Raw genomic sequence first — 57,671 nt, forward strand, 5'->3', positions numbered from 1 at the left:
GCTGCAATTCAGCCAAAGTCATCGCACTGATGCAAAGCTCGTGCGCTTTGCTAGCTTCAAACCACTGTAGGACTTTGGCATCGGGCTTACTCTTGACTAGCTCAGAGAGCGCACAAGTAACCAACATATATTTCACAAAGCCAGATCCCGAATCACTTCTGTGGATCGTTCCAACACTAAGGCCTCACCGCGTGGCGCATTGAGCAGGCAGTCCTTCAAACGCGGCAATTGACCGCTTAAGCGCCGATAATCGTCAACGGCCAAGATGACAACAGCCTCTTCACCGCGTCGAGTCACCAGTTGTGGGCCTTCTTTCAGGCTGAGCTCCACCACCTCGCTGAATCGGCTCTTCGCCTCTTGTAATTGCCAAGTATGCATCTATCTCTCCTGTCCAGTCATACCAGTTATGAGTATGAGCTTTATAAAATGGTGTGTCAAAACGCTAAACAACCTTCAAAACATGCTTAGACATAAGATCAATCAAAGCCCCATAGCATCCAATTCATCGAGCATTTTCAAAGCCTGTTTCGGATTGCCGCGCACCTGTGCAGCCATAAACCGTTGCCTGGCTTCATCTTCCGCCAGCGCTTGTGCGGAAAACTCAAACATTAATTTGTTAAGGCTAATGCCTCTAACTTTGGCAATATCTTTCAATCTTTCCGCCATGTCTTCAGGTAAACGAATGGATAAGGTAGTCATGATTCTAATAACCTCAATAGCTGTTGCGGTGTAACGACTTCAAAACCGATGTGCCTAAGTTCCGCATTGGCGAAGTCAGATAAATTGTTGGTAATAATGTAAGAAGCACGTGCGGCAATAGCCAATTCAATAAGGTGATTATCCGCTTCATCCTGCAAATTCGGCCGCCAAAGATAACGCGCGTCCACAGAGGTACAGACACTCGCAAAGCCATCAAGAAACGCCATCAAAGAAACCGATGTTTGATTGCATAAGGCTTGGATATGCTCACGATTGAGTAAATCCTGATATTCAAGATAAAGCGCGTTGCCAACAAAGGGCTGTAAATCCCCTTTAAGACAGCGCCGCAAAATTTCCCAACTTGGCCTGTCTTTCCTATCAGCCCTACTACCAATACATTGGTGTCGATTACGACGCTTATGATTCGTTAAATTGCTATCACATATGCGCACAAAAATATCTTAACTCAGGCCTCAGAGAGCCACTATCAAAAAACTTTCTCAATAATCTTGACCCAAGCTGACCAGATTTTCGAAGCTGAGCTGTCTTACTTAGTGAGCCGGAATAAACGGCACAGACCTTTCAGCAATCAGAGGATCAAGAATGAAAAAATTCACATGGAAACCGCGTCGCAGCCTGCTGGCACTGGCAATCCTGTCTGCAACCGGCACAGCACTTGCCGAATCGCAGACCCATCACCTGAGCATTGCCCCGCAAAGCATGAGTGATGCATTAAAAGCACTGGCAGCGGAAACCCACATCCAAATAGTCAGCGATGGTGATGCGCTGAAAGGCAAGCAAACCAGCGGCATTCAAGGTGACTTTACCGCGCGGGAAGCCTTGCAAAAGTTACTGGCCGGCACGGGGTTGACCTATACCTTTACGGCGGATGATGCGGTGGCAGTTAAAGCGGCTGAAAACGGAAGCAATGCGACGACGACTTTGCCGGCGGTGACGGTTGCTGGGAAGGCGGTTTATGATTCGACTGAAAGCTATTTAGTCGGAAATTCCATTACTGCAACAAAGACCGATAAGCCCTTGATGGATACTCCCGTAAGCGTCCAAGTTGTTCCTCAGCAAGTATTAAGTGACCAACAGGCGACAATACTTGAAGACGCCACCAAAAATGTAAGTGGTGTTCAGCGTGTGTGGAACGGTGAAGCCAATGGGCAAGATTTCGTGATTCGCGGCTTTGGTACACGTTATACAAGATTTAGAAACGGGCAAAGAATTTCAAACTTCAATACTGATATGGCCAACGTAGAACAAGTTGAGGTTTTGAAAGGTTCTGCGGCGATGTTGTACGGTAGGGTTGAGCCCGGCGGTATGGTTAATGTTGTAACTAAAAAGCCACGGGATGAAGCTCACTATTCATTGCAACAGCAATTCGGTTCTTATGATTTTTACCGCACTGTTGCGGAGGCAACTGGCCCCCTGACTGGTGACAAGTCACTAACCTATCGTATGGATTTTGGCTATACCGATAGGAATTCTTTTCGTGACTTTGTTAGTCAAAATCAGATTTTTGTCGGACCGGCATTGCATTGGCAAGCCAGTGACAAAACCGAATTCAATTTAAGCCTTGAATACACGGATCGAAAACTACCTTATGACACAGGTATTCCTGCAATTGGCAATAGGGTAGCTAATGTTCCAATTAATACCAATTATGGGCAACCAGGATTTAAATTTAACGAAGACCCAAGTGACAGCACTTTATTAGATTTTAATTGGTCTCATTCATTTAATGATAACTGGAAGATACAAAATGGCTTTGTCGGCAACTGGGCTAATTTGCATTACCGTAAAGTCTTAGTGGCAGTTTTTCAGCCTTTATTAGAGCAAGGCACTGATCCGATGCAGGTAAGGCGAGGGTCTCAATTTACTGATGACTCACAAGAAACCTACCTTACCTATTTTAATTTGAACGGTAAATTTAAAACAGGCGAAGTAAATCATAACGTTTTATTGGGAGGTGATTATTATTCTGATGAAACAAGATCGGGTGGTTTTTTTGGATTCAGCGCTACAAATGCGCCTTTCGATAGCCCGTATAAAATGCCAGGAGATTTTGGCGGAGGAAGCTTTGCATTCTCCCGAGTTAATCTTTATAGCCCAACTTATCCAAATTTAGATTTCAACGCTTATGAAAATCAGCGAATCAATCACCCAAACAATTTCTTCGTTAGTCAAACATCTTGGTATGGCCTTTATTTCCAAGATCAAATTTCCTTATTTGATGACAAATTACAAATATTAGGAGGTGGTCGTTATGATTGGGCACATCTTGCCTCAGGATCATCTAATTCATATACAAATTCAGAGGATATAAATGGCAACTACAATGGCTACGTACCGAGCTTTAATAACATTGCATTGTCAAAGCAAAATGAGGGATTCTTTAGCCCGCGTGTAGGTGTTCTGTATCGCCCATGGACATGGCTATCTGTATTCGGTAATAGGACAGAAGGATTTGGAACAAATAATGGAAGGTCTGGAAATGGACAACCATTAAAGCCAGAAACTACCGAACAGTATGAGGCTGGGTTTAAAACAGAATGGTTTGATGGAAACTTAACAACAAGTACTGCTTATTTCCATATTGATAAAAAGAATGTACTGACACTTGTTAGTGATGGCGGAATTTACGACACAATTGGTGCGGCTCGTAGTCAAGGAATTGAGGTTGACATCGCAGGTCGTTTATCAGACGGACTTAGCCTTATTGCCAGTTATGCTTTCACGGATGCACGCATTACAGCCGACGGTGGGGCGCCCGGAAATAATATTGGAAAGCGTTTGCCTAATGTTGCGGAACATTCTGGAAGCGCTTGGTTAAAATATGCTTTTCAACAATCATCGTTAAAAGGCTTAAGTGTGGGTATTGGTAGCTATCTTGCCGGAACTCGTGAAGGAGATAATGCAAATAGCTATAAATTACCAGGATATGTGAGGGTAGATACCTTTGCAGGTTATACAACGAATATTGGCCCAACAAAACTAACTACGCAGCTTAATGTAAATAATATTTTTGATAAAAGATATTATTTTACCGGAGCACCTTATTATGCAAATCGTGCTTGGAATTTACCGGGTGAGCCAATCACAGTTATGGGGTCTGTAAAATTAGAATACTGACCGTGTACCGTTGAGGACAGTAGTTGTCGTGTTGGGGTTCGTTACCTCACCCCAACTTACGCCCTGGATAAGCGAAGCGCATCCGGAAAGTTTGGTGGATGCGCACGGCTTATCCACGCTACCGATCGCTCATCAGGAAGGGATCATTTTTAAATCACTGTTAGGTTGCCGGTGGCTTGCTTACCAACCGAATAGCGTTGCTCGGTGCTCACGCGGGTCAACGTATAGCTTAAAAGCAGCAAAATTAGGCATGCCCGATGTTGAACGATCATTACCCACCCTTAACTGCCGCGTATTTACGCCACCAAACCGAGACTGCAGCAATTTCTGCTGCGCCAGGTCAATTGCCGGGAGGCGGCAGCCGACTTGCTGCAAGATACCTTTTTGCATATTGCCGAGTATGCTGGGCAGGATGCCATCACCAATTGCCGGGCATTTCTGTACCGGGTGGCGGGCAATCTGGCTTTGGATTATTTGCGCAGCCAAGCCCGGCAACAGTCGCGGGACGGCGGGGCGCTGGACCAGGACTGGCAATGTCCCTGTCCTTTACCTGAGCGGTTGGTGCAAGGCGAGCAGCAATGGTTGGCGGCCGAAAGCTGGCTGCGCGGCTTACCCGCGCTCAATCGGCAAATCTGGTGCTTGCGTCGGCTAGACGGCAAGCGCCATCAGCACATTGCCGCCGAATTACAGATCTCGGAGCGCCAGGTCGAGCGGGTGCTGTACCAAACCGGACGCATGTTGGCCGGCGCGAACTTGGATTGGTTAACTTGAGGGATAGCGGAAAGATTTAAGCAATGTTTGCGTTAGCCATTGAAGGATCGTCAACGCCATCATTGGCATGGATTGCCGAAATCCAGCGCACTAGGTGGTCTCCGGGTCCCGCCAGTCCGCCGGGACGACATCAACGATTAACGCGAACATGGCTAAGATTTAAGCCGTCACGCCAGCTTTTTGATGCCGACAAACTTATTCCCTGCCCCCAGTTCCATTTCAAAATGGCCCTGAATGCCGGTTTTGCTTAGATACCGCTGAATATTGCCCGCGGGAAAGACGATGCGCCGGCCGTCATCGGCAATCGTCACCACGGTTTTGGCGACGCCTTGATATACGGCCAGATATTGGTCGTAACTTAAATCAAGTTTGAAGCGAATGAATTGATTAGCCATAAAAAAGCCGCGCCGGTTTACCCGGCGCGGCAAGGGAGCGTTCTAACGCATGTTTTGCAAAGCGGCGATGCGTTCTTCCAAAGGCGGGTGGCTCATAAACAAGCGTTGTACGCCGCCGCCATTGATACCGAATGCGGCCAGTTCGCCGGGCAGTTCGGCAGGCTCATGCGCACGCTGTAACGCGCGCAATGCACCTATCATTTTTTGCCGGCCGGCCAAATTCGCCCCGCCGGCATCGGCGCGGAATTCTCGGTAACGCGAGAACCACATCACCAGCATCGAAGCCAAAATCGACAAGGCGATTTGCGCGACCATTTGCGTCACGTAATACGCCGGACCGTAACCACGTTCGGTTTTAAATACGACTCGGTCCACCACGTAACCGATGATGGTGGCGAAGAAATAAACGAAGGTGTTAACCACGCCCTGCATCAAGGCCATCGTCACCATATCGCCGTTGGCGACATGGCTAATCTCGTGACCGACCACCGCTTCCACTTCATCGGCACTCATGCTGCGCAGCAAACCGGTACTGACCGCCACCAAAGCATTGTTACGATTGGCGCCGGTGGCAAAGGCGTTGGCTTCCGGAGCATCGAAGATACCCACTTCCGGCATACCGATTCCGGCTTGCCGGGCTTGGCGCTCGACCACGCTGATTAACCATTGTTCGGTTTGGTTTTGCGGCTGCTCGATAACGTGCACACCCATCGAACTTTTAGCCGACCATTTGGACATGAACAATGAAATCACCGAACCGGTCATACCGATGACCGCCGACATAGCCAGCAAGCCTTCGATGTTCAAGTTGACGCCTTGAGCATCCAGTGCGCCTTGCAAGCCAAATATACTAAATATGATGCTGATCGCAATCATGATGGCCACGTTGGTGGCCAAAAACAGCAATATTCTCATCATGGCGTAACTTTCCTGTGTTGTTATAAAGTGGGTTTAATCTGGGGAGCCGAAAGATTAAATTCAAGACTATAGAGTGTTAACATCTGCCAAAGTTTACTTGAGGGACATAAAAATGAAAATTATAAAGTCGCTGTTGATGCTGTTTGCCGCTGTACCGGTTTGCTTGGCAGCCACCCCCGAACAAGAAGCCGTGCTAAAACAATTACGTCTGCCGCCGGGTTTTAATATCAGAATATTCGCCGACGACGTTCCCAATGCCCGGCAAATGGCGCTGGGCGACAATGGCGTGGTCTATGTCGGTTCCCGCCAAGGCAGCGTCTATGCGGTACAGGATAAGGATGGCGACGGTGTTGCCGAACAAAAATATCTGATCATTCAACAGCTCAATCTACCCAATGGCGTGGCTTACAAAGACGGCACGTTATATGTCGCTGAAATTCACCGCATCATTCGTTTCGACGAGGTTGGCCAGCGCTTGGCCAGCCCGCCCAAAGCGGTCACAGTATTCGACCAGTTTCCCTCCGACCGCCACCATGGCTGGAAATATCTGCGCTTCGGCCCCGACGGCAAGTTATACACCGCCGTCGGCGCGCCTTGTAACGTCTGCGACCCGGACAAACCGATTTACGGCTCACTAATTCGCCTGGACCCGGATGGTAGCGATATGGAAATCCTAGCGCGCGGCATCCGTAACACGGTGGGGTTCGATTGGGAAACCCGCAGCGGCCATCTGTTTTTCAATGACAACGGCCGCGACTATCTGGGTGACGACATGCCGCCGGACGAACTGAACGAATGGAACCAAAAAGGCGAGCATTTCGGCTTCCCATATTGCCATGCCGGGACCATTCCAGACCCGGAATATATAGGCGACAAGCAATGCTACAAATTCAAGGCCCCGGCCTGGAAATATAAAGCTCACATTGCCCCGCTCGGCATGCGTTTTTATACCGGCAAACAATTTCCGGACACTTATTTCCGGCAGTTGTTCGTCGCCCAACATGGCTCTTGGAATCGCACCGTGCCGCAAGGTTATCAGGTGAATGTGGTCAAATTCCGTGAAGGCCAAGCCTATAACGAACTACCCTTCATCAGCGGTTGGCTGACAGCGGAAGGCCAAGTACTAGGACGGCCGAACGACATTATTCAAATGCCGGACGGCAGCTTATTAATAAGCGACGACAGCCTGGGCGTCATCTACCGGGTAACCTACGGCCGATGAACGACAAACAATTTCAAATACTGGATACGCAGGTTGTTTATGAAGGCTTTTTCCGGCTGGAGCAATACACCCTGAAACACACGCTGTTCAACGGCGGTTGGAGCCCCCCTTTAAAGCGGGAATTGTTCCGCCGCGGCAATTGCGTGGCCGTACTGCTGTATGATCCGAACCGCGACGAAGTGGTGTTGATAGAACAGTTCCGCGTCGGCGCGGTCCTGCAACCGGAACGGGCGTGGCAGCTGGAAATTGTGGCCGGCGCCATTGAAGCAGGTGAAACCGCGGAAGAAGTCGCTTATCGCGAAGCCCGCGAGGAAGCGGGCTGCGAGATTGAAGAACTCATCGAAATAAAACAATTCTTCACCACGCCCGGCGGCTCATCGGAGTGGATTACCTTATTCTGCGGCCGAGTTGACAGCAGCCAGGTCGGCGGCATTCATGGCTTGGAAGAAGAGGATGAAGACATCCGCGTCACAGCCGTCAAATTCGACGAGGTATTTCAAATGCTGGAAGACGACAAAATCGAATCCGGCATCCCCATCCTTGCCATTCAATGGCTGTATATTCATCGTGAGCAATTACGCAGCCAGTGGTTGGCCGGACTTAATTCGCCTGCGTGGTAACTGCCACAGTGAACCGGACTCTAGCCCGCAAAACACAGCGGTCGGGCAAGCTTTAGCCCGCGTCCACTGGCAAGGCCAACAGGCGATACGCCTAGGTTTTGCCGGCTATCGCGTTTGTAATGTACCCGCCCTATCCAGCCATTTGCCGGCTTTTTCATTCAGCCAGGCTTGGGCAAACTCGTCTTTTTTAATCAGCATATCCAAAAATGCGCTGGACACGCTGGCGATGGCTGCCACTTGTTTATAACCCAAGTTCGGATCGCGGCGCTCTGTTTTGCCAAATAAGCCGCCGCCTGCACCGCCAGCGCTCATGCCGCGCCGCCCGCCGCCAGTGTGTCCGCTCGGGCCACCGCCAGAATCCATGCCGAAGTCTCCGCGCCTCACCCCGCTCAAGCCAAACCGTCCGCCCAGTTCATTGCCGGCCAGCAAGCGATGCCCGGCGCCGCGCAATAACAGCAGATATTTGCCGCCGGCGGGAGCCTGTTCCCAAACCGCCGTGCGCACGGCGGCGGAACTGATCGCGTAAGGATCGTTATCTTCGCTGCCGGTAATCGTCAGCATCGGCAGACGCAAAGCTTGAAACCGGCTACGCACATTGCCTTCCGCCAAATCGACCGAGGGGCTTAACACCATCGCCGCAACCGGCTTGAGTTGGTCCGCGCTCGGCAAACCGCTGCCGAAATTTTCGCCCAAAGCCGCCGTCACGGTTTGCGCCCCCAGGTCGTAGCCAGCCAGTATCACCTTGCTGAAGTCGGCGGACGCGTACAAGGGTTGCCGTAAGCCGGCGCGAGTTTGCAGCTGCGCATAGGCCCAAAATAATTGCGCCAAGCGAATTTTCAAATTCTCCACGCCAAAGTATTGATGGCCGACGTAACGCAATTCGCTTTCCCGAGCCGTTCGCGATTGCCGACGCGGCTTGTCACCAAACCAACCGCCGCCAGCCGGCTCCGGTCGCAACTCCATGTTTTCATCAGCCAGCTCCGCATTTTCGTCGTCCGGCATCTCCTCCGGGTCATCGAAACGCCGTTCCGCCTCCAGGGCCTTCAAGGCTTGGCTAACCGGCACCGGTTGCATGCTAAACACCAGATAGCCGGCCTTGGCCCAGGTTTCCCGCCACAAACGCCCGGCTTTCGCATCTTCGCCCAAGCTGGGCAGATAAATAATCAACGGGTAGCTTCCCGGCGTACTCGGCCCGACCAGTTCCACTTCCAGTTCCGTTTGCTGATAAATCCAGACATCGTGCGTAGCATCAACCGCAAAATTCCGTGCGGTTTTGTAGCCGCCATTGCCCAATACCTCGCTCAACTTTTCCTGCTGATCTTCCTGGCTGGGCAGCGGCGGCCTGGAGGAACAGGCGACAAACAGCAGAAGCGAGCAACAAAAAATCAAACGGCGTGACCTATTCATCCGGCTCTCAAACTCCCTAGACTCGTCATTCCCGCGCAGGCCGGAATCCAGCATAGCCGCGGGGCTCCCGCCTGCGCGGGAGCGGCAATATTTCAAGGCCTGGGAAATAAAAAATTTATAAGCTTGGGACATGACTTTGCAACTCCGGCAAAAAATCGGCGACAGGTGATCGAGAGCGGCATTATCGCCGACAGAGGTATCAATCGGCGCTGGTAAATTGTAAAAATGGGTAAACCCGTCTGAGCCGGCTAAAGGTGCGGATCGCGCTGCAAGACGTCCAAGGCTTGATCGAAAGCAAACACCTCGACATGCCGCATCAAAGACGCGACACCCTCGTGGCCGAAAGCTTGCCGTAGTTGCTCCCGGTGGTTTTGTACATAAATTTGGGATTGAATATTGCCCTCCTCCAGTAATATCCGAAGGCCTTCGACCACCGCACGCAGAGCTTCCTCGGAATAGGTGGACGGCGAAATCTCTTGAAGCGCGCGTTCAGCCGGCAACACATCGAGAATCTGCTTAATAAACAAGGCGAGTTGCTCAGTCAATTGTTTGAGCGGACGCTGCAAGGAATCGGCCGCAGCGGCTGCTTGCTGTTTTAAGGCCATTTCGATGCCTTCGGCGGTCTGCCGGATGTGGGTTATTCCCAAAGTTGCGGCACTGCTTTTAAGGGAATGCGCGGCTCTTTGTGCGGATTCCCAATCGCCCACCGCCAATAACTGCCGGATATTGTCGGCTTCGGCCGCATGCCGCTGCGCGAAATGGCGTAACTGGCGCAAATAAAACGGCAGCTTGTTTTGTAGATTGTGCAAACCGGCCTGTAAATCCAGGCCCGGGATATTCGCCAAGCGCTCGTGCAGGGCCGCGTTGCCGTCGTTTTGCTCATCCGAGGTTTTATGAACTTGGGCCGATTGTGCGGGCGGCAAAGGCGGCATCCAGCGTAACATCACGTCGTACAGCACCTCAGGATTGACCGGTTTAGGAATATGGTCATTCATCCCGGCGCTCAGGCAAGCACGTCTATCTTCGTCGAACGCATTGGCGGTCATGGCCAATATCGGCGTCTTTTCCCGCCCCGGCATGCGCCGAATCACCAAACTGGCGGCGATGCCATCCATCTCCGGCATTTGCACGTCCAGCAGAATCAGGTCGTACAGCTGTTTAGCGGCCATATCGCAAGCGATGCGGCCATTTTCAGCCAAATCGACCACTAAACCGGCCTCTTGCAACAACTCCAGCGCCACTTCCTGATTGATCAGATTGTCTTCGGCCAACAACACCCGCCGGCCTTTCAGGCTGGATAGGTCAGGACGCCGCGTATCAGCAGGCGTTTTTTGCCGCCATCCCGACAGCACGCCGGCTATCGTATCGTGTAAGGCTGACAGCGTCACCGGTTTGGCGAGATGCCCAACAATCCCGGCGCTGCGCAACTCCTCGGCGCTACCGTCGTAACTATAGGCAGTCACCAGGACAATTTTCGGTAAGGACTCGCCAAGCATTTCGCCGATTCGGCGCGCGGTTTGAATGCCGTCTATCCCCGGCATCATCCAGTCCATCAACACCAGATCGAACGGTGAATCGGCCTGCTGAGCATCCACAATATTTTGCACGGCCGCCAAGCCGGAATCGGCCACGCTCACCCGCGCTTCGAATCGCGTCAGCATGTGGGCGATGGCTTCGCGGGCCTCGGCCACATCGTCTACCACCAACACTTTTAAACCTTTACGAATATCCGGCTTAGGCAATTGCTGCGCGGAACCCACGGCATATTCGAACGGCAGCTCCAACCAAAACGTACTACCGCGTCCCAACTCACTCGCCACTCCCACCGTGCCGCCCATCATTTCGATCAGGCGTTTGCTGATAGCTAACCCCAAACCTGTGCCGCCAAAGCGGCGCGACGTGGTGGAATCCGCCTGCTCGAAGGCTTGAAATAACCGGCTGCATTGCTCGGCATTCATACCGATGCCGGTGTCGCTGATTTCGAATCGTGCCACAATCCCCACCGGATTTTTGGCTATCAATTTAGCCCGAAACACGATGTGCCCAGCATCGGTAAACTTGACGGCATTACTGGCAAAATTAAGCAAAATTTGCCCCAGCCGTAGCGCATCGCCCCGCAACACCGCCGGTAGCGCCGGGTCTATGCGGTTAATCACTTCCAAACCTTTTTCGGCGGCGCGGTCGCAAATCAGGTCGTTCAAATTTTTAAAAACCTGGTCAAGATCGAAATCGCCGATGTCCAAAACCAATTTGCCGGCTTCGATCTTGGAGAAATCCAGAATGTCGTTGATGATGCCCAGTAAATGCTGGGCAGCGACGGAAATCTTGGCGAGCTGCTCACGCTGCTTGGCATCCAGCGTGGTATTTTGCAGCAAATGCGTCAAACCGATAATGGCGTTCATCGGCGTGCGGATTTCGTGGCTCATATTCGCCAAAAATGCACTTTTCGATACATTGGCCACTTCCGCCGCTTGCATCGCATCGGCCAACTGTTCGGTGCGTTCAACGACCAATTCTTCCAGATGTTCGCGATAGTTCTCCAACTCTTGAAGCATCTGTTTCTTCTCGGTGATGTCGTCCTTGATCGCCATGTAATGACTAATCCGCCCGTCTTGCTGCCGAATCGGCGCCACGATAGCCGATTCCACAAACTCGCGGCCATCCTTGCGCTTATTGATAAATTCACCCTGCCAGGACCGGCCGTTAGTCAAATTATCCCAAAGCTCGACGAAATACTCGGGCTTGGTCTTGCCCGATTTCAAAAGACTGGCTTTTTGGCCCAACAGCTCCGCGCGCGAATAGCCGGTAGTTTGGATCACCGCTTCGTTGACGTATTCGATGCGCGCGTCCAGATCGGTGATAACGATGCTCTCAGGACTTTGCTCGACCACCAGAGATAATTTGCGTAGCGTCTCTTCCGCACGCTTACGCTCGGTGATGTCCACCAGCGACGCCAATAAATTGTCGCCCATCGTAATGCCGGAGATGATCGCGGTGCGCACTTCGCCGTTTTTACAGGTCACCTGATATTCGTGGGACTCGATTGGGGCCTGCTGCTCTGCCGCGCGCCGCTGCAAATTCTGCCAGTTGTCGAAAACCGATTGCCGATAAACCGGATCGGGATACGCCTTGCGCCACCAATCTTCGACGGTTGGGATATCGGACAAGGTATAACCAAAGGAGCGAGCGATAGACTGGTTCAAAGCCAACATGGTACCGTCGGCGGCGACCAATGCCATCGGCACCGGCGCCACATCGAACAACCTGCGGAAATTAGCCTCGCTTTCCCGTAACGCGGCCTTGATACGCTTGCGCTCCGTGATGTCGCGCACTATCTTCGACGCGCCGATGACCTTGCCGTCGCCATCTTTGATCGCCGAAATCGTCGAAGCGACCTCGATCCGGCTGCCGTCTTTACGCACCCGCTGGGTTTCGTAATTGCTGATCCGCTCTCCGTTAAAAATCCGCTGGAGCAAGTCGGCTTCCGTGATCACCAGTTCGGCGGGAAACAGCAGCGTGATCGGCTGACCAATAATTTCAACGGCGCTGTAACCGAAGATACGTTCGGCCGCGGGGTTCCAACTGGTAACGATTCCGTCCAAATTTTTGCCGATAATCGCATCGTCGGAAGAATTGACCAACGCTGCCAACTGGGTACGTTCCGCCACCAAGCCCTGCTCAAGCAATACGTTCGCCGCTTTCAGGGCCTGCTCGACCCGCTCACGTTCAGCCACTTCCTGCTGCAACTGGGCGTTGGCCTCGCGTAACTGCGCCGGACTGGGCAATTGCAGCGCTTTGGGAATCAGCGGTATCAGCACCGCCACCGTTATCACCGAAACTATCGCCGTCACCACTTTGGCAAAAGCATCCAGTCCGTAAAGTGGTTCCCAAATCACCACCACATCCATCAGATGCGTCGTACCGCAGGCCAGAATGAACACCACAAACAACCACAACACCCGGACATACGGAAAATCCTGCCGATGCCGCGCGAAATAACCCAAGGCAACCGGCAGCAAAAAGTAAGACAGAAATATCAGGCCATCGCTGATCACAAACGTCCACAACAAACCCGGCGACCAGCTCAGACAATAGCCATGCGGCATAAAATTATTGTCGGTCAGAAACTTTAGAATGTCATTCATGGCAGGAAGATCGGTAATAGTGATTTGCACGATTTAGGGAACTTGAACGACATACCGTCGCCCCGTATCCGTTAGCTAACGAATACCCCCATTTGGATTCTCTAAATCCGATACAACTAAACATAGCAGCTAGCCCAAACAGCGTAAGGTTTAGCCACTTTTTATGTGGAATTAAATGCTGGCAGCAGGTAGATGGTTGGGGGGAATACGCTTGGATTATTGACCCGGCCCTATTTATCACGGATATGCCGTTCGGGCTGAGTGCCCCGGTGGGAGGCAGGGGAAAGTCCCAGCCGAATTTGCCAAGACTGCCCAGCAAGATCAGCATCAATAGTTAATCTAGTGCATTTTCTTGGCGCGAGGTAACCTGAAGAGCCGATGATTCCGTCCAAGAGTAATTACGTTGATAAATGGGGATAACGAATTGCGGTGATTTTCTTAAGAATTTTAGTAGGTTGGCTTCCGTGGCTTTCATTACTATCCCTTGTCCTGATATTTTTCCAAGGCTCGCATGAACTCTGTTCTGGCGTTGGGCCTGGGGTGACCTGTTTGCATCAACCCCCGTTCGAAGTGTTCCAACCAGCGTGCCAATGCCGCCGCTTTACCGAAGTCACCTTCATCAACGCCATCCAGGTAGGCGTCAGGGTCATATAGCCACTGGTCTGGCTCCCAAGGTTGGGGACGTTTTCGAAACAGCCAGTCGCGCCGATAGGCATAGGGTAATTCTGCCAAATCGGCGATAAAGCGTTGGCCTTGGCAAAAATCGCTAATATCGCCTGCCGTTTTGTTGCCTCTCAGAAAGACGCCTCGCTGGTTCTCGGTCATGGCAATACATGCGGCTAAATCCGCTCGCGACTTCCAGTATTTGCTGCACCAATTACTGCACAGATGATAGCGATAGACGGATTCATTGCCATGTTCGGCGAAGGGCTCTTTCAGAATTAAGAGCACATCTTCCTGACATCTTATATCCGTCGACCAGACCAATTCGGCCAAGATAAATTGATCGCTATCGGCAACCAGATTGGTTAAAAATTCTCGGTAAGCTTCCGGCTGCTTGTAGAAGTCGTGAGTTTTGTAGATTTGGTTATCCACACATTCCAGCCATTCCAGACGCACCGCGAATAGTTCGGCAACTGCGGTCAAAATTTCCGGGGTTAATTTGTTCAGTAATTTGTCATCTTGCGCGACATCAGCCAGAGTGAGATCGTGGCCGAAAAAGCGTGGTATCTGGTTGCGATGTATGCCGTGTTTCTCAAATAACAAGACAAAGCGGCTAGCAATGGATTCGGGGTTTTGTTTCCCCGAGCGGGCATTTCGGTATCGATCACGGAGCGAGAAAAAAGCTTCAATCTGATCCAGCATTAATAAGCTCTCGAACATTCAATCCACCGATAGATACGCATAAAGTTCGCACGATTCTCGCTTATGAATTGTTACTCAACTGCTTTCCAGCACGCTTTTTAGGTGGCGCATCGGCTTTAGTGGCAACAATGCGAGCCAATAATTCACTGGCCGGTTCGTCGTTGGGGTCTTGCGGTACCAGTTCGCCGCGAAAGGCTTTGGCTAACAGGGCCGGGGTGAGTTTTTCGACTTGGGTGCGGGCGGCGTAGTAGCGGGCTTCCAGGCGGTCGGCGTAGGCGAACAGGGATTCTACGCGGCGGATGATTTCGGTTTGTTCGTCTGAAGGGGGCAGCCCAAACGTTACATCCTTAATATTTTGTAAATTTAATCCTGGTTTCCCCCCACCATATGCGAAAGTCATCAGTTGCTTACGACCGCAATTTATTGCCTTAATTGCGAATTCAACGAAGGGAGCCGTATCAACGTCAATTAGTCGAACTAATGAAACATGTTGGCTTACATATGCTTCATCAAGGTTAGATTTAACTCTGGCACATTTTGTTACATTGGCGCCAGTAATTGTAATTAGCAAGTCATTGAGTTCAACTTTGGTTCTGCGGCCTTCCGCAATATCCGGCAAATCCACATACGCTGTATTTTGAAGAACAAGTTCATCTGTATTTATGTCTTGTGAGCGTATAAAAATCGCCCCTTTGTTGGAGTAAAAATCAGCCCAACCGCGAGAACCGCTAGTAACGTAATCGGATAGATCAGCTAACTTAACAGACCTCCAGTTTTCTGGTATTTCAAGATCATTATCTATGGATCGATATAGATATTTTCCTAACCGCCAATCTTCAGTTAACTTCCCGCTAACAGCCGCGGCAAGCACCGACTGACGAAAACGTTTGATGATAGCGGGAATGCGGTCGAGGCGGTCGCGGCAGGCATCTACCTGAGCCAGCACCGCATCGAGTTTGTCGGCGATGCGTTTTTGTTCGTTGAAGGGGGCGAGTACGAATGGAGCGGCCCGGCCTGTTTCGGTGCCCAGCCGTGGCATGTTTAAACCGTGACTTTCGGCTTCTACATAATCGAGAAAAGCCGGATGTTTTAACCAATAAAACAGAAAACGGGCATCCAAATTGTCGTTGGCTTTCAACGGAATGATTTCTGTCGAACAGTAGCCTGCTTGGTCGGCTATCAGTACCTTATTCAGATAGGGTCGCAGTTTTCCGTACAGAACATCGCCAATTTCGAAGTAGTTTTTGGTGCTTTTCGAATCGCGGTCGGAAAATTTGCATCTAGCCAAGAGTTTGGACGTATGTTTTTCAATGTCCTCCAATTCCAGCACCCATGCCGATGATTCGATTTTGTTTGGCTCGACTTTTACGGTCTTGCCATAATCGACGACTTCGCCCAGTTTGATTATTGTCCAAGTCGAAGGCACCTCAGGCAGCCTGCTCATGATGGCTCCTTGCCGTTGTCGGGGTTATTTGGATGAATCCCCCCTAGCCCCCCTTTTTCAAAGGGGGGGATTGGGTTGGACTGGTCTGGCGTATCTCTCCCGTTTTCAAAGGAGAGGATTGGGTTGAATTGGTCGGGGGTGACTACATCTTTACCAAGGGTGGGGATTGGCAGCGCTGAGTCTGGGGTAGCTCCATCGTTTTCACCGGGAGAATCAGAAGCGCCAAGGCCGCAGTTATCTCCCCCCTTTGAAAAAGGGGGGCCGGGGGGGATTCTACTAATCACCTCCACCACCGCATCCAGCTCCAACAACACTTGCCGGTTATCGAACCGCAGCACCCGCAAGCCCAGGCTTTGCAAATAAGTATCGCGCCGTTGATCGGCTGCTTGGTGTTCGGGTTCAAAGTGCTGACTGCCGTCCAGCTCAACCACCAAGCCGGCCGCCGCACAATAAAAATCGACGATGTAAGGACCCAGCGGCTTTTGCCGGTAAAACTGCCAGCCGTTGATTTGCTTGCGGCGCAGGCGTTGCCAGAGTTTTTGTTCGGCATCGGTCATGTCGCCGCGCAGTTTGCGGGCGTTGGTTTTCAGACCTTGTTCATACGGCAGGATCAAAGCGCTTCCTCCATACCCAACTGCTCCAAAATCCCCCGCAACTCTTCCATCGCTGCATCCAACTCGCTCATCGCCTCCTGAGCTAGTTCCACCGGTTCCGGCAAGTCTTGGGCTTCAGTGGCGTCGTCGTCTTTTAGCCAGCTGATGTCCAGACTGTCGCCACGTTCGGCGATTTGCTCGCGGGTAAATTTACGGAAGCGGCCTGTTTCGCCCTGATCGATCCGCTTGGCTAAACTGGCAAGGCTGCCGGATGGATCCTTGCCAAATGCTGCTTCGAATTCGGCGAAATGCTGTTCGGTGAGTTGGGTGCGTTTGCCGAATTGCGGCATGTTGGCGCGCAGGTCGTAAATCCAGGTTTCCTGAGTATTGCCTTTGTCGTTGTCGCCACGACTGAAGAACAGCACATTGGTTTTGACGCCCTGAGCGTAAAAGATGCCGGTCGGCAGGCGCAGGATGGTATGCAGGTTGCATTTGTCCATCAGGTCGCGGCGAATCTCGGTACCGACGTTGGATTCAAACAGCACGTTATCGGGCAATACCACCGCCGCGCGGCCAACCGGTTGCAAGCCGCGATAGATATGCTGCAGAAAGCAGAACTGTTTGTTGCTGGTGGGATAAGTAAAGTCGTCGCGGCTGGGCAAGCCACCGCCTTTTTTGGTACCGAACGGCGGATTGGTGAGGATCAACGAAGCTTTGGGCAAGGCTTGGCCTTCCGGGCTGAGGGTGTCGCCGTAACGAATGCCACCATCGATGCCATGCAGCATCAGGTTCATCAAGGCCAGCCTGTGCGTGTCTTGCACGTGCTCCATGCCGAAAAAGGTGCTGTTGCGGTATTTGCGTTGCTGGCTGTCGGTCAGCGCGTCAAAGTCGTTATGCGTGCGCAAGTAATGATTAGCGGCAATCAGGAAGCCGCCGGTACCTGCTGCCGGGTCTTGAATGGTGTCGGTGAGCGTGGGTTGCATGACCCGCACCATGCTGTTGATCAAGGCCCGTGGCGTGAAGTATTGGCCGGCGCCGGACTTTTTCTCGTTGGCGTTTTTCTCCAGCAAACCTTCGTACAAGTCGCCCAGATCTTCGCGGTGCACGCTGTACCAATCCAGTTTGTCGATTTCCGCAACCAGCGAGGACAAGGTGGCCGGTTTTTTGATGAAGCTGCTGGCGTTGGCGAAAATCTCTTGAACCAAGCTGGAACCGTGGCTGCCGAGATGGATGAGCAGGAATTTGTAAAACTCCAGGCGGTCCGGAGCGGCGCGGCTTTCTAAATCCGACCAGCGATAGCCTTCCGGCAATTGCTCTTCGCTGCCGGTTTCCATTGCCATTTTCAGAAACAGCAGATAGGTCAGCTCGGTGACATATTGGTGATAGGTGACGCCGTCATCCTTGAGGATGTTGCACAAGTTCCAGAGTTTGCCGACGATGTCGTTGGTAGTCATGAAGTCAGTGTCTGTAAAAATTGTTCTGCGGTGAGAATGGGGCAAGTAAAGCTGGCTGCCAGGCAGAGTAAATCCTGGTCACCGGTAATCAAGGCTTGAGCGTTGCCGGTTAAAGTCAACTGCAGGAATGGCACATCAAATTTGTCGCGGCATTCCGGTGTGACCGGTGGCGGTTCCGGAATCACGATGGTTTGGCAATAAGGCAAATAATCAGCCAACAGTTCTTGCTGATCATCGGCACTGAGTTTGAATTTGGGATATTGCAATACCCGAATCAATTCCGCTGCCGTGGTCTTGGAAACCAAAGGCTGAATCTGCTGGTTTTGCCAGGCCCGTCGTAATGGCGTGACGCGGCCTTGGGCAAATACCAGGGCCGACAGCACCAGATTGGTGTCGATGACGACGCGCGGCAAGTTGTTTTGTTCATGCATGAATTTAATATGTTCGAGTTTTTCTTCCCCCTTTGAAAAAGGGGGATCGAGGGGGATTTATTTGAATAATCTCCCCTAACCCCTCTTTTTTAAAGAGGGGAATTACCTGCAGAAGCTTTCCTCGCCCAGGCCAGCGCATCATTGATGTCGGATTCCTGCAGATTCAATTCTGCCAGTTTGGCGCGCACGGCGTCGCCTCGTTGAATACGCACCGGGGTGAGGATGATCTGGCCGTTACGGGTTTCCACGTCAAAGTATTCTGCGGCACCGACGGCGGCAGTAATGCTCTTGGGCAGGGTGAGTTGGTTTTTCGATGTCATTTTAGCGAGCATGGCAATCACCGAATCTTGAAGTAAGGAAACCTTACTTTATGCTTTTGACTAGGATTTTTCAAGCCGCGCCCGATTGCCAGAGCGAGTCGTTGAACGCTTCTAAAACGTGCTGCAATTCGCCGTTGAAGAGTTTATCCAGTCGATTGAAGCCACCGCCTTCGCGGCTGAACACTAGATCGGGATCGTCCAGTGCTTCGCGGTCTACCAGCAGATTGGCTTTGGTTTGGGCGGCTATGCGCTTTAGCCAGTCGCGTTGCGGCGTGCTCCAGGTCTTTTGCGCCAGGATGGCTTGCAGAGCATGATCGACACGTTCGCTATACGGTAACAAGGCATCGCCGATGGCGGCTTGGCGAATGTAACCGACGATGCGAGCAGCAATGTCTTGATTGGTCATTTCTCGCCAGGCGGTATCCAGATGTGTTTCGCTGAAGCCGGCCTTATCCAATTCCAGTAATAATTCGCGCAATTGCTTGCGGGTGAGTTCGCGCGGGCGGGTCAAGACGGTGGTCAATGCCGGAATGTCGTTGCTGTGGCTTTGGATAAAGGCGCGGAATTCATTCAGATAATCTTCCGGCTTTTGGGCTTTGCCATAGCCGCGTTCGACTTTTTTGAGCTGGTCTTCATGATCGGAGACGAAGATCGGCGGTGCGGAGCCTGTGCTTTTGCGATCCAGAATTTCGCCCAGATCGGGATTTTGGGTAAACCAGGCGGCGACTTCAGGTAGTGGCATGGCCCGCAGCTGTTTAATGAATTGCTCGGGCGTCATGCCAGCGCGGGTTTCAAAGTCTCTTGCTGATTGTTCCGATAAACGACGTTTCTTACGTTGCAGTTTTGCAATGAATTGATCGCGTACCAAACTGCGGGCGTCATCATCGCTGACCGACACCAATTCTTCGACCAATTGGCTGAAGCTGATTTTGGGATCGACCACCACCGGCCGCATCGCGGTCATGTTTTGGATAGCATCGAAGATTTGCACAGCATCGAAGACGCGAAAGGCTTCTTTGCCAATGGCATCGCACAGCCGCGTGGCACGTCCGAGCATTTGATCGAACAAGATACGGCTGTTGACCCGACGCAGGAACACCAGATTGCAGATTTCCGGGACATCGACGCCAGTCGTCAGCAAATCGACCGTGACCGCGACATTGGGCAAACGCTCGTTTTTATAGCGGCGAATTTGTTGCAAAGGCTTATCAGCGGCGCCGGTGATTTTGATCACGGCGTCATCCTCGACGCTACCGTATTCAGCGGCGAAGGCCTTTTTCAATAGATCGACCACCAGATCGGCATGGGCATCGTTAACGCAGAAGATCAAGGTTTTCTGGCGTGAGGCGGGGTCGAGTTCTTTGGCCAGATATTCACAGACCACACGATTAAACGATTCGGTAATCACCTTGCGGTTGAAGTCTTCGACATCGACTTTGATTTCATCCGGGGCTTTGAATAAATCAATCTGGTTGCGGCGTGGATCGTAGACTTTGAGTTCTTCGCCCACTTTCCAGGCAATGCCGTTGGTAGACAGTTCGGTATGAATTTGAATCGGTGGTTCGTAATCCACCAGATAACCGTCGATCACGGCTTCCCGATAGCTGTAGGTATAAATCGGCGCACCGAAGATTTGTGAGGTGTGCAAAGCCGGCGTGGCGGTCAGGCCGATTTTGTAAGCATCGAAGTAATCCAATACCCGGCGATATTTGGAAATGTAATCGTCATAACCACGGAAGGTCATTTCGGTATCGGACAGCTCGCGGTCCAGCAAATAGCCGCGATGGCATTCATCGACCACGATGCAATCGTATTGATCAACTGCTGGCGATGTGGCGTTTTCGGCAGCGAACAACAAGCGTTGCACCATGCCCTGAATCGTGGCGATATGTACAGCGGTATCGCTATCCGGGGTTTGCTCTTCCAATTCTTTGATACCGAAGGTGTCTGCAAAGGTTTGCAGATTTTCCATGCGGGTGTCTTTGAAGGCATTGGCGGCTTGTTCTCCCAACGCCGAGCGATCCACCAAGAACAGAATGCGCTTGAATCGCTGCGCCTTGAGTAAGCGATAGATCAAGGCAATGCAGGTTTTGGTCTTGCCAGTGCCGGTCGCCATAGCGAGTAGCATTTCGCGTTGACCACCAGCGATGGTCTGTTCGGTGGCGAGAATGGCATCTTGTTGGTAGTAGCGTAATTCAAAACCGTAGTTGAACGGCGTATTGGCCAGTTTTTCGTGGGCCTTAACTTCGTCGCGTTTGATCAGTTCGTTCAAACCGTCCGGCGTGTACCAACCATCGAGTGCATGGCTGAGATTATCGGCAAGACGCAAGTCGCAGAACCACACGCCACTTTTGGTCGCCAGTTGCCGAAGGTAGGGGCGGCCATTAGCGGAAAAGGCAAACGGCACGCGATAGCTGTTGTCATTGCCCCAGTTTTGTTCCGGCAAGGTCGTTTCTACGCTGGGTTTGAAGGTTCGGCTATAGCGTTTGGCTTGTTGCAGAGCGCCCGACACATCGACGTTTTTACGTTTGGCCTCCACCACGGCAACCGGGGTTAGGCCAATAAACAAAACGTAGTCGGCGGGACCGCTTTCGGTCGGCCATTCGGCAATTGCACGGTTACGGTTTTTTTCGGGACGTGTGCCTTTGTTGAATTTGAGGGTTTCTGAGTCGGCTTCCCAACCGGCTTGGCGCAATTGTTGATCGATAATCTTGCGGGTCTCGGCTTCGTCCAGTTGCACCGATTTGGCGGCTTCGTTGGCTGCGGTGATGAATTGGACAACGGTAATTTTAGGTTGGGCGGCAGCGATGGTCTGTTGATCGATTAGCCGTTGTTGCAATGACGCTTTGGCTTGCTCGGCGTCGGCTGCCAGTTGCTCCCAAAATAATCGCTCGTCTTTGGCTTCCCGTAGCAGCGATTGGGCGGCCTGCAATTGTTGCGCGACGTCCTGGTGGGCGACTTGGAACTCGGTCACGGCTTGGTTCAAGCGTTCCAGCTCGACCCGCAGTTCAGCGCTTTCGTCGGTTGGCGGCTGCGGCGGGAGGAAGGGACCGGATTTGTAGCTGGGTTCTTTGAAGGTTCGATGAAACCACAATCCTAATTGCCAAGTGAGTTTAAGCATACTAAGCGCGGAACGATGATCACCGGATAAGGCATGATTGGCGGCATTGCCGGCGCGGCGGATTTCGTCGAAAAGCTGAAAAACTTCTCTCGGCAGCACTCCGCTATCTTGGAGACGACGGAGTAAATCGTATTGTTTTTCATCTTGGGAGGTAAATTGCCCAGTTTTTGCCGCCAACAGTTGCGCCAATAGCTCCGATAGTTGGCGTAGTTTCAGCAAGCAGGTGTTAGGATCGTGGGCGAAATAGTTCTCCGCCAGCAAGCCCAAGTTCAGCAGTTGCGAATCATGCTGCTGAAGAAAAATGAAGTTTGATCTCCGTGAAGTGATCACGACTTACTCGATCCAGTTCATAGCATTAATGATCGCCGACCGACATTAGTAACCGGTTGGGCGATGAGCGATTGATTTGCGGAGTCCATTCGTGGCAAACGGATAAGGTGATTTCGTTATGAAGGCCGTTAGAAGATAGCTGATTTCGCGCCGCGCCGGCAAATTATTCCCTCGACCCGAGATTATCAAAAACCCAGGACGCCGACAGAAGCGGTTGACTTGTTAAGTAGGTCCTCTCTACGGGTCATCAAATATTACATGGACCACCTAAGTAACGATTTAGCCGGTTTTCCCGTTTGAAATTTAACGCCCCTGTTGTGTAACAACCTGGATACTTACCGATCCCGCCGTTATCATATCTTATAGCTCCGGCCCATAACTGTTTTAACCGTTTGTGTTGAGCGCTTCGGCTGCGCTCAACACAAACGGATATCGAAACTTCACAAAGCCGGATCGATAGTATAGAGGCATCGCTTGGGCCCCCCATTCAATACTGATTCAATGCCATGGAAAACTCGACCTTATTGAACCGTTCGAAAAAAACCTCACTGCCGGAACATTCGGTGCTTTTACCGATGATGCAGTTGATTTGGCGGCCGCTGGCGACGCTGGCCGGAATTCATAAGCAATACGGCGAGCAGGTGTTGGGACGGCTGTTCGGCAGAAATATTCTGTTCGTCTGCGACCCGGAATATATAGAGCAGATTTTCAATCTGGAGGGCAAAGGCCAGTTGAACCGAAATTTTCTTTATAGTGCCAAGAAATCGCTGTTCGGTAACGGCTTGGTCAATAGCGAAAGCCAGGTTTGGAGTAAACAGCGCCGCTTGATGCAACCGCTGTTCACCAAGGACACGGTTAAAAACTATGAGTTGATCATGGTCGAAGAAGCGGCGGCGATGGCGGAAGAGTTGAAAAAGGCGGCGTCCGGCCAAGTTGATTTAAGCACGGAAATAAAGCAGCTGATTCAGCGGATTTTTATCCGCATCCTGCTGGGCAAGTCCGTGGATCAGTTGAGCAACGGCGCGGAGCTGATCAAGGTGATTGAAATCATCTGTCAGGAGTTGCCGGTACAGTTGGGCAGCGAAATTGTGCTTGGCCGCCGTTTGAAACGCTTCATCCCGCTAAAATCCAAGCGTTATCTCGCCGCCGTGAACTATCTGCAAACCTTTATCGGTGCGGAAATTGCGCAGACGCGGACGAATCCGGGACAAAGTCTGATATCGCAGTTAATGCAAGCCAGCGACCGCAGTACCGGTTACACGATGCCCGACAATTTGCTGCAAGACGAAGCCGTCAATCTGTTTTTCGCCGGCCAGGAAACCACCATCAATACCTTGGTATGGTTTTTTTATTTAACCGGCAGGCACCCGGAGGTGCGCGACAAGATCGCCGCCGAAATCCGCGACTTGCCGACCGAAACCTTAAGCTCCGCGCACTTGGGTCAGCTGAGTTATACCAAGGCTGCATTGTACGAAACCCTGCGCCTGTATCCGCCCACATCGGCGCTGTCCACGCAAACCGTTCAGGACATAGAGCTGGGCGATTACGCGATTCCCGCCGGCACCATCGTGTTATTGAGCATGCACACCACCCACCATAGCGCCCGGCTTTGGGACAGCCCGGACGCTTTTAATCCCGACAGATTTCTGGAAACCGCGACGCCCGGCGGACACAAATACGCCTTTTTTCCGTTCGGCGGCGGTTTGCATAATTGCATAGGGCGTCATTTTGCCGAGCTGGAAATGCTGTTGGTCATAGCCAGTTTTTTCAAGGCATTTACGTTCGAAACCGACATAACCGTCAAAGAAGCCTTCAGCGTTACGTTGAAACCGGACCGTCCGGTTGTTGGCAGAGTGGAACCAATTGGTTAAGCTTACGGTCTGCGCTGACGGTTATAGCTAGTCGGCGCCGCACTGGCCAACTAGACGGCCTTTTTACGTAACAGGGAGCGTCATGAAACAGACCATTAGTTTTGTCACACTAGGCGTAGCCGATTTGGCTAGAAGCCGACGTTTTTATAAGGCGCTGGGTTGGCAAGAATCCTCCGGCAGCCAGCAGGAAGTGGCATTCTTCCAAGTAGGGAGCCTGGCATTTGCGTTGTATAGCCGCGAAGCATTAGCAGACGACGCAATGGTATCGGCCGATGGCTCAGGTTTTCCCGGATTTTCGCTGGCTCACAACGTCGCATCGGCAAAAGAAGTTGACGCGACCTTGCTTGAAGCGGTTTCGGCGGGAGGTAAGCTGGTTCGTCCGGGCGAAAAAGCGGCTTGGGGCGGCTTCAGGGGTTATTTTTCCGACCCCGACGGCTTTCTCTGGGAAGCTTGTTTCAATCCTTTTTTTCCAATCGACCAACACGGTTTTGTGCAACTGCCGAACTAAACCAAGATTCCAATAACCCGCCTTGCACTGGCGTTATATCAGTTGCTCGGGCGTTATTGAGCAAAAACTGCAACCATTAATATTCAATAGTGGCCGATAAGGCCGGATAATCACATCAAAATGAAATTTAGAGTTTTTCTGCAAAGACTATCTCATCCTCGCGTTAGAAGACGATTAAAAATCGGCCTGTCCGTTTGGGGCGTGGCTATTGTCATTAGCCTGATTGCCAAACTGGCTTACGATATTGGTTATTTTAAAGCGCAATCGTTAATAAACGATAAAAACTCGGCAACCCCTAATATCACCCAGATACTAACCATAGAATCGGCTCAGCGCATAGTATCTGGAGCTTTAAAAGAAGATCCTGATTATCCAAAGACCATTGTGACGCAGGTTATTGATAACAACCAAAAGCTGGCGACTATTATTGTCGAAAATAATAAGCAAAGAAAAATAGGCTGGATTATCGATATGCGCTTGTTTTTTACCGGCGATTTATTTAATGACAACGGCTATAACTTAACCGAATCTATTGAGCATCAGCATAATATCAGTAGAGGCGAAAACTGATTATTAATCCGGCCCTGGCCAATATCGTCGCTCCCGCGCAGGCGGGAGCACAGCGGCTATACCGAATCGCTGCGTGGTCCAAAGGCTCCGGACTGCAAAGTCCCGGTTAATCCATTTGCGCAAAGACCGGTTATCCAAGCCGCCAAACAGGCTGTTGAGAGCCGCCTGACAAACTGCTACCATCGGCCGACAATATCCTCATTGATCTATCTCAGCGCGATATTCTCTTTGCTTCCAAACAAAATCTCAGCGGATTTAAGGACCTAAACATGCCGATTATTGCGTATCAATCCCTTAACTCTAACTCCAGTTCCGAGCACGGTATCAGCGCCTCCAATTCTCAGTACTTCACGAGAATGACACATGAGCATATGGCGCAAAATTCGGCCCCCTGGAATCTGGTTCTGCCGACCGCGCCCGATATTTCGCCGGACATTCCGGTACAAGGTCCGGCCGAATTGCGTTCGACAGCGTCGTCCGGATACATGGATAAAGGCCAACACAGCAACGACAGTTTTTCGAGTATGGTTGCCAATAAGGTCCGGCAAATTTACCAAAACCTGATACGCGCTTTCGGCGGCGCCGATTTACTGGTGTGCGGCGAACTGGACAGCAGCCATTCGGACTGGACATCCCTGCATAGCAACGCCGGGCAATTGATTCATACATCCTCGCCTGCCAAGGCTTGTAATTGCTTTAGCGTCCATTCCACTAACGGTGCGGCCAACAAGTTTCTGGGCGAAGGCGACGGTTGGCTGGCGATAGCGTGTTACAACATCATCGTGGTATTCGTACACGTGCCAAATTCCATCGCCAAAGATGAAAATAGCCTGATGAGCTATTACCAAAAAATTAACAGCGTGGTAATTCAAGCCGGACTGGGGCCGGTTGACGTGGTAATGGGCGATACGAATCAGCCGACCAACGATTTTACCGCCAGAGTGCTTAGCCGAGCGTTGGGCATCAAATTTAGCGACGCCCACCCCGGTGGCAGTATAAATCCCTTCGACTCGCATCAACGCAGTTTTGAAGGCACTAACAGCACGGCCACTAAAAAATACGATGTAGCCGTTTTTAACACGACTAGCCTAAAATTGGCGGAAGTCGTCTACCTCTCGCAATCGACACCAGTAAGCGGCGGCGGCAGATATACAGCGGCTGTTACCGATCACATGGGTATTGGCTTAAGGATAGAAAAATAATCGGCATTTCCTGTAGTTAAATCACGGACAGGTCTCTAGCGTTGCTACCTAGCCGCGCAAATGTCCCTCCCCATACGCCACCCACTTGTAGGTGGTAAGCTCATCCGGCCCGACCGGGCCGCGCACGTGCAGCTTATCGGTGCTGATACCCACCACCGAACCCAAGCCGTAATCGCCGCCGCCCGACAAACGGGTCGAGGCGTTGATCATCACCGACGCCGAATCCACCTGCTCTTCAAACTGCCGAGCCAAGCTCAGGCTTTGCGTGACGATACCGTCGGTGTGGCCGGAACCGTAGTGGTTGATATGGTCTATGGCCTGTTGAATGCCGTCCACGATCTTCACCGACAGAATGGGCGCCAGATATTCGCTATGCCAGTCTTCTTCCGTCGCTGGGACAACACCGGGCAACAGCTTTTGGGTTTGTTCGCAGCCGCGCAGTTCGATGCGGTTTTCGGCAAATGCGGTTTGCAGCAACGGCAGCAACTGTGCCGCGCATGTGCTGTCCACCAGCAAGGTTTCCAGCGCGTTACAAACCTGCACGCTTTGGCATTTGGAATTGACCGCCAGCGCGACCGCTTGCTCAGGGTCGGCATCAGCGGCCAGATACAGGTGGCAAATGCCGTCGTAATGCTTAATGACCGGAATCCGCGTGCCTTCGGCGATGCGCTTGATCAAGCCTTTGCCGCCGCGCGGAATCAGCACGTCGATATATTCGTCCATTTTCAACAGCTCGCCGACCGCTTCGTGGCCGGGCGTACGAATGATCTGAATCGCATGCTCCGGCAAACCGGCCGCGACCGCGCCGGCAATCATCGCATCGGTGAGTATCGCGTTGGTTTGCAGCGCTTCCGAACCACCGCGCAAAATCACCGCATTACCGCTTTTGATGCACACTCCGGCGGCATCGGTGGTGACGTTGGGGCGCGATTCGTAAATGATGCCGATCACACCCAGCGGCACTGATTTTTTGTACACCCGCAGCCCGGCCGGATTGGTATGACCGGTCAGTATCCGGTTTAACGGGTCCGGCAACTGCGCCACTTTTTTCAGGCGCGACAACATGTAATCAAAGGTTTTGTCGTCTATCGTCAGCCGCTTGACCATGGCATCCGACTGCCCTGCGTCACGGGCTTTGACGATTTCCTGGACGTTGACGTCCAACACTTGTTGCCTGACCGACTCCAGTGCTTCAGCCATTTTCGCCAGCGCTAGATTCCGCGCCGATTCGGACGCTGATACTAATGGGCGCGATGCCGCGCGGCTTTGTTGGGCGATGGTTTGGATGGGGTTGGTAGTCATATGTCTTAAAAAATTGATTTTGAGGCTGCTGATACTGAACGGTTTTTTCACGTAAGGAATTAAAGGTCACCAGCGCTCGCACCTCGAAGAATAATCTACACCCAAATCTTACGTTGGGTATGGCGAGTTTACTACCTACCAATCACGTTCAAGACGCTGCACCTTGCATATCCTACTGGCTATCACTATAAAAACGCTCAAACTCCCTATAAGTAAGTGAAAGAGCGAAAACCTCAATGGCGATAACAAAAAAAGATATTATTGATAACAACATGTTTTCAACGTCGGTAGCATTTTCACGCCAGAGCGACGTAATAATAAAATCAAAAAATGCCGGAAACAAACCGACGATGGCAAACATGTTCAAACCATTACCTCTAGTAACAATCCAAGACCACTTTAAACTTACTTTTTTGTCGATAGCAGTAGCGGGAAACACCAAACTGAGCCTAGCTAGTGCATATCCCCCTATAACTTGGGAGAATGATTTAATCCAATAGTTTATATCCTCTAGTCCATTGGAAGGCAAATACTTGTTAAACATAAACAACATACTCATAAAAACTACTCCTTCAACAAGCCACACGACTATACATACCTGAAAAATCATCACTAAAAATTTAGCAGCCCGCACCCCCATTCTGAAGTCAAAACTGTTATAAGCTGTAAAATCGCTGACAAGAATAAGACGGTGACATACCACTGCAAGCCAGGACAAACCTATGCCTAATATTCCCATAAGTACCAACATTAACGGGATTCCAATGTTTTTAGCGTAGTTAAAGACCAGCGCATAATAAACTAATAAAATTAAAGCCGGCAGTGATATTACATTGAAGAATATTTTCTTAATTCTCCAAGCCGTTTTTAAGCTATTAAGAATAATTGCCCAGGCCTGAAGTTTAAATTCCAAGGTCATTTCCAGTCTTCCATAAATTTCAATAAATATTTTTAAGTAATTGGCTACGTCCCAGTTTCGAATGCTATATGACAATTTTGACCGAACGAATAGGCAAACAACGACAGTCAATCAGCAACGCCAGGATCAATAACCACGTCACATCTAAAACACTGCGATAGAAGCATAGACATCCCTGCTAGATTTAACAGTAACCGCAGCCGAAGGCTTATTCTCTCTGACAAACCTTCTCTTCCGACGCCTCAATACCGCCATCCCGCACCCTCATCCAAAACCACTTTAAAAGCCAAATGCTTTATCATTGGGCCAGGACACGTACGGAACTCGCATAATTACAATGAATAACACTCCGCAACCCACCGCCAAAGCTTTGATTTCTCCCGTTATTTTATTCGCCGCCACCCTGTTCATCAGCGCCACGCTGATGTTCGTGCTGCAACCGATGTTCGGCAAGCTGTTGCTGCCATTGTTGGGCGGCACGCCGGCGGTGTGGAATACCTGCATGGTGTTTTACCAAACGCTGCTGTTTCTGGGTTATTTGTATGCGCATTGGCTGAGTTCGCGGCTGGGCAGCCAACGACAAATTCAGATTCATACCGCGTTGCTGGTTTTCAGCGCGATTGCGCTGCCGGTGGCGCTGCCGGAAAATGCCGCACCGCCCACCGACGGCGATCCGACTTTATGGCTGGTCTGGACGCTATTTCTGGCGATCGGCCTGCCGTTCTTCGTGGTCTCCACCACCGCGCCGCTACTACAGAAATGGTTTTCGCATAGCGGCCACCACAGCAGCGACGATCCTTATTATTTGTACGCGGCCAGCAACGCCGGCAGCCTGTTGGCTTTGTTGAGCTATCCGTTTCTGATCGAGCCGAATCTGGGTTTGGTCAACCAACGCCAAATCTGGAGCGGCGGCTATGTTGGTTTGTGCGCTCTGATTCTAGTTTGCGCGATCAGCTTCTGGCGCAGCCAAGCCGACAAGGAAGACGACGAGGTGTTGATGGATGCCGGTATTGAACCGCCATCGACGTTGACACAATTGCGCTGGTTGGCGCTGGCTTTCGTGCCGTCCAGCTTGTTGCTGGGCTTGACCCAATTCATCAGCACCGACATTGCCGCCGTACCCTTGCTGTGGATCGTGCCGCTGACCCTGTATTTGTTGACCTTTATCCTGGTGTTCAGCACCTGGGCCGACCGCATCCGGCCGTGGATGTTGGCCGCGCAGCCGGCGGTATTGACGGTATTCATCGCTTATTCCTTCATTAATCCGGCCACATTGCCCTACTGGCTGGATTTGATCCTGCACTTGGTCGCATTCTTCCTGGCGGTGATGGTGTGCCACGGCGAATTGGCCAAAAGCCGGCCGCACCCGCACTATCTGACCCGCTTTTACTTAGTAATGTCGTTTGCCGGCATGTTGGGCGGTTTGTTCAATACCTTCGTCGCACCGTTTATCTTTAATGCGGTGTACGAATATCCGATCATGATCGTCGCCGCCTTGCTGTTGCGCCCCGGTTTTTTCAATGGCCGTTGGTTTTTGCAGCCGATTTTCCCGGTGTTGGTTTTAATCACCGGCCTGACGGTTTATTTCACTACCCAACAGTTGTTCGATTATCTGGACTTGATCGGCGGCGCGCTGATTTTGTTGGCCGGATTGAGTTATTCGCTACGGCATAGCCCTATCGGTTTGGGCGCGTTGACCGGGGTGATTTTGTTGTTCACGCTGGGCTTGCACAGCATGGCCTCTAACACTATTTATCAGGAACGCAGCTTCTTCGGGGTGATGTCGGTGCGCGACACCATCATCCCCGACGAAAACCAACGACCGGAAACCGTCCGCGAGTTGTATCACGGCACCACCAAACACGGCGCGCAACGCCTGACCGCCGCCAACGTCACCACGCCGTTAACCTACTACAGCCGCCCCGGCCCCATCGGCCAACTGTTTGCGGAGTTTGACGGCGAAAACCAACACTGGCACATCGGCGCGGTAGGTTTGGGCGCCGGCGCGCTAGCCTGCTATAACAAGGAAGGCCAATTGTGGAAATTCTACGAAATCGACCCGCTGGTGGTGGAAGTCGCGCAAAACCCGGCCTGGTTTACCTACCTGAGCCGTTGCAACAAGCAGGCGGAAATGATCGTCGGCGACGCCCGGCAGTCGCTGCTGAAGGAAGCCGACGGTAGCTTCGATTTATTGATCATGGACGCCTTCAGCTCCGACGCGGTCCCCACGCATCTGCTGACGCGCGAGGCTTTGCAGCTATACTTTAGCAAGCTGAAAGACAACGGTTTACTGGCTTTTCATATCACCAACCGCCATCTGGCCTTGAAAAAAGTCATGGCCGACCATGTCAACCAATTGCATTTGGCGGCCTTGTTGCAGGAATTTAAACCGGAAACCGATGTCCCTCTGGTCATCGCTACCGACTGGGTAGTGATTGCGAAACAGCCCGAGCGCCTGCAGCGCTTGCAGCAAAGCCGGCTCGGGCATTGGCAGAAACTACCGCTGACGTTCGGTCTGCAGCCTTGGACCGACGACTTCACTCATATTATTGGCATTTGGAAATAGGATAGGACATGCTCATTACGGACCTTGCCCAACGTTGCGGCGCCACCGCCCAGGGCGGCGACTCGACCACTTTTATTAATTCTGCGGCCGACATCATGTCAGCCACCCCGCATCAAGTCACCGTGCTTAGCGACGGTAAATACAAAAAATATTTGAAAGACTCCAAGGCTTCGGCCTGCTTTATCGCCGAGCAATTGCTAGATGGCGAGATTCCGGAAAATCTGACCTTGTTGGTCTGCAAAGACCCGGAAATCAGCTTTTTAAATGCGGTAAAACTGCTGCACCCGGAACCGGTTTTTAAACGCCAGGTGTCCGAGCACGCGGTGTTGGCCGACACCTCCACGCTAGGTTTTGACGTACATGTCGGGCCATTCGCTACCGTGGGCCAACAAAGCAGCATCGGCGACAGCAGCACCATCGAAGCCGGCGCCCGCATCGGTAATCATGTGATGATCGGCAAGCACTGCCATATCCATCCCAACGCGGTGATCTACGATCACAGCATCATCGGCAATAACGTGATCATCCACGCCGGCGCGGTAATCGGTGCCGACGGTTTTGGCTATAAATTCCGAGACAACCAACACGTGAAAGTACCGCACGTCGGTCATGTGGAAATTGCCGACAACGTCGAAATCGGCGCCAACACCTGCATCGACCGCGGCGCGCTGGGCGCCACTAAAATCGGCTGGGGTAGTAAGATCGACAATTTGGTGCAACTGGGGCATAACAACATCGTGGGCCGTAATGTGATTATCTGCGGCCAGTCCGGCATCTCCGGCTCTTGCACCATCGAAGACGGCGCGATTCTGGCGGGTAGCACCGGTGTGGCAGACCACGTCAAAATCGGTGCGCGGGCAGTCGTGATGGCCCGCAGCGGCATCTCCGGCGACATCGATCCCGGCGCGCAGGTGTTCGGCAGCCCGGCCAAGGATCGCAAAGTGGCCTGGAAAGAATTGGCCGCTTTGGCCAAATTGCCGGAATTGCTGCAAAAATTTAAGGCGCTGGAAGCTCGGGTGCTCAAACTGGAAGAGTAAGCAGTTTTGTAGGGGCGCTTTAAATCGCCCAAAGCGAATCAATTCGCCCCTACAACTTGGCACATTTCTATACCACTCAACAGGACAGAATCATGAACGACAAACAGCGGGTCGCGGAACACGCGGTACAACATGTCAAACCGGGCATGATAGTGGGACTGGGCACCGGTTCCACCACCAATTTTTTCATCGAAGCACTGGCGCGTCGGCAAAACGAGGAAGGCCTGCAGTTCAAGGTGGTTTCCAGTTCGGTAGTCAGCGCCAATAAAGCCAAACAACTGGGCTTGTCCTTGCTCGGCATCGAACATATCGACGGCTTGGATTTATATGTGGATGGCGCTGACGAAGTAAGCCCAGACCTGACTTTGCTGAAAGGCCGCGGTTACGACCTGGTGCGAGAAAAATTGTTGGCCAAGGCTGCGGATCAGTTTCTGGTATTGATTGATGCCAGCAAGAAGGTCAATCGCATCGGCGAGAAATTCCCGATTCCCATCGAAGTCAGCCCATTTGCCTGGCGACTGGTGCAGCGCAGTGTTGCGGCGATTGGCGGCCACGGTTCGTTGCGGCAAACGGCTAATCAAGACGGATTGGTGGTTACCTCGCACGGCAGCCTGGTGCTGGATGTAGCCTTCGCATCCAATCCGGACGGTAAAACCCTGAACGAGCAACTGAATGCCATTCCGGGCATTGTCGAACACGGCATTTTCAGCGGCCTGACCCGCGCAGTATTCTGCGGTCAAGACGGCCAAGTCGAAGAGCAGCGGGCTTAATCGCCAAGAATCCCAGCACAAGCTCCCAAAATCCGTCTCGCCGAATGGGCAGGTTCTCACCCATTCGGCGATTTACGTTCACGTCATAAAATAAAACGTCAAACTAAAAACCCCGGTTGCCGTGGAAATCAGCCGCACTTTATTCAGCAAAGGCAGCGACAGCCAGTAATAGTGGCATTCGGTTTTTCGGCGCTCCCAAGTCAACCGCAAACACTCTACACACTTCCGGCACAGGTGCGGCATAAGCCGCCATAAGCCGTACAACAACAAACCGGCGATCAATAACAGAATATAGAACGTGACGATCTGGCTACCGTGCCGGGACGTATGAAATAGGTGTTCAACCGTGTGCTCTATGCCTAGCTCGAACCATTCGTACAGAAAATGCAGCAGCTCGAAACACAGATGCAGCACATTCAGAAACAAATCAATCACCATGTCATACATGGCGATGGATAGCGCGATCAGCCCCACGATAACCAAGTCAAGATGGTCTTTAATCATCTCAATTCTCCAAGATTTAGATTCGAAGACACGTGAAAACAGGCTGGTTAGCGTTCTTCCTCGGCCATCTGCCTATGGTATTCCGCCATTTGCCTGCTTTCTTTAGCGGCCATCTCCAAATCTCTGACCATCGCGTCAGCGCGCGCCTTCAAATCCTGAATGCGTTTTCCATACTTCCAGGGTTTGGCTATATATTGATCCAGCATTTCCCGCTCTTCCTGGGCATCCGCATCCAGCGTTTTAGCGACATCTTCGTAATGATCGGCAAGACGTATATGCGCATCTCGGGTATCAGCGGTCTGTACCGCTTTTGCCCAACTTTGCGGCTTGGGGCCAGACTCTGTCGCACAGGCAGACAGCAATCCGACGGCAATCAGTAGCGATGCTAAGTGTTTAGTTTTCATTGATGGTCTCCTTTCTTATTACTGCTCTTAAAATAAGTTAAGTCATATTCATGGGATAATATCCCCATGAAATGTAAACGAGATTCAGACGGCCGAGAAATTGATCACCATACTCTGCAAGTGATGCGGCAGCAGGCGGTCAAAGCGGTGAAAAATGGGCAGACTGTGGCGAGCGTGGCGGCAGCGATGGGCGTCAACATTCGCACGGTGTTTCGTTGGTTGTCCGACTTTGCAACGGGCGGTCAAAATGCGCTGCTGGCCAAAAAGATTACCGGACGCCCACCGCTGGTGACGCCCGACGAAATGCGCTGGATCGCCGAGACCGTGCGGGACAAAACCCCCTGGCAAATGAAGTTGGAATTTGGCTTGTGGACCTTGTCGCTAATCGGGGAAGTCATCTATCGCCAGTTTGGCAAACGCCTGACCGCGCCGAGTGTGGGACGAATCATGCGCTTGCTGGGGTTTACCCCGCAAAAGCCCTTGTATCGGGCTTGGCAGCAGGACCCGGTCTTGGTGGAAAAGTGGCAGGCCGACGAGTTTCCAGCATTGCAGGCTGAGGCGAAACGCACGGGGGCGGTGATTTATTTTGCCGATGAAGCCGGCGTGCGTTCTGACTTTCATGCCGGTACTACTTGGGCGCCGGTCGGTCGGACGCCGACCGTGAAGACCACTGGGCGACGATACGGTTTGAATCTGATCTCTGCGGTCAGCGCACGAGGCGATTTTCGCTTCATGGTGCAAGAAGGCAACGTCACCGCCGAGGTGTTTATCGAATTCCTGAAACGTCTGCTACGCGGTGCCGAACAGCCGATTATCTTGGTCGTCGACGGCCATCCGATTCACAAGGCTAAGAGCGTTAAAACGTTTGTGGAGCAACAGCAAGGCCGGTTGCAGTTGGTTTTTCTGCCACCGTACGCGCCACAACTCAATCCGGATGAACAGGTTTGGGGCTATATCAAACCGCGCGTCGCCAAGCAGATGCCGGAAAATAAAATCGAATTAAAGAAACTCGTTCAATCGGCCATGCATCGCTTACAGAAACTCCCGGATGTCGTGAAATCTTTTTTCAGACACCCAGAATGTCAATATGCTGGCGAGTGACAATACTTTCTTTATGAGCAGTATTTGTGATCACAATGTTTTCTAATGCAATGTGCTGTTTTTACAATCACTCTTCACCAACCCCCTGATTCGGCAAAGGTACGAGGGAGTAAAAAAGTTAGAAACTCCATTCGCCCTTTTGCCGATGCAATTCATCCATCTTCATCAACGCTTGCTCAAAGGATTGCAGCATATCGTCGGAATGCGGAGTAAGCGTTGCGGCAACTGCGTTAACCTGCTGCGGCGGGGATGTGCTGTCAGCGGCCGTTATGGATGACGCCATAGCGGATAAGACAGTCTTCACACCAACAGCATGGGGATACTCGGCATTTTCCCTAGTTGCACAAGCGGACATCAGCAAGCTAACGCTGATTAAATACGCGGCACTTATCCGTGCAGCGCTTTTTCCCGAAGCTAATGGAATAAACATGAATTGCGGCTCCTGTTGTTATCTGGCCTGACCCAGTTTTTATTTTTGAAAATGCCCCTTCACACGCCCTTAAGATAGCGAATCGCTATCTTAATAGCAACACTAATACCTTTTTAATATCGGTTAGCCATTGCAAACGCCGGTTTTTTGTTTAAAAAGCAGCCGTAATCAAGCTGCGTAACGGTAAATGGGGTTGATCGGGGTGTAATGGTCGAGCTTGATCAGCTCTTCAATCAAGCCATCGTCAAGCCCATACACCCAGCCGCGCACGGTTGGTTTATGGCCCTGTTTCCAGGCCGATTGGATGATGGAGGTATGCGCCAGGCGATACACCTGTTCGATAATGTTTAACTCGACCATCCGGTCGAGCTGCTTCTCCGGATTGATATGATCCAACTCGTCCATGTGCAGACGATAGACATCCTTGATATGCATCAGCCATTTATTGGTGATCGCCAAATCGACATTTTGCGCTTGCAATGCCGCTTTAACGCCGCCGCAACCGTAATGGCCGCAGACAATCACATGTTTGACTTTCAGCACTTCAATCGCGTACTGCAACACGCTGAGGCAATTGAAGTCGGTGGTAACGACTTGGTTAGCGATGTTGCGGTGCACAAAAATTTCCCCCGGCTGAGCGTTGACCACGGTCTCCGCCGGCACCCGGCTATCGGCACAACCTATCCATAAAAACTCGGGACGTTGCTCCTTGGCCAAATTGACGAAATAGTCCGGATTTCTGCTTACCAGTTGTTGAGACCAAGCTTTGTTTTCTAAAAGCAGTTTGTTGGGCATGGCACGCACATTCCTTATTGAGTTGATGGTGAGGCTAAATTAACGGCTTAACCTTTCATCAACCTTTCAAAGAACATCTGGCTATCCCAAAAGCACGTGCTAACTTTTGATTACACTTTCGTCAGCATTAAAAACAATCTCGAAGCGAGTCCCCTGCCTACCCTGGCCGCCACTGACTACCGTGACCCGTGCCGCATGCAAAACGGCAATTTCTTTGACAATAGCCAGCCCTAAACCACAACCCTCCCCTTGGCTGCCCTGGATTCGATAGAAGCGTTCGAAAATCTTCTCCTGCTCGAACATCGAAATGCCGGGGCCATCGTCCTCGACAATCAGCGCCGCATGCGGCAAGGCCCGAACGCCAACATTGATGTGCCCGCTGCGGTTGCCGTAGCAAATGGCGTTGTCCAACAGATTGCTGAGCAATTCGCGCAACAAGACTTCGTCTCCGGCGACTATAACAGGGACCTCCGGCGCATCGAATCCCAGTTCGATATTGCGATCCAAAGCCCTGGTCACCCAATCCATGCACGATTCCCGCGCCAGCTTGACCAAATCGACCGATTTGAATTCCGGAGCACTGTGCGAAACCGATTCCGACCGGGCGAGAACCAGCAATTGCGTAATGAGGTGAGCAACCCGATCAGCAGCATTCTTGATATGGCCCAGCGCCGCTTTCATCGCCTCCGGGTTGTCGGCGCCCAGCGCCCGTTCAGCCTGTAGTTTCAGACCAGCCAGCGGCGTGCGCAGTTGATGCGCGGCATTTTCGATGAAGCGCTGTTGGGTGATTAAGGTCGAACCCAGCCGTTGCAACAAATCGTTGATCGTATGCGTCAGAGAACGCACTTCCAACGGCACGTCGGCATCCAGGATCGGATTAAAATCTCGCGCCGAGCGTTGCGCAAGGTGCGCGGCAAGATCGTTCAACGGCCTGAGCCCGCGATTAACGCCGGTCCAGACGTGAAAGCCGGTGATGAACAGCAGCAGAAATTGCGGCAAGACCACGGCCAGCAAAATCTCGGTCATCATGCTGCGGCGCTTGTTCAGGGTTTCCGCCACCGACACCAACACATGCTCGGAGCTGGGTGTCGGCGTGGTCAGCACTGACACGATCCGCACCTCATGGCCTTCGATCTCGCCGTTCGAAAAAAACGGCTCGTTACTGGCTAAAGTCGCGATGGGCGGACTGGGCAAGTCGGCGTCGCCGGCCATGAAGCCCTCGGCTTGCGACTCCACTTTAAAAAAGGTTTTATCGACGTCGTCCCAACGAAATACTTCGACGGCGATGGGCGGTAATTCGAAAGTGACGTGGTTTTGTTGGGCATGCACCTCTTGCGTCAACGACTTCACCGAATCCAGCAACCAGCGGTCGTACGCCAGATCGGTATAGTGCATCGCCACGAAATAAGAGGCAGCGGCATCCAGCAATACCACGAAAAGCAGGGGCAAGGTCAGCTTGGAAAGCAGCTGAGCCCTAAGACTTTGCGGTTTATTCATCCTGACTTTTCTCCAGCAGATAACCCAGCCCGCGCAGGGTTCTGATATTGATCCCCAAGGGTTCCAGACGCTTGCGCAGCCTATGCACGTACACTTCGATGGCATTGTCGGCCAATTCCTCGGCATGGGCCGCCAGCCGTTGCGCAATATTATCCTTGCTGACCACCCGGCCGCTGTTTAACAACAAGGCTTCCAACACGCCGTATTCCCGGGGCGGCAGCGCCATCGGCATGTCGTTGGCGCTGATCTGCTGATTGCGGGTATCCAAAGTCAATGCCCCGAAACGAATGTCATGATTAAAGCCGCCGTGACTGCGGCGCAACAACGCCCTGACCCGGGCTTCCAATTCCCGCAGCTCGAAGGGTTTGGTCATGTAATCGTCGGCGCCCAGCTCCAGACCGCTGACCCGATCGTTCAGCGCATCGCGGGCAGTCAATATCAACACCGGAATTGCCGATTTACGCGCCCGCAACTGCCGCAACACCTCGCGGCCGTCGATGTCGGGCAGGCCCAAATCCAGAATCACCAGATCGTAGGGTTGCGTCATCAGCGCGCTACCGGCGTAACTCCCAGTCTTGGCCAGCGTGGTGTCGAAGCCCCAATCGCTCAGGGTTCGCGACAAGCCGTCCCCCAATGCGGCGTCATCTTCGACTAATAAAATTCGCATGTTTTTTTCCTAGCTTGATCGGTTAATGAACACTGGCAGAGCGCTCGCATCAAATTCTACAATCAACGCAGTTTAGCGCCATATCGGAAAAAGCAGCTCGCGGTTGGGCAGTGCTTAACGCGAATGGCTTAACTGCAAGGATTAAGCTTTATCCCAACACTTTTGTGGTAGATGCCGCCGTGATCCTGGGTCATAATCCGTTCAAGTAGCCTTTTCTGAGAAAGCCTTTCAGTTTCAACGACCCAGCGTCGTGAAAACCTGGCGCCGCAAAACGCCGCCGACAGCCCGAGTGCTGGAACTTATCCGGCCAAAAACAAGAGGAGAATCGCATGTCACAATTACAAAAAAACCAGGAAGCGCCCTTTTTTAGATCCGCCAATCAAGACAACAAACTCATTTACCTGTCCGATTACCAAGAGGACAAAAATGTGGTGTTGTACTTCTATCCCAAAGACGACACCCCCGGCTGCACCATTGAAGCCAACGACTTTACCGCGCTGGCCGGCGAATTCGACGCCCAGGACACCGTGATCATCGGCGTCAGCAAAGACGATTGCCAAAGCCACCGCGACTTCATCGCCAAATACGGCCTGAACGTACAACTGCTGGCCGACACCTCCGGCGACCTGTGCGAAGCTTACGGCGTCTGGCAGGAAGTGGAAAAAGACGGCGTGAAAAAATGGAAAATCGTCCGTTCGACCTTCATCATAGGCAAAGACGGCAAACTGATCGACGCCATGTATGGCGTCAACCATGAAGGGCATGCGCAGGCGGTGTTGGATATTATCAAGGGTTTGAATGCGCCGGCTGAGGCATAAAAGATAACTAGGTCGGGTTACGGCTTATGCCTATCCCGACCTACCGGAATGAATCCTACCAACCAAGACGACCAGAAATAGAGCTTAGCTCATACCGAATTTCCAACCCTGAGCAATCACGAACGATGCGCTGCACGCTGTTCAACACTTCCACAGCCCTGAAAGAGGAAGTCGGCTTACCGACCGCCAAACTCTTGTCTGCAATTGGGAGGAAATAACCTTCGAAACCTCGATTCCATCGAGGCTACTTGTTTTAGATAGCAGCCTGGACGGTTTTTACTGCCACATCCATTTCGAAGTGATCTTAGAGTATCTTTGAGTAGAGAACTTCGTGCAATGGATGCCCCGTCAACGCCGACGATGTGCGCTCTTTATCGGTGAGTGTAAAACCACAACCCGCATACGCAGCTTCGGCTGGGGAATTGCCTTTGATGCACCACAGCTCGATGCAGGCAAAACCTAAATTGAATGATTCCACCACTGAATGATCAACGAGTTTTCTCCCTAATCCTTGGCGCCAATGGGCAGGCGACACATTGAGCGCCCAAAGTTCAACAGTCAGTTCCTGTGTCGGATAGCGAGGTGCGCCGATGATTGAAAAGCCAACCGTATTGCCTTCGTCCTCCGCAACAAACACCATGAACTCTCTGGTTGGATTAGTTAACCGTTCTGTTAGTGCGTCCAGGTTTGCCGAAGGATCTAATGACGCCAAGAACTCCGCCGGCATGAACGGCTGGTAAGCAGCGCGCCAAGCCGCCACACGAATTTGACCAATGGCTTTCGCATCGGCCGGAATAGCAAGACGTATCGACATGTGCGAGATCACGAATAAGGTTGTTGTTGTTGTTTGCCAGTCTATCTTTTCGTAGCGATGAGCCATTGTAGCCTCGATGCAGCGTCAGCGGAATCGAGGGCGTCGGCTTACCGACCACCAAACACATATTGGCAATTGCAGGATATTGGCCTTCGGAACCTCGATTCCATCGAGGCTACTTGCTTCATGGAAATGATGACATAGACGATGTTTGTTAGTATAAGGAAAACACTGCGAATTTATCTCTGGTTCAAAGATGTTTTTCTTTACCACCTGAGCAGGCTGATCTTTCGGTGCAGATGATATATGGATTTTTTGTCTAAACTACCAAAAGACCAAATAAAAAAATGAGTTCAGAAATCATGGAAATAGTTTTAGCTGATTTACTTAAATATTATTTAGGGTTAGATGATCACTCCTTAGAGCTACATTTAAATAACCCAAACATTGCAACAAAGGAACGAGTTGAAACAATTGATGATTTACAAGTAATTATTTATTCAAATGACCATAACCCACCCCATTTTCACGTAAAGACAAAAAACTTACAAATTGACGCTAAATTCAAAATAGAAGACTGTGAACTTATCAGTGGCAAAATTAGCTCGAAGGACCTACAAAAAATTAAAGCATTTTATTTGGGCCCCAAAGGTAAAGAGGTGCTTACATTAATTTGGAATAAAAGAAGGAACCTCTGATCAAATGGATTTTTTCAAGAAAATTTACAACTCGTAAGGCGCAGTTTTAGAGCTCCAAAAACCGGTGTAGTCCGGGGAAATAAGACTGGCCGGCCCCGGATTGCGCTTCGCATCATCCAGGCCACGCAAGTTGGTCGATATAGATCAACTTGCCGTCATTGAATTAAGTAGGGCAATCGAACACAAAGGGGCTCCCACCGCTCATCCTGTCTTTGCCCGGAAATCCAACAAAATAAACACTTACAAGTGCCGCTAAACCACCTCATCCGGCAAAAAACCACCGGCCTGCATGGTCCACAACCGGTAATAAAAGCCCTGCTTGTCCAGCAACTCCTGATGGCTGCCGTCCTCGACTATACGGCCTTGATCGAACACCAGCACCCGGTCCAGATGAGCGATGGTGGAGAGGCGGTGGGCGATGGCGATGACGGTTTTGCGGCCCATGACCCGCTCCAGGTTTTCCTGAATGGTTTTTTCGGTAACCGAGTCCAGGCTGGAGGTGGCTTCGTCCAGGATTAGGATGGGGGCATCTTTCAGCATCACCCGGGCGATGGCGATACGTTGGCGTTGGCCGCCGGACAGTTTGACGCCACGCTCACCGACCAGGGATTCATAGCCTTCGGGCATCGCGGCGATAAACTCTTCAGCATGCGCCAGTTTGGCGGCGAAGCTGATTTGCGCGTCGTCGGCATCCAATTTGCCGTAGCCGATGTTTTCTTTCAGGCTGCGGTGGAACAGGCTGGGATCTTGCGGAATCAGGCTGATTTGCGCATGCAGGGAATCCTGGGTCGCCAGTAAAATATCTTGGCCGTCGACGAGGATTTGCCCGGCTTGCGGTTCGAAATTACGCAGGATCAAGTTCACAAAGGTGGATTTGCCAGACCCGGAGAAACCGACCAAGCCCACCCGCTGCCCCGGTTCGATCACCACATTCAAGCCATCGAACACCTGCCGGCCCGGCTCGTAACTAAAGCAGACGTTTTTAAATTCGATGCGGCCCTGGCTAATTTGCAGAGGTTTGGCGTCCGGCAGGTCGATGATTTCGTGGCTTTGAATGATGGTGTCCACGCCGTTGGCGACATTGCCGACGTACTCGAAAAACTCCAGAAAACGCCGGCTCAAATTGCGGGCGTCGCCGATCACCAAAATCGCCAAGCCGGTGCTCATGGCAAAGGCGCCGACACTGATTTCCCCGGCTTGCCACAGTTGCAAGGCATAGCCGATGGTGCCGATTTTCAGGATGGCAGCGGCGGTAAATTGAAACCAGCGCACCCGTTCCATATACCAAAAGGTGCGGCGGGCGCTTTTTAATTCGGTAGCCAGAAAGCCGTCCAGGTATTCGCGTTCGTGCTGCAAACGGGCGAACAATTTGGCGTTGAGAATATTCGTCACCGCATCAACGATCTTGCCGTTGACCATGCTACGGGTGGCGGCAAAATCCTGCGCGTAGGGTTGGCAGCGGGTCGCCAGCCAATACGAGATCAATACATACAGCAGCACCCAGGCGGCCACGAATAAACCCAGGCCTTGATGCACCCCCAGCAATAGCGTCACCGATACCGTGAATGTCACGGCTATCGGCCAGAAATCGCAGATGATGGACCAAGTGGTATGGTTGACGCTCATCGCGGTTTCGCTGATGCGATGCGCCAGCGCGCCGGCAAAATGATTGCCAAAGTAGCGCGGCGCGTGGTTTTGCAGGTAAGCGAATAAGGACCTTGCGGTACCTTGCCGCAAGCGCGGACCCATGATGATCAGTACCGCGCCGCTGCTGCGGCTGAAAATAATCTCGGCCAGATTTAGGCCGGCGAGTAGCAGCAAGGGTTGTTTGAAAGTCTCCAGCCAATCGCCAACGGGGATAGGCTGATTGGCAACCGCATCCATCAAGGCTTTAATCGCATACGGCACCAAGATGCTGCCTGCAGCCTGCCCGGTTTCCAGTATCAGCATCAACAGCAACAGCCAGCGGAACGGCTTTAAGCAAAACAGGATAAAACGCCAGGAGTTGGCGGGTAATGGCGGTGCGTCCGCGGCGCGGCGGAGACCTTCCTTGGTGGACGATTTGGACATGATGGCGTCAGGTAAGAAGCGGCCGGCCATTATAGCCAATAGCCCGGCGGTCGCGTCGTTGATGAGCGGGCCAGGTAGTGCAGCGTTATATCAGTAACGCATTCGATACCACCATATGCCGACCATTTCGTGGGCCAGCAGGAAGCTGTTGGACCAAGCTGTTGGAGACGGCAACCAATCCAGCCAGCGGGATTTGCCTGCATGCCCGATAAAGGCCGTTGGCGCCGGCAATACCTCAAAACCGGCTTTACGAAACTCCAAAGCGGCGCGCGGCATGTGGTAGGCCTGGGTGACCAGAACAATCTTATTGACGCCAAACTCTTTTAACAGCTCGTGGCTGAAACGGGCATTTTCGACGGTATTGCTGCTACGCGGCTCCCGCCAGGCCACGGGAATTTTAAACTCGCTCTCCAAGGTTTGCGCCATCAAATCCGCTTCGGGAATGTCATCCGGCTCTAACATACCGCCCCCAGATGTCAGAATCGGCAAACCCAGCTCCCCGGCCAACTTGGCAGCATAGCGCACACGCAGCAAGGTTCTGACATGTAAAGTGACCTGCCCAGGATACTCCGGCGCTGACGTTTCGATGCCGCCACCTATCACCACCAAGGCCTGCGGTTTAAATTGCTGCACGGCTTCGGTAGAAAGAGGCGGAACCCGCTCCCAGAGCATGGCCCAGTGCTTAACCACAATCGGCAAACTCAATAACCACAACAGTGCCAGACAAACTATCGCCATGTTCTTCCCCCATTTACGCTTGCACAAAAGTAAGCCAACCAGCGCCAGCATCGCCAAAGAGGTTGGCGGCAACAACAGCAGCTTGATAACGTAGATAGCGATGATGGACATGGGGTACGATCATCCTTGAGCAAGCAAGTATCAGTCAATATGGCTATAGACAGACCACATTGGGAGTGAGTTAGAGACGCAAGATTTTTGCGTCTCTACAGGCTTAGCGCGGTTATATCGCCAATCTGGAAATCCCCACCGCTTCCCGCAAGGTATTGATAAACGGCCGGGTGATGGCACGGGCTTTCTCGGCGCCTTCCTGCAACTGCTGTTCGATATGTTCCGGCGCTTCCATTAAGGCTTCGTAACGCTCGCGGGCCGGGGCGATTTCGTCGTTGATTTTCTCAAACAATACCTGCTTCATCTCGCCCCAGCCAATGCCTTCGGCGTAGCGTTGGCGGATCGCTTCGACTTCGTGGTGATTGGCAAAGGCCTGATAGATACCAAACAAGGTGCAACCTTCCGTATCCTTGGGTTCGCCGGGTTCCAGGGAATTGGTTTTGATTTTGTTGATCAGCTTGCGCAGTTTCTTTTCCGGCTCGAACAGCGGTATCGTGTTGTTGTAGCTTTTGCTCATCTTGCGGCCGTCCAAGCCCAGCAAGGTTGCCGCGTTGTCGTCCAGCACCGCTTCCGGCAAAACAAAATGTTCGCCGTAGATATGATTAAAGCGGTTGGCGATGTCGCGAGCCATTTCGATGTGCTGGATCTGATCCTTGCCCACCGGCACCTTGTTAGCGTTGAACATCAAAATATCCGCCGCCATCAGGATCGGGTAGCTGAACAAACCCATGGTGATGCCTTTGTCGGGATCGTTGCCTTCGGTTTCTTCATTTTCGGCGACGGCGGCTTTGTAGGCATGCGCGCGGTTCATCAGGCCTTTGGCGGTGACGCAGGTCAACATCCAGGTCAGCTCCAGGATTTCCGGCACATCCGATTGGCGGTAGAACACTGCGTTTGAAGTGTCCAAACCTAAGGCCAGCCAGGTCGCGGCAATTTCCAGACTGGATTGTTTCACTCGCGCCGGCTCGCTGCATTTGATCAGCGCATGATAATCGGCCAGGAAATAAAACGGTCTGACGTGCTCGTCTTTGCTGGCATTGATTGCCGGCCGAATCGCCCCGGCGTAATTGCCGAGATGCGGCGTGCCGGTGGTGGTGATACCGGTAAGGACAATGGATTTACTCATGCTGCTGCCTGCGCTGTCTGTATTGAAAAGTGGCGGAATTTTACACAAATAGCCTGGGATAGTCAGGCAATAAAACCGCCGGGCCGGCCGCTTGCCTGTATGCCAACTGCGTCACAGCCCGCCCAAAAAATCCGCTGATTCGGGCGATATGGGCCACTATTTCCTAACCAGAGCCACGGATTTTTATAGTAAACTCCCTGCGAATGATTTTTACCCAACCACTGCCAATCCGAATCGGGGGAACCCAATGCTGAACCATGATGAAAAACGCGATTACATCCGTATGGATGTGGACTGTGACATTACCTATAAGCTGGCCGATTCCAGTGAGGTCAGCACCGGCAGATGCACGACGCTTAGTGGTGCCGGCGTATCGTTTATTGCCGAACGGCCATTCGAGATCGGTCTGGCCATGGAAGTCAGCATCATGCCGAAAACCCAAATCACCCCACCGATGACGGCCTTCATCGAAGTGGTGCGTAGCGTCAAACAAGGCGACGGCAGCTTTGAAATAGCCGCCTCGATCAAAAGCATCAAAGGCAATTAAGGACAACACCCGTTCATCGCAGGGACGTAGCGCGCTATGTATATCATCACCAAAGAAGTTTATTTTTGCTACGGCCACCGCCTGATGAACCATCCGGGCAAGTGTCGCAACTTGCACGGCCACAGTGTCAAAGCCAGCATCTCCATCAAACAAGACAGCCTCAACGATCAGGGTATGGTCTGCGATTTTTCGGACGTGAAAGACTGCGTGGACGGCTTTATCAATAGGGTGCTGGATCACAACTTTTTGCTGCATAAAGACGACCCTATCATCCCGGCCCTGGTCGCCAACAACGAGCAGTTTTTGGCTATCGACGAACATCCCACCGCCGAAGTGTTAAGCAAGATGATATACAACCACGTCAAACAACAAGGCTTTAATGTCGATCAAGTGGTGTTGTGGGAAACCGCCAGCGCCAATGCCTGCTATCGGGAAGAATGACGATGAGCTTGGTGCAACCGGTCAATACGGCGCTTTGTCTGGAAAAGATCTGCGAATCTAATTATCAAAAGCTGTTCAGGCTGATCCCTAATCTGCGCTCCTTCGATAAAACTGCCGTCGGCCTGACGCAGAACAAACCGGCGCTATATCTGGAAGTGCTAGAACGTAATCCCTATACCTTGACGATCGAACTCAGCCATTGCTTCGATCAACAGCTATCGGAACAAATCGTGCCGGCAGTAAAAATTCGGATTTATCTGGATGCGCAATTGGCGGAAGTACTGCGCGACATCGACCGGCCGGCGGTTGACAAGGTCTATCAAAACCCCGGCAGCTTGGTGGAAATCCGCAATTACAAATGGCGCTTAAACTATTTCCTGCAAAAATGGCTGGACCATTGCCTAAAGACTGAATACCGTTTCAGCCACGGCAAATTCAGCCAAGTTGCTGCTGTAAAGCCGCTCTGACGCAACGCAATACCCCATAGCTATAAGCGCCGCCGAGTTGCTCGTAAACCGGCTTCAAGGCGTTGCGCTGCTCTTCCGGCAAACTTAACAACACCGCCTCGATTTCACTGACTTCCGCCGGCGACAAACTCAACACATCGCCCAGCGCCACCAGCCCCAACTCCAGACTTTTGGCCATGTGATTGTAAATGGTGTCCTCACTCAGGCTGCGTTGCTTGGCCACTTGCTCAACGCTATAACCCAATCTAAACAAATCCAGACTCTCCGCAACGGTATCGGTCGCCGATACCGGCGGTTCGTCGTCAAACTCAGCTAAGACCGCCAAAAACTCATCGCCGTACAATTCCAACTTGCGCTGGCCGATGCCGGACAACATGCTCAATTGCTGATGATTACGCGGCCGGGCATCGACCATCGCCATCAAAGTCGCATCGTGAAAAATCACATACGGCGGCACATCCTGCTCGTCGGCCAACGCTTTGCGTTTGGCGCGCAAAGCGTTCCACAAGGCACTGTCCGCCGCCCCGCCCGGCTGGCGCTTTTCAGTTTTTTCGCGCCGGGTTTTGGCGATTTGCGCATCCTTGCGCAGCATCAAGGTTTGCTCGCCGCGTAACACCGGCCGGCAAGCGTCGGTCAGTTTCAGGCTGCCGTGGCCTTCAAAGTCGATTTCCACCAAAGACTTGGCCACCAATTGCCGAAACACCGAGCGCCATTGTTTCTCGTCCAGGGCTTTACCAATACCAAACGTCGACTGCTTATCATGGCCGAATTGGCGCATACGGTCATCGGCTTTGCCCAGCAACACGTCGATCAAATACGTCACGCCAAAACGCTGGCCGGTGCGATAGATGCAGGACAAAGCTTGCTGCGCGGCGACGCTGCCATCCCAGGTTTCCACCGGCTCCAGGCAGGTATCGCAATTGCCGCAGCCTTGTTCGAGTATGTCGCCAAAGTAAGCCAGCAAGGCCTGCCGCCGGCAACTGACCATTTCGCACAAGGCCAGCATGGCATCCAGTTTGTGCAACTCCACCCGCTTATGCGCCTCATCGGCATTCGAGGTGCTGAGCATTTGCCGCAGGGTCAACACGTCCTGCAAACCGTAAGCCATCCAGGCATTGGCCGGCAGACCGTCGCGCCCTGCCCGGCCCGTCTCCTGATAATAAGCTTCCACGCTTTTCGGCAAATCCAGGTGAGCCACGAAGCGCACATTGGGCTTGTCTATGCCCATACCAAAGGCGATAGTAGCAACGATGATCAGGCCGTCTTCCATCAAAAACTGGTGCTGATTTTTCTGCCGTTCGCGATGCTCCATGCCGGCGTGATACGGCAGGGCTTTCAGGCCTTTGTCATTCAACCATTCGGCGGTTTCTTCGACTTTTTTCCGCGACAGGCAATAGACGATGCCGGTATCGCCAGGATGTTCGCTGCGGATAAATGTCAGCAGTTGCTGCCTGGCATTGTCTTTCTGAATAATCCGATAGCGGATATTGGGCCGGTCAAAACCGCTGACAAACACTTGCGCCTGTTCTAGGGCCAGCCGGGTAATGATTTCCTGACGGGTGCGTTCGTCGGCGGTGGCGGTTAAAGCGATGCGCGGCACTTGCGGAAACTGCTCGTGCAACACCGACAATAATAAGTAGTCGGCGCGAAAATCATGGCCCCATTGCGATACGCAATGCGCCTCATCGATGGCGAACAGCGCAATCTTGCAGCGGGCAAACAAGGCCTGGGTTCTGGCGTTGGATAGTCGCTCCGGCGCGATGTAGAGCAAATCCAGCTCGCCGTTCTGCAACTTTTGTTCGATCTCACGCACCTGTTCCAGCGCCAGCGTCGAATTTAAATAGGCAGCCCGCACCCCCACTTGGTGCAAGGCGCTGACCTGATCCTGCATCAAGGCAATCAGCGGCGAAATGACGATGCCGACGCCGTCCATCACCAAGGCCGGTATCTGATAACACAAGGACTTGCCGCCGCCGGTCGGCATCAATACCAACACATCCCGACCGCCGATCAATTGCTCGATAATCTGTTGCTGCTGGCCGCGAAAACTGTCGTAGCCGAACACGCTATGCAGGGTTTGCAGGGCGGCGTTATTGGTCATAAATCATTACTTGCTAAATCTAAACCGGCAAAAAATCGTTGAGGTATTAGACCATAGATCAGACCATCATCCGCAAACGCCCGAACAAGCTAAATCCGCCACAGCCTTCTTCGCCTTGAAATAGTAACGCACATCCCCAATCTCCTTGATTCACTTTACAGCACGCCGATTTCAATAAATCAAAATCCACCCTATATAATGCCGCGCTTACCCAAGCCGCGGAAGGCGCCTAATTTTCTATGCTCATTACTTACTGCCGTTTACCCGACCGTCTTAAATATCTGATCGATAACGATCAACAATACCTGTTAAAACAAGGCCTGAAAGGCATCGAGAAAGAAAGCCTGCGCATCACCGAGCATGGCGAGATCGCGCAAACACCTCACCCCACGGCGCTCGGTTCGGCGTTAACCCACCCCTACATCACCACCGATTATTCGGAAGCGCTGCTGGAATTTATCACCCCGCCGTTTGCCGACATCCGCCAAACTCTGGATTACATGCACCAGCTCCACCAGTTTGTCTATCCGCATCTAGGCGAGGAAATGCTGCTGGCCACCAGCATGCCCTGCGGTATCGACGGCGACTTGAGCATCCCCATCGCCGAGTACGGCACGTCCAACATCGGCAAGATGAAGCACGTTTACCGTAAAGGTTTGTGGCACCGTTACGGTCGCACCATGCAAGCCATTGCCGGCATCCATTTCAATTATTCGGTGCCGGAGGCGCTGTGGCCGGCGCTGTACAAGCAAAGCGGCTGCACGACCGGCCTGGAAGACTTTATCTCAAACGCTTATTTCGGTTTGATCCGTAACTTCCACCGCCAAGGCTGGCTGATTCTGTATCTGTTCGGCGCCTCGCCGGCCATTTGCAAAACCTTTTTCAAAAGCCGCCCGCAATTGATGGAGCAATTCAAGGAATTCGACGAACACACCGTGTTCCACCCCTATGCGACCTCGCTGCGGATGAGCGACATCGGTTACAAGAGCAAGAACCAGGCGGGCTTGAAGATCGATTACAACTCGCTGGACGGCTACGTGGACAGCCTGAGCGCAGCCATCAATACACCGTATCCGGACTACGAAGCCATCGGCGTGAAAGTGGACGGTGAGTATCAGCAGCTGAACGCCAACATCCTGCAAATCGAAAACGAGTTTTACAGCACCATGCGCCCCAAGCAGATCGCCAAATCCGGCGAGAAGCCGACGCTAGCGCTGAAACGGCGCGGCGTGCTGTATGTGGAAATGCGCTCGCTGGACTTGAATCTGCTGAATCCGATCGGCATCGACGAAAGCACCGCCCGCTTTGTCGAGGCGTTTTTGTTGTACTGCCTATTACAGGACAGCCCGCCGCAAGGCCCGGACGAATTCCAGATTAACAACAGCAACCAATTGCTGGTCGCAAATGAGGGCCGCCGCCCCGGTTTACAGTTAAACCGCAACGGCGACACCGTCACCTTACAGCAATGGGCTCATAGCATCCTGTATGCCATGCAACCTATATGCGCGGTACTGGATAGAGGCAGTTTGGAACGCCCCTACCAATTGGCTTTGCAACATCAGTTGGCAGTAGTGGACAACCCGGCGCTGACGCCGTCGGCACGGATTCTGGCCTGCATGCGCGAGAACGGCCAGGAGTTTGGCTGCTTCGCCAGTAACACCTCGGCCTTGCATAAACATTATTTCAACGCCGAACCCCTGGACGATGAGACGCAACGGCAATTCGAGGACATGGCTGCCGCCTCGTTGCAAAAACAAGCCGACATCGAAGCCAACGACAAGTTGGACTTTGACGAGTATTTATCCCGTTACTTTGCCCAGAGCTAAATCCATGACTGAATTCGACTTAAGTACCGCCCAATCCGAGCTGCAAGGCAAAAATCCGCGCACCATCTTAAAAGCCGCACTGGCTAATTTCGATAACATTGCCATCTCTTTCAGCGGTGCAGAAGACATCGTGCTGATCGACATGGCCTTGCAAATCAGAAAAGACATCCAGGTGTTTTCATTGGATACCGGCCGCTTGCATCCGGAAACCTACCGTTTCATCGAACAAGTGCGCAAGCATTACGGCATCAACATCGACATCTTGAGCCCGGATCGCGAGCAGTTGGATGCTTTTGTCAAAGAAAAAGGTCTGTTCAGTTTTTACGAAGACGGCCACCAACAATGCTGCGGCATCCGCAAAGTTGAGCCTTTAAAACGCAAGCTGGCGACGCTGGACGCCTGGATTACCGGCCAACGCAAAGACCAAAGCCTGGACACCCGCGGCGACATCCCGGAAGTGCAACTGGACGCCGGTTTCGCGGGTCCCGGCAAACAGCTGATCAAATTCAACCCGCTGCTGAACTGGTCGTCGGCGCAGGTGTGGGATTACATCGAAGCCTATCAGGTGCCTTTCAACGAATTACACAAACACGGCTACATCAGCATCGGCTGCGAGCCATGCACCCGACCGGTATTGCCGAATCAGCACGAGCGCGCGGGACGTTGGTGGTGGGAGGATGCAGCGAAGAAGGAGTGTGGGTTGCATGGGGGGAATGTTAAGCGTTAGCCCGGAGCACGGCGGAGTTGAAACTAACTTAGCTGTATTAGTCACGACTTGATCTGACACATCGACTTGAAAAGATGAGAGTTACCGGTTTTGATAGGGGTGTCGAATCCTTACACAAAACACAAAAGGTAACTCTCATGATCCATACAAACAATCCGATCATTAAACACAAAGCGGGGCTGTTAAATTTAGCCCAAGAACTGAATAACGTCTCCAGAGCCTGCAAGGTGATGGGTGTCTCGCGCGATACGTTTTATCGTTATCAAGAGCTGGTAGCCGAAGGTGGCATTGATGCCTTAATCGACAAAAACCGCCGGTCTCCGAATCTGAAGAATCGCGTCGATGAAAGCATTGAGCTGGCAGTGAAAGCCTATGCGGTTGAGTGGCCAGCGCATGGACAGCATCGAACCAGTAATGAACTGCGTAAACAAGGGGTATTCGTATCCGGCAGCGGCGTTCGCTCCATCTGGTTACGGCATGACCTGGAGAACTTTAAAAAGAGGCTTAAAGCACTGGAAGCCAAGGTAGCCGCCGAAGGGTTAATGCTGAGCGATGCGCAGATTGCGGCGTTGGAGAAAAAGCAGCAGGATGATCAAGCCTGCGGCGAAATCGAAACAGCCCATCCCGGTTACCTGGGTTCGCAGGATACTTTTTACGTCGGCAACCTCAAAGGGGTTGGGCGGATATACCAGCAGACTTACGTGGACACTTATAGCAAAGTCGCACACTGCAAACTGTACACCACCAAAACGCCGATTACTGCCGCGGATATCCTGAATGACAAAGTATTGCCGTTCTACGAAGCCAACGCATTACCCGTTCTACGCATTCTGACGGATCGCGGCACAGAATATTGTGGCAAGGTCGAACAGCATGATTATCAGCTATACCTGGCGATCAACGACATCGACCATACCAAAACCAAGGCCATGTCGCCGCAAACCAATGGGATTTGCGAACGCTTCCACAAGACCATCTTGCAGGAGTTCTATCAGGTCACGTTCCGCAAAAAGCTCTATAGCGACCTGGATGAACTCCAAAAAGATCTGGACGAATGGCTGGTTTATTACAACAATGACCGAACTCATCAGGGCAGAATGTGCAACGGCAGAACGCCGATGGATACCTTGCTGGATGGAAAACAGATTTGGGCTCAAAAAAATCTGAACCAAATCTAATCTGACAGACACCCCGCAAAAACGGTAACTGTCAGATCAGGTCTGAGCTAATACACTTAAGCTACTTGCCCACATGCTTCCAATACACTTTAGAAAATACAAACAACAAACTTTGATCTGAGTTTTCATATTTATGCGGCATGAACAAAATCGGTGAAACATTAATCCATGTCGGCGCGAATGAGGAGTTTGTCCGTATCTTTGTTGCGAACAGTGTAGAATTCGTTGTAATCGGCGGCCTCGCAGTTGCTTGGTATTGCTCCGACCGCCAAGCTGACGATATGGACTTACTTGTGAATCCTACGCCTCAAAACTCAAAACGCATCTATGACTCCCTCATAGGTCTAAATATGAGCGGTTTCACTCCCGATTCATTCACAAAACTTGGACTACAAGTTCCGTTGAAAAAATTTTATTATGCAGAACTACTAACCCCCCAAGAAAGTAGTGAAACATATTTTGAAATTGCTAGGGGCTGTTGCCATTTTGAAACGATAGCCTTGAAATCGAACGGCTCTGCCTCATTGATTGATTTTTCAATCAGAAGACAAGTGAGCTATGCCGCGACAAATGTTTACGGATGCATACTGGAATAAATTCAAAGCCATCCTGTTAAGCCTGGGGATTTATGACAAGCCTTCGCTCAGGCAAACGGTAGAAGGGATTTTTTATCGCATGCGAGTCGGCTGCCCCTGGCGAGACCTGCCTGCCACGTTTGGTAAGTGGAATGCAGTCTACAAACGGTTTAATGCGTGGTCACTGCAAGAAAAACTGATGGGCATCTTTCGAGGCCTGGTTGTGGCACCGGATTTGGAATGGACCTTTATTGACGGCAGTATCGTGAAAGCGCATCAGCATAGTAGTGGTGCGGCTCATGAACAGGATGCCGCGATTGGGAAATCCGTTGCGGGTCACACCACGAAAATCCATATGGCCGTTGATGCCTGTGGGCTGCCTATTCATTTCTCGATCACCGGTGGTGAAGTCCATGACTGCAAAGAAGCGCCGGAATTAGTGGCTAAACTGCCTTTGGCTGACTACACGGTCGCTGACAAAGGCTATGACAGTGAACCTCTACGGATTCAAATTCGAGAGAAAGGGAGTGTCCCTATCATTCCTAGAAAACAAAATTCAATCGTCGGGAATGACGGAATGGATTGGTGCCTCTACCAATATCGCCACCTCGTTGAAAATGTCTTTGCGCGATTGAAACATTTCAGAGCCATCGCGACGCGATATGACAAATTGAAACGCAATTTTGAAGGCGTTGTCGCTTTGGCCTGCGCTTTTATTTGGTTACCCATGTAAAACGGCAACAGCCCCTAGTAATTCAGTAGAAGCAAAACTATTTAACATCCCCGTTAAACTTGCATCAGTAGAGTCACTAATTCGATTAAAAGAAAACGCCATCGCATCAGCTGAATTGCAGAAAAACAAACATATTAACGACTTAGAGCGCCTTAAGAAATATGCTCTTTCGTAGGGGTTGGACTATTTTGCCCACACAGAGTGGACTGCCACAATAACGCTGTTTCGCTATCGCGAAGCTTAATTTAATGCCGGTTCTCGCACCGGCGGGCGAGATACTTTCTTTTGCTCCGCCAAAAGAAAGTACCCAAAGAAAAGGCGGCCCGGATGCCGCTTGTTCCCTCCGTTCCTCGCTTTCGCCGGGGGTTGCCGAAAGGGGCTTCCTGCCCCTTCGGCAACGCGATGCATCCCTGCATCGCCCCTTCGGGCTGTTCCCGGCGAAAGCTCCGGTACTCGGCGCGGCATACGGGAGAAAACCCTGCACGATTTCGGAGTTAAAACATGTCAAAGATCGCCACAGAAGTCTACGAACTGCTTAAAAATGCTGGCGTCAGCGAGTGTAAAGCAATCAAAGCTGTGGAAGCCATCCAACAGCACAGCCAGGAAAACCGTCTGCATTTTGTACAGAAACAGATGCTGAAATATCAAATGTACACGGAACAGGAGTTTAAGACGCTAAAGTGGACAATCGGGGTTAATTTGGTATTCACCGTGGTCATGCTTTTGAAGCTAATTTCTTGAATAGACTAACTTAACTTTAATTTATCGTTCATACGCTCTGCGTCATCCAACTGTAAAACCAGCTGCGTAGGGTGGGCACGGTTTTTGTGCCCACGCGGACTGACTCTTCTTGTCCATTCAAGGCTTTGACACCGTACTTTTCGTCTTTTAGCATATCCAGTTTTACTTAGCCCCCAAGACCAAGTGCTCCTAAAAACTCTCGTTCCCGGCCAAATCTGGTATGCGCAACAAGCCATTCAATTCGGTCCGTTAAATCTAAGCACCAGAGCCACTTTCGTCAAACTGCGGGACGGCTCGATTTGGGTGCATTCGCCGATCGAACCGTCAGCCCAACTGGTGACTGAAATTGCCAAAATCGGCCCGGTGCGTTATGTGCTTGCACCGAACAAGAGCCACCACCTGTTTTTTACATCGTTCATCCTGGCTTTCCCGAATGCCCAAGGCTATATCGCGCCGGGGTTAGCGGAAAAACGGCCGGACCTCGGCGTTTACCCAGAGCTGTCACCATTGGAAAAGCCGGCATGGACGACCGAGTTAATCGCTAACTTACATCGTTCCCACGCTCCGCGTGGGAATGCCGCCCCAGACGCTCTGCGTCATCCAACAGTGCTCCTGCCTAATCGCCATTCCTGTTAGAATCGCCGCAAAAGCGCCCATCAGCAGAAAATTTACGGGCTGAAACGCTGAATGGACACTAGTTTTTGTGCCCCACGCGGACTAACTCTTGTTGTCCATTCAAGGCTTTGACACCGTACTTTTCGTCTTTTAGCATATCCAGTTTTACCCAGCCCCCCAAGCTCAAGTGGTCCTAAAAACTCTCGTTCCCGGCCAAATCTGGTATGCGCAGCAAGCCATTCAATTCGGCCCGTTAAATCTAAGCACCAGAGCCACTTTCGTCAAACTGCTGGACGGCTCGATTTGGGTGCATTCGCCGATTGAGCCGTCACCCCAGCTAGTGGCTGAAATTGCCAAAATCGGCCCGGTGCGTTATGTGCTTGCACCGAACAAGAGCCACCACCTGTTTTTTACATCGTTCATCCTGGCTTTCCCGAATGCCCAAGGCTATATCGCGCCGGGGTTAGCGGAAAAACGGCCGGACCTCGGCGTTTACCCAGAGCTGTCACCATTGGAAACGCCGGCATGGGCGGACGAGTTAATCGCTAACTTCGTTGAAGGCCTTCCCATCATCAACGAGACGGTTTGGTTTCACAGCGCAACGGGTACTTTGATTCTTACCGATCTGCTGTTTTGCTTCGGCGCTGAACACATCGGATTAGCGCGCGTGGTGGCGAGACTGCTCGGCGTCTACGATCGACTGGCGATGTCGCGAACCATGAAACTGCTGGTTAAAGATAAAGCCGCTTTGGCACGCACGGTGGATGCGCTGCTGGCGTTGGAAGTTGAGCGGGTAGTGCTGGCTCACGACCAAATCATCGAAAACGACGCCAAGCACAAATTAAGCGCGGCGTTCAACTGGCTGAGAAAATAAGGCGTTTTTTATCGTTACCACGCTCCTCGTAGCAATCCGACCCGGCGTTCTGTTTCATGCAACCGTAAAACTGACTAGCCAGCATTCCTGTTAGAATCGCCGCACTACCCCATCAAGGAGCATCGCCCATGAGCGACTTTTACAGCCCGCAGCACCGGCAATTGCAAGAGCAACACGACACCGTCAATCTGGCGGATCGTTTGGAACAAATCATCGTGGAACAGCAGGTAAGCGAGCAGCATCAGCCGTTTATCGAGAGCCGGGACTTTTTCTTTCTGACCACAATTGATCAGCGCGGTTATCCGACCTGTTCTTACAAGGGCGGTAATCCCGGACTGGTGAAGGTTGTTAGTCCGCAGGAACTGGCGTTTCCCAGTTACGACGGCAACGGCATGTTTTTGTCGATGGGCAATATCAACGGCAATCCGAAAATCGGCATGTTGTTCATCGATTTCGAAACGCCGCATCGGATTCGAGTGCATGGCGACGCACGGATTGAAAGCAACGACCCGCTGCTGGCCGACTATCCAGGCGCGGAACTGATCGTGCGGGTGGCGATCAGCGAGATATTTATCAACTGTCCGCGCTATATTCACCGCATGAGCCGCGTGGCCAGCTCTAAATACGTGCCGCAAGCAAACCAAGAAACACCGTTGCCACAGTGGAAGCGGATTGATGCCGTGCAGGATGTGTTGCCGGTTTGCGATAGTCACGTGGCAGAAAGTATGGGCGGCGTTATTACGCCGGAAGAATATGGGGCGATGGTGATGAGCGGCGAGGCTTAAGCTCTAAACCTCCCCTTTTGAAAAGTACCCGCCGGGCATAAAGGGGATCGAGGGGAATTTATTCTAAACAAATCTCCCCTAGCCCCTCTTTTGCAAAGAGGGGATCGACAAACACAATCCGAAACACTCACTTGAAATTGGAGACCAACATGAGCGAAAGAATCATTATGCGCACCGGCGAAGCCCTGGTAGCGGGCGGCCCGGCCGGTACGGCAGCGGAACCGGAAATCATCATCGGCGAACTGGACGGACCGGTCGGCACCGCGATTGCCACTTTAACCGGCGATCAAGTGCAGGGCCACACTCGGGTATTCGCGATTTTAAACACCGATATTCAAGTGCGCCCGGTGACCTTGATGGTCAGCAAGGTGACTGTCAAAAACAGCCGCTACACCAATATTTTGATGGGCACCGTGCAGGCGGCGATTGCCAATGGCGTACTGGATGCGGTGCGGGCCGGCGATATTCCCAAGGAAAAAGCCAACGATCTGGGCATTATTTGTTCGGTATGGCTGAATCCCAGCGTGATCAAGGACGACAATCTGGATCATCAAATTTTGTTCAACATCCACCGCGAGGCCATGGCCAAAGCCATTCATAAAGCCATGACCAACACGCCGGATATTGATTGGCTGCTGGAAAACCAGGAAAAAATCACCCACAAGTATTTTCAGATGGGGTTGGACGGCAAAATTTAATTGCCTGGTCACTTGGGTTGCAAGCCTTTTGCAGCCCAACACCAAGCCATCTTTCTCGCCCCTGCTGTCGTCTTAACCGCCATTCCCGCTTAACACCTCCCCTAGCCCCAACAACACCTCGCCAAGCAAACTAATAGCGCATCACTATTTGTTTGACAAAATCCGCAAATCCGCTTAAAAAGACCGAATAGTTTCGATTCGAAATTATTTATGCATTTACTTTTGTGGGGGATACGATCATGAAAAAAAGCATTTCGATACTGCTGATAGGCCTGCTAAACACCGTTGCCGTTACCGCGTTTGCCGCCGATCAGGCCGTGCCGTTTCCGGATGGCTATCGCAACTGGCTGCACGCTAAAAGCATGTTGATTCAGCCCGGCCACGCCCTGGAGAATCCGTTTCAAGGCCTGCATCATGTCTATGCTAATAAACAAGCTGAGTCCGGCTTGAAGACCGGTAAGTACGCGGACGG

Annotated in this window: 56 protein-coding genes (2 of these 56 running past the window's edge); 28 read left to right on the forward strand and 28 right to left on the reverse strand. The window is 51.9% G+C overall.

All coding sequences use genetic code 11. The annotated features are described in order from the left end of the window. The 4 genes from ACH5Y9_RS16225 to ACH5Y9_RS16240 all read right to left on the reverse strand — a co-directional run. Positions 1-127: the beginning of a type II toxin-antitoxin system VapC family toxin gene (locus ACH5Y9_RS16225; protein WP_445369899.1), read on the reverse strand. It extends 281 nt beyond the left edge of the window; only the first 127 of its 408 coding nucleotides appear in the window; the start codon lies at positions 125-127; its stop codon lies off the left edge, out of view. A 5-nt stretch (positions 128-132) separates the two neighbouring features. Beyond that, on the reverse strand, positions 133-378 hold the full coding sequence (locus ACH5Y9_RS16230; protein WP_033157050.1) for a type II toxin-antitoxin system Phd/YefM family antitoxin: 246 nt from the start codon (positions 376-378) through the stop codon (positions 133-135). 102 nt (positions 379-480) lie between these two features. Continuing rightward, on the reverse strand, positions 481-699 hold the full coding sequence (locus ACH5Y9_RS16235; RefSeq protein ID WP_033157051.1) for a ribbon-helix-helix protein, CopG family: 219 nt from the start codon (positions 697-699) through the stop codon (positions 481-483). Then, a complete protein-coding gene (locus ACH5Y9_RS16240; protein ID WP_445366830.1) occupies positions 696-1,151 on the reverse strand; it encodes a PIN domain-containing protein in 456 nt (151 codons plus the stop codon). Before ACH5Y9_RS16240 ends, ACH5Y9_RS16235 begins: the two co-directional genes overlap by 4 nt. 151 nt (positions 1,152-1,302) lie before the next feature. Between ACH5Y9_RS16240 and ACH5Y9_RS16245 the strand changes: the two genes are divergently transcribed. Further along, complete coding sequence (locus ACH5Y9_RS16245; RefSeq protein WP_445366831.1) at positions 1,303-3,837, forward strand: TonB-dependent siderophore receptor; 2,535 nt, start codon at positions 1,303-1,305, stop codon at positions 3,835-3,837. Between the two features lie 366 nt (positions 3,838-4,203). Continuing rightward, complete coding sequence (locus tag ACH5Y9_RS16250) at positions 4,204-4,608, forward strand: sigma-70 family RNA polymerase sigma factor (protein ID WP_445366832.1); 405 nt, start codon at positions 4,204-4,206, stop codon at positions 4,606-4,608. A 167-nt stretch (positions 4,609-4,775) separates the two neighbouring features. On the opposite strand, the gene ACH5Y9_RS16255 is transcribed toward ACH5Y9_RS16250, so the two are convergent. Together ACH5Y9_RS16255 and htpX are read right to left on the reverse strand one after the other, a co-directional pair. Beyond that, positions 4,776-5,003, reverse strand: coding sequence for a DUF2835 domain-containing protein (locus tag ACH5Y9_RS16255; protein WP_205453501.1), 228 nt, complete (start codon positions 5,001-5,003; stop codon positions 4,776-4,778). A 42-nt stretch (positions 5,004-5,045) separates the two neighbouring features. Further along, positions 5,046-5,921 carry a protease HtpX gene (gene htpX / locus ACH5Y9_RS16260; protein WP_445366833.1) on the reverse strand — a complete coding sequence of 292 codons (876 nt, stop codon included), beginning with the start codon at positions 5,919-5,921 and terminating at the stop codon, positions 5,046-5,048. Between the two features lie 112 nt (positions 5,922-6,033). Between htpX and ACH5Y9_RS16265 the strand changes: the two genes are divergently transcribed. Together ACH5Y9_RS16265 and ACH5Y9_RS16270 are read left to right on the forward strand one after the other, a co-directional pair. Continuing rightward, positions 6,034-7,143 carry a PQQ-dependent sugar dehydrogenase gene (locus tag ACH5Y9_RS16265; protein ID WP_020484992.1) on the forward strand — a complete coding sequence of 370 codons (1,110 nt, stop codon included), beginning with the start codon at positions 6,034-6,036 and terminating at the stop codon, positions 7,141-7,143. Beyond that, entirely contained in the window at positions 7,140-7,763 is a 624-nt protein-coding gene (locus ACH5Y9_RS16270; RefSeq protein ID WP_445366834.1) for an NUDIX domain-containing protein, read from the forward strand. The genes ACH5Y9_RS16265 and ACH5Y9_RS16270 overlap by 4 nt, the downstream gene beginning before the upstream one ends. Before the next feature lie 105 nt (positions 7,764-7,868). Here ACH5Y9_RS16270 and ACH5Y9_RS16275 read toward each other — a convergent pair whose 3' ends face one another. The 9 genes from ACH5Y9_RS16275 to hsdR form a co-directional block, all read right to left on the reverse strand. Next, entirely contained in the window at positions 7,869-9,170 is a 1,302-nt protein-coding gene (locus ACH5Y9_RS16275) for a hypothetical protein (protein ID WP_445366835.1), read from the reverse strand. Positions 9,171-9,418: 248 nt separating this feature from the next. Continuing rightward, on the reverse strand, positions 9,419-13,315 hold the full coding sequence (locus ACH5Y9_RS16280; protein WP_445366836.1) for a PAS domain S-box protein: 3,897 nt from the start codon (positions 13,313-13,315) through the stop codon (positions 9,419-9,421). A gap of 477 nt (positions 13,316-13,792) precedes the next feature. Further along, positions 13,793-14,698 carry a hypothetical protein gene (locus ACH5Y9_RS16285; protein WP_445366837.1) on the reverse strand — a complete coding sequence of 302 codons (906 nt, stop codon included), beginning with the start codon at positions 14,696-14,698 and terminating at the stop codon, positions 13,793-13,795. Between the two features lie 43 nt (positions 14,699-14,741). Further along, entirely contained in the window at positions 14,742-16,124 is a 1,383-nt protein-coding gene (locus tag ACH5Y9_RS16290; protein ID WP_445366838.1) for a restriction endonuclease subunit S, read from the reverse strand. After that, a complete protein-coding gene (locus ACH5Y9_RS16295) occupies positions 16,121-16,738 on the reverse strand; it encodes an endonuclease domain-containing protein (RefSeq protein WP_445366839.1) in 618 nt (205 codons plus the stop codon). Before ACH5Y9_RS16295 ends, ACH5Y9_RS16290 begins: the two co-directional genes overlap by 4 nt. Continuing rightward, positions 16,735-18,171 (reverse strand): N-6 DNA methylase, encoded by a 1,437-nt coding sequence (locus ACH5Y9_RS16300; protein ID WP_445366840.1) that lies wholly within the window; start codon positions 18,169-18,171, stop codon positions 16,735-16,737. Before ACH5Y9_RS16300 ends, ACH5Y9_RS16295 begins: the two co-directional genes overlap by 4 nt. Continuing rightward, positions 18,168-18,602 (reverse strand): putative toxin-antitoxin system toxin component, PIN family, encoded by a 435-nt coding sequence (locus ACH5Y9_RS16305; RefSeq protein WP_445366841.1) that lies wholly within the window; start codon positions 18,600-18,602, stop codon positions 18,168-18,170. The genes ACH5Y9_RS16300 and ACH5Y9_RS16305 overlap by 4 nt, the downstream gene beginning before the upstream one ends. 89 nt (positions 18,603-18,691) lie before the next feature. Next, complete coding sequence (locus tag ACH5Y9_RS16310) at positions 18,692-18,934, reverse strand: AbrB/MazE/SpoVT family DNA-binding domain-containing protein (RefSeq protein ID WP_445366842.1); 243 nt, start codon at positions 18,932-18,934, stop codon at positions 18,692-18,694. A 58-nt stretch (positions 18,935-18,992) separates the two neighbouring features. Further along, positions 18,993-22,373, reverse strand: a complete 3,381-nt coding sequence (gene hsdR, locus ACH5Y9_RS16315; RefSeq protein WP_445366843.1) for a type I restriction-modification system endonuclease — start codon at positions 22,371-22,373, stop codon at positions 18,993-18,995. 506 nt (positions 22,374-22,879) lie between these two features. Here hsdR and ACH5Y9_RS16320 point away from each other — a divergent pair. The 4 genes from ACH5Y9_RS16320 to ACH5Y9_RS16335 all read left to right on the forward strand — a co-directional run bounded on the left by ACH5Y9_RS16320 (position 22,880) and on the right by ACH5Y9_RS16335 (position 26,524). Continuing rightward, positions 22,880-24,244 (forward strand): cytochrome P450, encoded by a 1,365-nt coding sequence (locus ACH5Y9_RS16320; protein WP_445366844.1) that lies wholly within the window; start codon positions 22,880-22,882, stop codon positions 24,242-24,244. Between the two features lie 82 nt (positions 24,245-24,326). Further along, on the forward strand, positions 24,327-24,752 hold the full coding sequence (locus tag ACH5Y9_RS16325) for a VOC family protein (protein WP_445366845.1): 426 nt from the start codon (positions 24,327-24,329) through the stop codon (positions 24,750-24,752). 120 nt (positions 24,753-24,872) lie between these two features. Further along, positions 24,873-25,322, forward strand: coding sequence for a hypothetical protein (locus tag ACH5Y9_RS16330; RefSeq protein WP_165786281.1), 450 nt, complete (start codon positions 24,873-24,875; stop codon positions 25,320-25,322). A gap of 269 nt (positions 25,323-25,591) precedes the next feature. Then, positions 25,592-26,524 carry a hypothetical protein gene (locus ACH5Y9_RS16335; protein WP_445366846.1) on the forward strand — a complete coding sequence of 311 codons (933 nt, stop codon included), beginning with the start codon at positions 25,592-25,594 and terminating at the stop codon, positions 26,522-26,524. A 48-nt stretch (positions 26,525-26,572) separates the two neighbouring features. Here the strand turns inward: ACH5Y9_RS16335 and ACH5Y9_RS16340 are convergent, their stop codons facing one another. Next, entirely contained in the window at positions 26,573-27,826 is a 1,254-nt protein-coding gene (locus ACH5Y9_RS16340) for a glutamate-5-semialdehyde dehydrogenase (RefSeq protein ID WP_445366847.1), read from the reverse strand. A 172-nt stretch (positions 27,827-27,998) separates the two neighbouring features. Beyond that, a complete protein-coding gene (locus ACH5Y9_RS16345; protein WP_445366848.1) occupies positions 27,999-28,739 on the reverse strand; it encodes a hypothetical protein in 741 nt (246 codons plus the stop codon). A gap of 343 nt (positions 28,740-29,082) precedes the next feature. Between ACH5Y9_RS16345 and ACH5Y9_RS16350 the strand changes: the two genes are divergently transcribed. The 3 genes from ACH5Y9_RS16350 to rpiA all read left to right on the forward strand — a co-directional run bounded on the left by ACH5Y9_RS16350 (position 29,083) and on the right by rpiA (position 33,118). After that, positions 29,083-31,311 carry a fused MFS/spermidine synthase gene (locus ACH5Y9_RS16350; RefSeq protein WP_445366849.1) on the forward strand — a complete coding sequence of 743 codons (2,229 nt, stop codon included), beginning with the start codon at positions 29,083-29,085 and terminating at the stop codon, positions 31,309-31,311. Between the two features lie 8 nt (positions 31,312-31,319). Then, positions 31,320-32,348: a UDP-3-O-(3-hydroxymyristoyl)glucosamine N-acyltransferase gene (gene lpxD / locus ACH5Y9_RS16355; protein WP_445366850.1), complete on the forward strand. Its 1,029-nt coding sequence runs from the start codon at positions 31,320-31,322 to the stop codon at positions 32,346-32,348. A gap of 92 nt (positions 32,349-32,440) precedes the next feature. After that, a complete protein-coding gene (gene rpiA, locus ACH5Y9_RS16360; protein WP_445366851.1) occupies positions 32,441-33,118 on the forward strand; it encodes a ribose-5-phosphate isomerase RpiA in 678 nt (225 codons plus the stop codon). A 78-nt stretch (positions 33,119-33,196) separates the two neighbouring features. Here the strand turns inward: rpiA and ACH5Y9_RS16365 are convergent, their stop codons facing one another. Together ACH5Y9_RS16365 and ACH5Y9_RS16370 are read right to left on the reverse strand one after the other, a co-directional pair. Next, on the reverse strand, positions 33,197-33,622 hold the full coding sequence (locus tag ACH5Y9_RS16365) for a hypothetical protein (RefSeq protein WP_445366852.1): 426 nt from the start codon (positions 33,620-33,622) through the stop codon (positions 33,197-33,199). 47 nt (positions 33,623-33,669) lie between these two features. Further along, entirely contained in the window at positions 33,670-34,026 is a 357-nt protein-coding gene (locus tag ACH5Y9_RS16370) for a hypothetical protein (RefSeq protein ID WP_445366853.1), read from the reverse strand. A gap of 66 nt (positions 34,027-34,092) precedes the next feature. Here ACH5Y9_RS16370 and ACH5Y9_RS16375 point away from each other — a divergent pair, with 66 nt between their 5' ends. Beyond that, on the forward strand, positions 34,093-35,127 hold the full coding sequence (locus ACH5Y9_RS16375) for an IS630 family transposase (RefSeq protein ID WP_445366854.1): 1,035 nt from the start codon (positions 34,093-34,095) through the stop codon (positions 35,125-35,127). Positions 35,128-35,245: 118 nt separating this feature from the next. On the opposite strand, the gene ACH5Y9_RS16380 is transcribed toward ACH5Y9_RS16375, so the two are convergent. From ACH5Y9_RS16380 to ACH5Y9_RS16395, 4 genes are all read right to left on the reverse strand, one after another. Continuing rightward, positions 35,246-35,557 (reverse strand): hypothetical protein, encoded by a 312-nt coding sequence (locus ACH5Y9_RS16380; RefSeq protein WP_445366855.1) that lies wholly within the window; start codon positions 35,555-35,557, stop codon positions 35,246-35,248. A 168-nt stretch (positions 35,558-35,725) separates the two neighbouring features. Further along, the gene (can, locus tag ACH5Y9_RS16385; RefSeq protein ID WP_445366856.1) at positions 35,726-36,352 is read right to left on the reverse strand and encodes a carbonate dehydratase; all 627 of its coding nucleotides are present in this window, start codon (positions 36,350-36,352) and stop codon (positions 35,726-35,728) included. Positions 36,353-36,451: 99 nt separating this feature from the next. Continuing rightward, positions 36,452-37,849 carry a sensor histidine kinase N-terminal domain-containing protein gene (locus tag ACH5Y9_RS16390; RefSeq protein WP_445366857.1) on the reverse strand — a complete coding sequence of 466 codons (1,398 nt, stop codon included), beginning with the start codon at positions 37,847-37,849 and terminating at the stop codon, positions 36,452-36,454. Further along, positions 37,842-38,516 carry a response regulator gene (locus tag ACH5Y9_RS16395; protein ID WP_445366858.1) on the reverse strand — a complete coding sequence of 225 codons (675 nt, stop codon included), beginning with the start codon at positions 38,514-38,516 and terminating at the stop codon, positions 37,842-37,844. The genes ACH5Y9_RS16390 and ACH5Y9_RS16395 overlap by 8 nt, the downstream gene beginning before the upstream one ends. A gap of 329 nt (positions 38,517-38,845) precedes the next feature. Here ACH5Y9_RS16395 and ACH5Y9_RS16400 point away from each other — a divergent pair, with 329 nt between their 5' ends. Then, complete coding sequence (locus tag ACH5Y9_RS16400) at positions 38,846-39,334, forward strand: peroxiredoxin (protein ID WP_445366859.1); 489 nt, start codon at positions 38,846-38,848, stop codon at positions 39,332-39,334. Positions 39,335-39,638: 304 nt separating this feature from the next. Here the strand turns inward: ACH5Y9_RS16400 and ACH5Y9_RS16405 are convergent, their stop codons facing one another. Continuing rightward, positions 39,639-40,214, reverse strand: coding sequence for a GNAT family N-acetyltransferase (locus ACH5Y9_RS16405; protein WP_445366860.1), 576 nt, complete (start codon positions 40,212-40,214; stop codon positions 39,639-39,641). Positions 40,215-40,495: 281 nt separating this feature from the next. On the opposite strand from ACH5Y9_RS16405, the gene ACH5Y9_RS16410 reads away from it, so the two are divergent. Beyond that, positions 40,496-40,846, forward strand: a complete 351-nt coding sequence (locus ACH5Y9_RS16410; RefSeq protein ID WP_445366861.1) for a DUF4160 domain-containing protein — start codon at positions 40,496-40,498, stop codon at positions 40,844-40,846. Between the two features lie 252 nt (positions 40,847-41,098). Here ACH5Y9_RS16410 and ACH5Y9_RS16415 read toward each other — a convergent pair whose 3' ends face one another. The 3 genes from ACH5Y9_RS16415 to ACH5Y9_RS16425 form a co-directional block, all read right to left on the reverse strand. After that, positions 41,099-42,916: an ABC transporter ATP-binding protein gene (locus tag ACH5Y9_RS16415; RefSeq protein ID WP_445366862.1), complete on the reverse strand. Its 1,818-nt coding sequence runs from the start codon at positions 42,914-42,916 to the stop codon at positions 41,099-41,101. 90 nt (positions 42,917-43,006) lie between these two features. Continuing rightward, entirely contained in the window at positions 43,007-43,765 is a 759-nt protein-coding gene (locus ACH5Y9_RS16420; RefSeq protein WP_445366863.1) for a YdcF family protein, read from the reverse strand. A gap of 112 nt (positions 43,766-43,877) precedes the next feature. Beyond that, a complete protein-coding gene (locus ACH5Y9_RS16425; RefSeq protein ID WP_445366864.1) occupies positions 43,878-44,891 on the reverse strand; it encodes a tryptophan--tRNA ligase in 1,014 nt (337 codons plus the stop codon). A gap of 247 nt (positions 44,892-45,138) precedes the next feature. On the opposite strand from ACH5Y9_RS16425, the gene ACH5Y9_RS16430 reads away from it, so the two are divergent. From ACH5Y9_RS16430 to ACH5Y9_RS16440, 3 genes are read left to right on the forward strand one after another with little or no spacing between them, the layout of a single operon-like run. Continuing rightward, complete coding sequence (locus ACH5Y9_RS16430; protein WP_020484960.1) at positions 45,139-45,438, forward strand: PilZ domain-containing protein; 300 nt, start codon at positions 45,139-45,141, stop codon at positions 45,436-45,438. Between the two features lie 36 nt (positions 45,439-45,474). Continuing rightward, the gene (locus tag ACH5Y9_RS16435) at positions 45,475-45,879 is read left to right on the forward strand and encodes a 6-pyruvoyl trahydropterin synthase family protein (RefSeq protein WP_445366865.1); all 405 of its coding nucleotides are present in this window, start codon (positions 45,475-45,477) and stop codon (positions 45,877-45,879) included. A 2-nt stretch (positions 45,880-45,881) separates the two neighbouring features. Continuing rightward, positions 45,882-46,346 (forward strand): DUF1249 domain-containing protein, encoded by a 465-nt coding sequence (locus tag ACH5Y9_RS16440; protein WP_020484958.1) that lies wholly within the window; start codon positions 45,882-45,884, stop codon positions 46,344-46,346. Here the strand turns inward: ACH5Y9_RS16440 and recQ are convergent. Further along, positions 46,315-48,447: a DNA helicase RecQ gene (gene recQ, locus ACH5Y9_RS16445; RefSeq protein ID WP_445366866.1), complete on the reverse strand. Its 2,133-nt coding sequence runs from the start codon at positions 48,445-48,447 to the stop codon at positions 46,315-46,317. The two genes, ACH5Y9_RS16440 and recQ, sit on opposite strands and share 32 nt — an antisense overlap. A 239-nt stretch (positions 48,448-48,686) precedes the next feature. Here recQ and gshA point away from each other — a divergent pair, with 239 nt between their 5' ends. The 11 genes from gshA to ACH5Y9_RS16500 form a co-directional block, all read left to right on the forward strand. Continuing rightward, positions 48,687-50,273, forward strand: coding sequence for a glutamate--cysteine ligase (gene gshA / locus ACH5Y9_RS16450; RefSeq protein ID WP_445366867.1), 1,587 nt, complete (start codon positions 48,687-48,689; stop codon positions 50,271-50,273). 4 nt (positions 50,274-50,277) lie between these two features. Beyond that, entirely contained in the window at positions 50,278-51,000 is a 723-nt protein-coding gene (locus ACH5Y9_RS16455) for a phosphoadenylyl-sulfate reductase (RefSeq protein ID WP_445366868.1), read from the forward strand. Between the two features lie 137 nt (positions 51,001-51,137). Further along, positions 51,138-52,178, forward strand: a complete 1,041-nt coding sequence (locus ACH5Y9_RS16460) for an IS481 family transposase (protein WP_205450216.1) — start codon at positions 51,138-51,140, stop codon at positions 52,176-52,178. A 140-nt stretch (positions 52,179-52,318) separates the two neighbouring features. Next, a complete protein-coding gene (locus tag ACH5Y9_RS16465) occupies positions 52,319-52,774 on the forward strand; it encodes a hypothetical protein (RefSeq protein ID WP_445366869.1) in 456 nt (151 codons plus the stop codon). Further along, positions 52,737-53,486, forward strand: a complete 750-nt coding sequence (locus ACH5Y9_RS16470) for an IS5 family transposase (RefSeq protein ID WP_445366335.1) — start codon at positions 52,737-52,739, stop codon at positions 53,484-53,486. The genes ACH5Y9_RS16465 and ACH5Y9_RS16470 overlap by 38 nt, the downstream gene beginning before the upstream one ends. Positions 53,487-53,987: 501 nt before the next feature. Beyond that, entirely contained in the window at positions 53,988-54,227 is a 240-nt protein-coding gene (locus tag ACH5Y9_RS16475) for a hypothetical protein (RefSeq protein ID WP_445366870.1), read from the forward strand. A 183-nt stretch (positions 54,228-54,410) separates the two neighbouring features. Next, positions 54,411-54,863, forward strand: a complete 453-nt coding sequence (locus ACH5Y9_RS16480; protein WP_445366871.1) for a DUF4336 domain-containing protein — start codon at positions 54,411-54,413, stop codon at positions 54,861-54,863. A 166-nt stretch (positions 54,864-55,029) separates the two neighbouring features. Further along, positions 55,030-55,716: a DUF4336 domain-containing protein gene (locus tag ACH5Y9_RS16485; RefSeq protein ID WP_445366872.1), complete on the forward strand. Its 687-nt coding sequence runs from the start codon at positions 55,030-55,032 to the stop codon at positions 55,714-55,716. Positions 55,717-55,844: 128 nt separating this feature from the next. Then, positions 55,845-56,501, forward strand: a complete 657-nt coding sequence (locus ACH5Y9_RS16490; protein ID WP_445366873.1) for a pyridoxamine 5'-phosphate oxidase family protein — start codon at positions 55,845-55,847, stop codon at positions 56,499-56,501. A gap of 149 nt (positions 56,502-56,650) precedes the next feature. Next, complete coding sequence (gene fae / locus ACH5Y9_RS16495) at positions 56,651-57,199, forward strand: formaldehyde-activating enzyme (protein ID WP_020484951.1); 549 nt, start codon at positions 56,651-56,653, stop codon at positions 57,197-57,199. Between the two features lie 239 nt (positions 57,200-57,438). Next, positions 57,439-57,671, forward strand: partial view of a cytochrome P460 family protein gene (locus ACH5Y9_RS16500; protein WP_445366874.1) — the 5' end (the start) only. The gene runs 250 nt beyond the window's last position; only the first 233 of its 483 coding nucleotides appear in the window; it begins with the start codon at positions 57,439-57,441; its stop codon lies off the right edge, out of view.

Source organism: Methylomonas sp. BW4-1 (assembly GCF_052474385.1).

Bases quoted from the DNA above. Each gene is read 5' to 3' on its own strand.
- ACH5Y9_RS16230 (WP_033157050.1), bottom strand. From the start codon at position 378: ATGCATACTTGGCAATTACAAGAGGCGAAGAGCCGATTCAGCGAGGTG.
- ACH5Y9_RS16235 (WP_033157051.1), bottom strand. From the start codon at position 699: ATGACTACCTTATCCATTCGTTTACCTGAAGACATGGCGGAAAGATTG.
- ACH5Y9_RS16245 (WP_445366831.1), top strand. From the start codon at position 1,303: ATGAAAAAATTCACATGGAAACCGCGTCGCAGCCTGCTGGCACTGGCA.
- ACH5Y9_RS16255 (WP_205453501.1), bottom strand. From the start codon at position 5,003: ATGGCTAATCAATTCATTCGCTTCAAACTTGATTTAAGTTACGACCAA.
- htpX (WP_445366833.1), bottom strand. From the start codon at position 5,921: ATGATGAGAATATTGCTGTTTTTGGCCACCAACGTGGCCATCATGATT.
- ACH5Y9_RS16265 (WP_020484992.1), top strand. From the start codon at position 6,034: ATGAAAATTATAAAGTCGCTGTTGATGCTGTTTGCCGCTGTACCGGTT.
- ACH5Y9_RS16270 (WP_445366834.1), top strand. From the start codon at position 7,140: ATGAACGACAAACAATTTCAAATACTGGATACGCAGGTTGTTTATGAA.
- ACH5Y9_RS16275 (WP_445366835.1), bottom strand. From the start codon at position 9,170: ATGAATAGGTCACGCCGTTTGATTTTTTGTTGCTCGCTTCTGCTGTTT.
- ACH5Y9_RS16280 (WP_445366836.1), bottom strand. From the start codon at position 13,315: ATGAATGACATTCTAAAGTTTCTGACCGACAATAATTTTATGCCGCAT.
- ACH5Y9_RS16285 (WP_445366837.1), bottom strand. From the start codon at position 14,698: ATGTTCGAGAGCTTATTAATGCTGGATCAGATTGAAGCTTTTTTCTCG.
- ACH5Y9_RS16290 (WP_445366838.1), bottom strand. From the start codon at position 16,124: ATGAGCAGGCTGCCTGAGGTGCCTTCGACTTGGACAATAATCAAACTG.
- ACH5Y9_RS16300 (WP_445366840.1), bottom strand. From the start codon at position 18,171: ATGACTACCAACGACATCGTCGGCAAACTCTGGAACTTGTGCAACATC.
- ACH5Y9_RS16305 (WP_445366841.1), bottom strand. From the start codon at position 18,602: ATGCATGAACAAAACAACTTGCCGCGCGTCGTCATCGACACCAATCTG.
- ACH5Y9_RS16310 (WP_445366842.1), bottom strand. From the start codon at position 18,934: ATGCTCGCTAAAATGACATCGAAAAACCAACTCACCCTGCCCAAGAGC.
- ACH5Y9_RS16320 (WP_445366844.1), top strand. From the start codon at position 22,880: ATGGAAAACTCGACCTTATTGAACCGTTCGAAAAAAACCTCACTGCCG.
- ACH5Y9_RS16325 (WP_445366845.1), top strand. From the start codon at position 24,327: ATGAAACAGACCATTAGTTTTGTCACACTAGGCGTAGCCGATTTGGCT.
- ACH5Y9_RS16330 (WP_165786281.1), top strand. From the start codon at position 24,873: ATGAAATTTAGAGTTTTTCTGCAAAGACTATCTCATCCTCGCGTTAGA.
- ACH5Y9_RS16335 (WP_445366846.1), top strand. From the start codon at position 25,592: ATGCCGATTATTGCGTATCAATCCCTTAACTCTAACTCCAGTTCCGAG.
- ACH5Y9_RS16340 (WP_445366847.1), bottom strand. From the start codon at position 27,826: ATGACTACCAACCCCATCCAAACCATCGCCCAACAAAGCCGCGCGGCA.
- ACH5Y9_RS16350 (WP_445366849.1), top strand. From the start codon at position 29,083: ATGAATAACACTCCGCAACCCACCGCCAAAGCTTTGATTTCTCCCGTT.
- lpxD (WP_445366850.1), top strand. From the start codon at position 31,320: ATGCTCATTACGGACCTTGCCCAACGTTGCGGCGCCACCGCCCAGGGC.
- rpiA (WP_445366851.1), top strand. From the start codon at position 32,441: ATGAACGACAAACAGCGGGTCGCGGAACACGCGGTACAACATGTCAAA.
- ACH5Y9_RS16365 (WP_445366852.1), bottom strand. From the start codon at position 33,622: ATGATTAAAGACCATCTTGACTTGGTTATCGTGGGGCTGATCGCGCTA.
- ACH5Y9_RS16370 (WP_445366853.1), bottom strand. From the start codon at position 34,026: ATGAAAACTAAACACTTAGCATCGCTACTGATTGCCGTCGGATTGCTG.
- ACH5Y9_RS16375 (WP_445366854.1), top strand. From the start codon at position 34,093: ATGAAATGTAAACGAGATTCAGACGGCCGAGAAATTGATCACCATACT.
- ACH5Y9_RS16380 (WP_445366855.1), bottom strand. From the start codon at position 35,557: ATGTTTATTCCATTAGCTTCGGGAAAAAGCGCTGCACGGATAAGTGCC.
- can (WP_445366856.1), bottom strand. From the start codon at position 36,352: ATGCCCAACAAACTGCTTTTAGAAAACAAAGCTTGGTCTCAACAACTG.
- ACH5Y9_RS16390 (WP_445366857.1), bottom strand. From the start codon at position 37,849: ATGAATAAACCGCAAAGTCTTAGGGCTCAGCTGCTTTCCAAGCTGACC.
- ACH5Y9_RS16395 (WP_445366858.1), bottom strand. From the start codon at position 38,516: ATGCGAATTTTATTAGTCGAAGATGACGCCGCATTGGGGGACGGCTTG.
- ACH5Y9_RS16400 (WP_445366859.1), top strand. From the start codon at position 38,846: ATGTCACAATTACAAAAAAACCAGGAAGCGCCCTTTTTTAGATCCGCC.
- ACH5Y9_RS16405 (WP_445366860.1), bottom strand. From the start codon at position 40,214: ATGGCTCATCGCTACGAAAAGATAGACTGGCAAACAACAACAACAACC.
- ACH5Y9_RS16410 (WP_445366861.1), top strand. From the start codon at position 40,496: ATGAGTTCAGAAATCATGGAAATAGTTTTAGCTGATTTACTTAAATAT.
- ACH5Y9_RS16415 (WP_445366862.1), bottom strand. From the start codon at position 42,916: ATGTCCAAATCGTCCACCAAGGAAGGTCTCCGCCGCGCCGCGGACGCA.
- ACH5Y9_RS16420 (WP_445366863.1), bottom strand. From the start codon at position 43,765: ATGTCCATCATCGCTATCTACGTTATCAAGCTGCTGTTGTTGCCGCCA.
- ACH5Y9_RS16425 (WP_445366864.1), bottom strand. From the start codon at position 44,891: ATGAGTAAATCCATTGTCCTTACCGGTATCACCACCACCGGCACGCCG.
- ACH5Y9_RS16430 (WP_020484960.1), top strand. From the start codon at position 45,139: ATGCTGAACCATGATGAAAAACGCGATTACATCCGTATGGATGTGGAC.
- ACH5Y9_RS16435 (WP_445366865.1), top strand. From the start codon at position 45,475: ATGTATATCATCACCAAAGAAGTTTATTTTTGCTACGGCCACCGCCTG.
- ACH5Y9_RS16440 (WP_020484958.1), top strand. From the start codon at position 45,882: ATGAGCTTGGTGCAACCGGTCAATACGGCGCTTTGTCTGGAAAAGATC.
- recQ (WP_445366866.1), bottom strand. From the start codon at position 48,447: ATGACCAATAACGCCGCCCTGCAAACCCTGCATAGCGTGTTCGGCTAC.
- gshA (WP_445366867.1), top strand. From the start codon at position 48,687: ATGCTCATTACTTACTGCCGTTTACCCGACCGTCTTAAATATCTGATC.
- ACH5Y9_RS16455 (WP_445366868.1), top strand. From the start codon at position 50,278: ATGACTGAATTCGACTTAAGTACCGCCCAATCCGAGCTGCAAGGCAAA.
- ACH5Y9_RS16460 (WP_205450216.1), top strand. From the start codon at position 51,138: ATGATCCATACAAACAATCCGATCATTAAACACAAAGCGGGGCTGTTA.
- ACH5Y9_RS16465 (WP_445366869.1), top strand. From the start codon at position 52,319: ATGAACAAAATCGGTGAAACATTAATCCATGTCGGCGCGAATGAGGAG.
- ACH5Y9_RS16470 (WP_445366335.1), top strand. From the start codon at position 52,737: ATGCCGCGACAAATGTTTACGGATGCATACTGGAATAAATTCAAAGCC.
- ACH5Y9_RS16475 (WP_445366870.1), top strand. From the start codon at position 53,988: ATGTCAAAGATCGCCACAGAAGTCTACGAACTGCTTAAAAATGCTGGC.
- ACH5Y9_RS16490 (WP_445366873.1), top strand. From the start codon at position 55,845: ATGAGCGACTTTTACAGCCCGCAGCACCGGCAATTGCAAGAGCAACAC.
- fae (WP_020484951.1), top strand. From the start codon at position 56,651: ATGAGCGAAAGAATCATTATGCGCACCGGCGAAGCCCTGGTAGCGGGC.